The sequence below is a fragment of the Streptomyces sp. NPDC091649 genome, from assembly GCF_044756785.1.
GTDB lineage: Bacteria > Actinomycetota > Actinomycetes > Streptomycetales > Streptomycetaceae > Streptomyces.
In genome coordinates, this window is record NZ_JBIVTR010000018.1 from 56,508 (window position 1) to 114,178 (window position 57,671).

The following is a 57,671-nucleotide window of genomic DNA, read 5'->3' on the forward strand; positions in this document are numbered from 1 at the left end:
CTGATGCGGATGGCAGCGGCAATCGACGCACGTGGTCCCCGCGCGTGCGGGGTTGGTCCCCGCATGCGGACGGTGGTGGTGGTCCCGACCCCGTGGTCCCCGCGCGTGCGGGGTTGGTCCCGCCCGCGCCGTCCAGGATGGTGACGAGGAGGTGTGGTCCCCGCGCGTGCGGGGTTGGTCCCCCGGCCCGCCACATCAAGGGCGGCGACGCCGTGTGGTCCCCGCGCGTGCGGGGTTGGTCCCCCCAGGGGCCCTTGTGGTTGCGGTTGTTGGTGGTGGTCCCCGCGCGTGCGGGGTTGGTCCTGGCCCATAGGGCGAGCAAGGCCCAAAGCAGAGGTGGTCCCCGCGCGTGCGGGGTTGGTCCCGAACTGCACGACGTCGCCCTTGACCTGGACGAATGGTCCCCGCGCACGGGATTGGTCACCGGACGGCGAGGCGGTCGGCGTCGCGCGACTCGCGCCTGCGGGCCTCAGCTCCGACTGAGCCGCCCCGCGGAGCAGGCTCCCCCTGCGCGCGGGCCCGCCCTGCGGCCATGGCCGGCAGCAGGCCGAGCTTTGTGGCCCGCTGCGTGCGCGGGCGCTCACAGGCGCACGCGGGCGCTCGGTCCGCCTTCTCACCGCCCCATGCACTGCGAGTCAGCTCACGGGGCCCGGGGCTCACGGGGCAGAGGCCCAGGGCTCAGGGGACACGGAGCTCGGGGCTCACGGGGCCCGGGGCTCAGCAACCAGACACACCGCCAGCGGTGCCCGGCCCCCTGCCCCCCTCCCGGGCCCGTCTCGAAGCCTCCCGGGCGCCACCCGGTGAGGCATACGCCAGCAGGTCGAGGCGTCCCGCGACCGCATTCGATCAAATAAGTGCACCTGCGTTCACTCTCAGACATCGCGCCCGTCGGCGACTCCAAAGATGTCCAATACGCCCATGAGCCGCGATCACCCGGAAAGCCTTTCGGCCTTCGCCCACCTGTCCCCCGCATCCCGAACCGTCTGGGGCAAGCACGACCGGTCGACCGAACAGTGGCTCCCCCTCTGGCGTCACATGGCCGACAGTGCCGCCGTCGCGGGTCGGCTCTGGGACGCGTGGCTGCCCGGCAACGTGAAGGCGCTCGTCGCGGCGGTGATGCCCGTCGGGGCGGACGACGCTCGGCAACTCGCCGTCTACCTCGCCTGCGTGCACGACATCGGCAAGGCCACCCCCGCCTTCGCCTGCCAGGTCGACGGGCTCGCCGACCGGATGCGGGCGGCCGGTCTCGACATGCCGTATCTGAAGCAGTTCGGGCCGGACCGCAGAATGGCACCGCACGGGCTGGCCGGGCAGTTGCTCATCCAGGAGTGGCTGGGCGAGCGCTTCGGGTGGAGCGAGCGGGCCTCCGGGCAGTTCGCCGTGGTCGCGGGTGGGCATCACGGCACGCCGCCTGATCTCCCGCAGATCCATGATCTCGCCGCCCGACCACGGCTGTTGCGCACCGGGGGTGCGAGCGAGGCGGTCTGGCGGGCGGCCCAGTACGAGTTGATGGACGCCTGTGCCCGGCGGTCAGGGGTGGAAGGGCGGCTTGCGGAGTGGAAGAGCGTCCGGTTGCCGCAGCCCGTCCAAGTCGTGCTCACCGCGATCGTCATCGTGTCGGACTGGATCGCCAGCTCGTCGGAGTTGTTCCCGTACGATCCCGCCTCCTGGTCGCCGGGCGGGGATGAGGGGGAGAGCCGTCGCCTCGCGGCCGCCTGGGCCGGACTGGATCTTCCCGGGCCGTGGCGGGCCGAGCAACCGACCGGTAGTGCGGCCGAGTTGTTCCGTGCCCGGTTCGACCTTCCGGAGGGCGCCGAGATCCGGCCCGTACAGGAGGAAGCCGTACGGGTGGCCCGGCAGCTGCCCGCTCCCGGCCTCCTCGTCATCGAAGCGCCCATGGGGGAGGGCAAGGCCGAGGCTGCCTTCGCCGCGGCCGAGGTCATGGCGGCCGGCTCGGGTGCCGGGGGGTGTCTCGTGGCGCTGCCGACCCGTGCCACCGGCGACGCCATGTTCCCCCGCATGCTGAGCTGGCTGGAGCGCCTTCCGGCGGACGGGCCCCGATCCGTCGTGCTCGCCCACGCCAAGGCCGCCCTCAACGAGGTGTGGGCCGGGATGACGAAGGCCGACCGGCGGACGATCGCGGCCGTCGATCTGGACGGACCGCACGAGGAGGTCTGCCGCGCCGGAGCCGCGAACCGGGTCGATCCCGCCTCCCTCCATGCCCACCAGTGGCTCCGCGGCCGCAAGAAGGGGCTGCTCTCCTCCTTCGCCGTCGGCACCATCGACCAGGTGCTCTTCGCCGGACTCAAGAGCCGTCACCTGGCGCTGCGCCATCTCGCCGTCGCGGGCAAGGTCGTCATCATCGACGAAGTGCACGCCTACGACGCGTACATGAATGCCTACCTCGACCGCGTACTGGAGTGGCTGGCCGCCTACCGGGTGCCCGTCGTGATGCTCTCCGCCACTCTGCCCGCGCGCCGTAGGCGCGAGCTGGCCGCCGCGTACGCCGGGGAGGAGACCCCCGAGCTCGCCGCCGCCCTCGATCTGCCCGACGACGCCTATCCGCTGGTCACCGCCGTCGCACCCGGCGGCACCGTCCTGACGGCCCGGCCCGAGCCCGCCTCCGGGCGGCGTACCGAAGTGGCGCTGGAGCGGCTCGACGACGCACTGCCCTCGCTCGTGGCACGGCTGGAGGACTCACTGCGGGACGGCGGCTGCGCCCTCGTCGTACGCAACACCGTCGACCGGGTCCTGGACGCGGCCCAGCACCTCCGCGCGCACTTCGGGGCCGAGGCCGTCACCGTGGCGCATTCCCGGTTCGTCGCCGCCGACCGGGCGCGCAAGGACACCGAGTTGCGCGAGCGGTTCGGGCCCGGCGGCGACCGCCCTGCCGGGCCGCACATCGTCGTGGCCAGCCAGGTCGTCGAGCAGTCCCTGGACGTCGACTTCGACCTGCTGGTCACCGATCTCGCCCCCGTCGACCTGGTGCTCCAGCGCATGGGACGGCTGCACCGCCATCCGCGTACCCGGCCGCCCCGCCTCGCGCGGGCCCGCTGCCTGGTCACCGGGGTGGAGGACTGGCGCGCGGACCAGCCCGTGCCCGTACGCGGTTCCCTCGCCGTGTACCAGGGGCCGCACACCCTGCTGCGCGCGCTCGCCGTGCTGGGGCCGCATCTCGACGGCGTACCGCTGGTGCTGCCGGACCACATCAGCCCGTTGGTGCAGGCCGCCTACGACGAACGGCCCGTCGGACCGGCGGACTGGGCCCCCGCGCTGGCCGAAGCCCGTAAGCACTACCTGGGCCGGCTGGCCGAGAAGCGGGAGAGGGCCGATGTGTTCCGGCTGGGGCCGGTCCGGCGGGCCGGGCGGCCCCTGTTCGGCTGGCTCGCCGGCAACGCCGGGGACGCGGACGACAGCCGAAGCGGGCGCGCGCAGGTACGGGACAGTGAGGAGAGCCTTGAGGTGCTGGTCGTCCAGCGCCGCGCGGACGGCCGGCTGACCACCGTGAACTGGCTCGACGGCGGTCGGGGCGGGCTGGACCTGCCCGAGCACGCGCCCCCACCGCGCCGGGCCGCCGAGATCGTCGCCGCCTGCGCGTTGACGCTGCCCCGGGCGCTCACGCATCCGGGGGCGATCGACCGGACCATCGCGGAGCTGGAGCGATTCGTCGTACCGGCCTGGCAGGTGAAGGAGTGCCCCTGGCTGGCAGGAGAGCTGCTGCTCGTTCTGGACGAGGACTGTCAGACCCACCTGTCAGGGTGGGAAGTCCACTACAGCGCCAACGACGGACTCCGGGTGGGTCCTGTCGGCGCGCGCAGCGCAAGCGGAGCAAAGGGGCTCGTCGCGGTGGCGTCCACAGTGCCTTCATTCGACCTGGTCTCCCGGCCATGGCTGCCCGTGCAGTACAAGGACGGTTCCACCGGCGAGCTCTCGCTGCACGACGTCTTCGCACGGGCGGGTGACGTGCGCCGGCTGGTGGGCGACCTTCCGACCCAGGAGCTCGCCCTGCTCAGGCTGTTACTGGCGATCCTGTACGACGCCTTCGACGAGGCCGACGGCAGATCCGGCGGTGCGCCGGCGCGGCTGGAGGACTGGGAGGCGATCCGGGACGCTCCGGACTCCTTCGACGTCATCGCCGGCTATCTCGACCGGCACCGGGACCGCTTCGACCTTCTCCACCCGGAGCGCCCGTTCTACCAGGTGGCGGGGTTGCACACACAGAAGCACGAAGTCGCCTCGCTGAACCGGATCGTGGCGGACGTGCCGAACGGCGAGGCGTTCTTCTCGATGCGCCGGCCCGGTGTGGAGCGGCTCGGACTCGCGGAAGCGGCTCGCTGGCTCGTCCACACCCATGCGTACGACTCGTCCGGCATCAAGTCCGGAATGGAGGGCGACGACCGGGTCAAGGGCGGAAAGGTCTACCCGCAGGGCGTCGGCTGGGTGGGCGGTCTCGGAGGGGTCTACGCGGAGGGCACGACCCTGCGCGAGACGCTCCTGCTGAATCTGATTCCGACGGACGAGGACGTGCTGAAGTCGGAACCGAAGGCCGACCTCCCCGTATGGCGCCGCGATACGGCCCCCGGCCCCGGTGTGGTGGACGTCGATCCCTCCGTGCCCCGCCCCGCGGGGCCCCGCGACCTCTACACCTGGCAGTCACGGCGGCTGCTCCTCCACGTGGCGGGCCCCGACGTCACCGGCGTCGTCCTCGGCTACGGGGACCCGCTCGCCCCCGCGAACCGGCAGAAGACGGAACCGATGACGGGTTGGCGCCGCAGCCCCGCGCAGGAGAAGAAGCTCGGCCGGCCGCTGATCTACCTTCCGCGTCAGCACGACCCGGCCCGGTCGGCGTGGCGCGGTCTGGCGAGCCTGTTGTCCGCGCAGGGACAGGACGACGCCACCACCGGGCGGGGCACGGGCCAGAGCCAACCGCCCGGGATCGTCAGATGGTTGGCCCTCCTCAGCACGGAAGGCATGCTGCCCAGGGGCTCGCTGATCCGTACGAGGCTTGTCGGCGCGGTCTACGGGACGCAGCAGTCCGTGGTGGACGAGGTGGTGGACGACTCCATCGCCCTGCCGGTCGCCCTGCTCCACCAGGACCGCCCCCTGCACGGGGCGGTCGCGGTCGACGCGGTCGCCGACGCCGAGCGCGCCGTGTCCGCGCTGGGGCACCTGGCCGGGAATCTGGCGCGGGCGGCCGGATCGGAGGCCGGGCCGGCGACCTCGACCGCCCGCGACCAGGGATTCGGTGCGTTGGACGGACCGTACCGGCGCTGGCTGGCCGGCCTCGAAGAGGACATCGACCTGGAGTGGGCGCGCGCCGAGTGGCGCTCCACCGCCCGGCTCATCGTGCTCGGCCTGGGTCGTGGGCTCCTCGAATCCGCGGGCGGGGGCGCGGCGGAGGGACGCGTGGTCGAGTTGCCGGGCGTCGGCAAGCGCTGGATCGACAGTTCACGCGCGGACCTGTGGTTCAGGACCCGCATCAACAAGGTGCTGCCCAAGCCGCCCCCAGAAACGCCTGTTCCGACCGCCGTCGGCCGCGCCGGCGAAGCCCTTCCGGAGGGAACCGCATGACCACCACCCCTACGACGGCCGGCGCGGGCGCCTCGCCGCCTCCCCGGAACAGCGCGCGGACGGCCGAGCGGTTGCCCGCCCATCGGCTGGTCGCCCGCGCGACGGGCACGTACATCGCGCGGATCCAGCCCCAGTACCTGTCCGACACGTCGGCCGCCGTGGCGGAGCTCGCCCGGCTGCGGCGCGGAGCGGGGAAGCGGGCTCACCAGGTCCAAGATCTGTGGGGCGCCGGCGGGACGGAGGAGCTGGCCCGGCTGCTCGACGACCAGGAGGGCTTCTTCCGGCCCGAGTACGCCGAGGAGGCGGTCTTCCTCGCCACCACCTTGTGGGCCCTGCACCAGCAGTCCGGCCGCGACAAGGGCATGCACGACCGGAGGCAGAACCTGGGCGGGGCGGTGCGCACGCTGATCCGGCTGAAGGGGGCCTCCGGCGAGGACGAGGAGGACTCCCCACTGCGTAAGCGCCTGGTGCGGGTCGGGACGGCCGAGTCCCTCGACTCGGTCGCCGTACGGCTCAGAGAGATCGTGCTGCTCCTGCGCGGCGCGCGGGAGCCCCTCGACTACGCGCGCCTGGCCGGGCAGCTCTACCGCTGGCAGCACCGCCCCGACCGGGCCGGGGTCCAGCGGGAGTGGGGGCGCGAGTTCCATCTGGCCGCCGCCTCCGCCGCGCGGAGGGCGAAGTCGGCCTCCGACGGCGAGACCGGTGACGCGATCGACCGGACGCTGGCCCCGGACGAGGACTTCGGCGGTTACGCGGCCGGGGAGTGACGCCCCGCGCCCGCACGCCGTCACAACGGCCCCGCTTTCGCCCCCCTCGTAGAACACCTTCCGCGCACGACGACGAACAGAGGAATTGAGCACGCGTGACCCCGAACCGCACGATTCTCGATATCCACATTCTCCAGACCGTTCCGCCGAGCAATCTGAACCGTGACGACACGGGGACGCCGAAGTCGGCGACGTACGGGGGCGTGCGGCGCTCCCGAGTGTCCAGCCAGGCGTGGAAGAGGGCGACCCGCAAGGCGTTCGCGGAACTGCTGGACCCGTCCGAACTCGGCGTACGCACCAAGAAGGTCGTGGAAGTCCTCGCCGACAGGGTCCTGGGCCTGGACCCGTCGCTGTCCCGTGTCGCCGCACAGAGCCTGGCGGCGGAGACCATCACCGTGGCGACCGGCTCGAAGGTCGCCGTCCCCACCCGGAAGAGCAAGCAGGACGTGGAGGACCCCGCCGCCGAGTCCACGTACCTGATGTTCCTGAGCGACCGGCAGTACGACGCCCTCGCCGCGATGACGCTCGAAGGCGGGAAGGGCGGTGACGTCAAGGCGCTCAAGGACTTCTTCAAGGACAAGGAGAACAAGGCCAGGGCCAAGCAGCTCGTCCTCACCGAGCACTCGGTGGACATCGCGCTGTTCGGCCGCATGGTCGCGGATTCGACCGACCTGAACGTGGACGCGGCGGCCCAGGTCGCTCATGCGCTGAGCGTGCACGCCGTGGAAGTCGAGTCGGACTACTACACGGCGGTGGACGACAAGAACACGGACGCCGAGACCGGCGCCGGGATGATCGGCACGATCGACTTCAACTCGGCGACCCTCTACCGGTATGCCGCGCTCGACGTGAACCGCCTCCAGGAGAACCTGGGCGCCGGACACGACGACGCCCGGCCGACGGAGCCCACGCGACGGGCCGTCACGGCGTTCCTCGAAGGGTTCATCACCTCCCTCCCCACCGGGAAGATCAACACCTTCGGCAACCAGACCCTGCCCGCCGCCGTGGTCGTGAAGGTCCGCTCCCGCCGCCCGGTCAGTTACGTCGCGGCCTTCGAGGAGCCCGTCGGCGTGGGCCGGGGGGGCGGTTTCCTCACGGGGAGCTGCGAAAAGCTCGCCGAGTTCGTGCCGGACCTGGAGAAGAGCTTCGGCCTCTCCGACGGTCCGGAGGGGTGGGTTCTCCGCGTGGGCAGGGAGACGGAGGCTCTGGAGGTGCTGGGGAAGCCCGTGAGCCTGCCCGAGCTGCTGGCCTCCGTGGGCGACGCCGTGGTCGCCCGGCTCACACCGAAGGACTCGGATGCGGGGCGTACCGGCGGTACGGACGGCGGATCGGGCATCGCGCCGGAGCCCGGGGCATGAGCGTGCTGCTGCTGCGGCTCGCGGGCCCCCTCCAGTCGTGGGGATCGGCGGCCCGGTTCGCCCGCCGGACCACGGAGAACGCGCCCACCAAGAGCGGCGTCATCGGCCTCCTCGCCGCGGCCCAGGGACGCAGGCGGGACGCCGACCTCACCGACCTCGCGGCGCTGGAGTTCGGCGTACGCGTCGACCAGCCGGGCACCCGGCTGCGCGACTTCCAGACGGCGCACCACGGTGACACGCTCAAGGCGATGCCGCTGTCGGAGCGCTTCTACCTGGCCGACGCGGTGTTCGTAGCAGGCGTGAGCGGTGAGGCCGGACTCGTACAGCGGCTGTACGAAGCGCTGCTGGAGCCCGTGTTCCTGCCGTACCTGGGCCGCCGCTCCTGCCCGCCCTCGCGGCCGGTCACGATCGCCGGGCCGCTGGACGGCGAGCTGGAGCCGGCCCTGAGGGAAGCGCCGTGGGAGGCGTCCGGCTGGTACCGGAACCACCGAGCCGCCTCGTTCCGTCGCCGAGGACTGCCACCGCCCGACGAAGTACGCCTGGACCTCCTGCTGGACAGCCCGCCCGGCCCCGACCGGCTGCCGGACATCACCCTGCGGGACCTCCCGTTGAGCTTCGACGCGCGCCACCGTCGGTACGGGCTGCGGGGTGTGCGGACCACCGAGACCCGCGTACCCGTCGCGGCCGGGGCAGCACGGCCGTCACCGCCGCCCCATGAACCCACCGCCCTGCTCACACCCGTCGCACCGAGGACCGACTGATGTACCTCACCCGTTTCCGTGTGAACACCGCCCGGTTGGAAGGACGTCGGCTGCTCGGCTCGCCGCACCGCGTACACGGCGCGGTGAACGCCGCCTTCCCCACCTCGCCCTCCCGTGACGGAGCCGGCCCCCGGGTGCTGTGGCGGGTGGACCGCAACGGGATCTCCGAGACACTGCTCTACATCGTCAGCCCCGGCCGCCCCGACCTGACCCATCTGGTCGAGCAGGCGGGCTGGCCCGCCTCGGACGAGCCCGGGTGGACGACGTTCGCCTACACCGACTTCCTCAGCGCCCTCCACCCGGGTGACACCTGGGGTTTCCGGCTGACCGCGAACCCCGTGCACAACATCCGCCCCGCGTACGTCAAGGAGGGCGAGCGAACGAAGCGGGCCGCGCACCGCACTCCCCGGCACCAGATGAGGTGGCTGCTGGACCGGCAGGAGAAGGCGGGCTTCGAGATCGTGCGGAAGCCGGAGGAGCGACGGCTGCTGCCCCAGGGGGACGAGCACGAACTGGTGGTCCGCGACCAGACCCCCTTGCAGTTTCGACGGCCTCAGGCACGAGCACCGGAGAAGACCGGTCGAAGCGGCGACGTCCAGATCACCAAGGTCACCTTCGACGGCCGCCTGCGGGTCACGGATCCGGAGGTCTTCCGCCGCACGCTCACGCACGGGCTGGGCAAGGCCAAGGCGTACGGCTGCGGCCTGATGACCCTGGCCCCGGTGCGGGGGAAGGAGGAAGCGTGAGCACGGTCGGCCGTAGAGGGGCCTCCGCTCCTCGCGAGCTGACGCGCGTCGGGGACCGGCTCTCGTTCGTCTATCTGGAGCGGTGCACCGTGCACCGGGACTCCAACGCGATCACCGCCGAGGACGCGGACGGGGTGACGCACATCCCGTCCGCCACCATCGGAACCCTTCTGCTCGGCCCCGGCACGCGCGTCACCCACCAGGCGATGGCACTCCTCGGCGACAGCGGCGCGGGCGTGGCCTGGGTCGGGGAGCACGGAGTCCGGTATTACGCGGGCGGCCGGGCACTCACCCGTTCCTCGGGCCTGGTCGAGGCCCAGGCCACGGCCTGGGCGAACCGGCGCACCCGGCTGGACGTGGCACGCGCCATGTACCGCCTGCGGTTTCCGGGCGAGGACACCGCGGGCCGCACCCGCAAGGAACTCCTCGGCAAGGAGGGCACGCGGCTGCGGGAGTGCTACAGACGGGAGTCCCTGCGTACGGGCGTCCCCTGGCGCAAGAGGGAGTACCACCGTGACGACTTCTCGGCCGGGGACGCCCCCAATCAGGCCGTCACCGCCGCCGCGCAGTGCATGTACGGCGTCTCCCACTCCGTCGTCGCGGCCCTTGGCCTCTCGCCCGGGCTGGGTTTCGTCCACTCCGGCCACGAACGCTCGTTCGTCATGGACGTCGCGGATTTCTACAAGACGGACATCGCCATCCCCGCCGCCTTCGACGCGGCCGTCGAGGGCGTGGACGACATCGCGGCCCGGACCCGCCGGATGCTCCGGGACCGCATCAATCGCACGGGCCTGCTCGACCGCTGTGTCCAGGACATCAAGGACCTGCTCGGCTACGACGGCACCCGCGACACGACCCAGGCGGACGGCACGTCGTCGGACCGGGTGACGCTCCAGTCCGACGGAGACGTCCTGGTCGAGGGCGGCCGCAACCACGGAGACGAGATCATCTGGTGACCGTCATCGTCCTCACCAACTGCCCGGTCGGCCTCAGGGGATTCCTCACCCGCTGGCTGCTGGAAATCTCCCCAGGCGTCTTCCTCGGCTCCCCGTCCACCCGCATCCGCGACCTCCTCTGGGCCGAAGTCCGCAAGTACGCCGACCAGGGCCGCGCCCTGCTCGCCTACCAGACGGACAACGAACAGGGATACGCCTTCAAAACCCACGACCACACCTGGCACCCGACCGACCACGAGGGCCTCACCCTGATCCGCCGCCCAAGCGCCCATGCCCCACGCGCGGGGAATCCGACGAGCACGGCGGCCGAGGTTCCCCACCAGGGATGGAGCAAGGCGTCGAAGCGGCGACGGTTCGGGGGCGGGAGGTAGGCGCGGCTGCGAGGGCAGAAGCGGGCCGGCGCGCCCCACACGACAGAAGGACCACTTATGCCCGAATTCAAAGAAGTGGGTGAAAACAGGCGTCCGCCCGCATAAAACCCCAGGTCAGCAACTGTCGTCCCCGCGCGTGCGGGGGTGTTCCTTGTCCCGGCGGATCAGCCCGTTCATCGTGCTGTCGTCCCCGCGCGTGCGGGGGTGTTCCCGGTGGCCAGCTCACCCCGGACTCGGTCCCGCTGTCGTCCCCGCGCGTGCGGGGGTGTTCCCGAGTGCGCCGGACACGCCGAGCGCGGTGATGAGTCGTCCCCGCGCGTGCGGGGGTGTTCCCCGGTACAACGGCCCAATGAGACTGGGGAGTTAGCCGTCCCCGCGCGTGCGGGGGTGTTCCCAGCGGGATGACCAGGAGGAACAGGCCAGTGTGGTCGTCCCCGCGCGTGCGGGGCTGTTCCCGTCGTCACGCGCTCTGGTGCTCGGTGGGTGGGGTCGTCCCCGCGCGTGCGGGCCATTCCCTCGCCCCGGGGCTTGCCAACGTTCTTGACGGTGGTCCTCCCCGCGCCTGCGGGGCGCTCCCGGCCACACCCGCGTGCGCCGGCCCCCGCGCGGGCGTACGCCGTCGGCTGCTGCCCGGTCATGCGCGGTCGCCGCCCGTGGCGCTGCGGTCGGCGGCAGGGTGCCCGCCCCTCGGGCAAAGGGGGCGGCACAGCGCCCGGCCGCCGCACAGTGGATGCACGGCGGCCGGGCGCTCAAGGGTTCAGGTCGGGGGAAGCGGCATCGGGGGGCAAGCCGCTTCCCCCGGTGAGAACAGGGCCTGCCGGCCGTCCGCCGCGGTCAGGGGGGAATCGCGCGGCGGAGACCCCACAGAGAGGCCCTGTTCCGGCCTTCCGGGTCCTGCCTGGTCCCGTCGGGCTCGGTGTCCATCCTGCCGGGCGGCAGGAGTCGTGAGGCCGGGCGAAAGACCTCGATTGCGGGGCCGTAGGTCCTTAAAGGCCGCATCAGTGATCAGAAACAGCCACCGGATACGGCCATTCGTGCGGATAGAATCGCCCGATCGCACGCGGGGTCGACGGGGAGGCAGGATTGTGGCAAAGGCAAAGACGATCATCATCTACATAGTGGTGGTCTTCGTGCTCTACACGATCATCATGTCTCCGCAGCGGGCCGCCGAGCTGGTCCAGGTAGGGTTCGAAGGCATTTCCACCGCCGCGCAGAGCGTCGGTGACTTCATGTCAGAGCTGGTGAAGTAGGAGTAGTGCGATGATCCGCCACCTGGTCCTTTTCAAGCTGAACGAGGGCGTCGAGCGGGACGACCCGCGGGTCGTCGCCGGGGACCGGGCCTTCCGGGAGCTGGCGGGGCAGGTTCCGGAGCTGGAGTTCTGGGAGTGCGCCTGGAACATCACCGACCGGCCGATCGCGTACGACTACGCCATCAACTCCGCGGTCGCCGACGAGGCGGCGCTCAAGCGGTACGTCGAGCACCCGGCCCACCAGGCCGCGGCGGGACAGTGGCGGGAGTTCGCCACTTGGGTGATCGCCGACTACCCGTTCTGACGCTTTCCCGTCGTCGGTCCGTCCCGGCCCCGCCTACCCCTCGCCGTTCAGGCGAGGGGTTTCTTTGTGCCGTTTAAACCCTTATGACCTCAACACGGCTCCATGAGGTGCTTGCACACAGTGGACATGTCTTGTGATGCTATGACCGCTTTTGACGGATGAGTTGACCGTAATTGACCGCAGAGGGGTGGCGTCACCGTGCCGGCCAGTACAGCGCCTCAAGTGCCTCCCCAGACGACCCAAACCGCCCAGACCGCCCAGACCGTCCAGACCGAGGAGATCCAGACCGAGACCCCGGATCCCTCGGCCAGGCCGGCCAGGGCCCGCGGCGCCGACACCAGGGCGCTCACCCAGGTCCTCTTCGGCCAGCTCAAGGACCTGGAGCCGGGCACTCCGGAGCACCGGCGGGTCCGGGCCGCCCTCATCGAGGCGAACCTTCCCCTCGTCCGGTACGCGGCCGCGCGGTTCCGCAGCCGCAACGAGCCGATGGAGGACGTCGTCCAGGTCGGCACGATCGGTCTGATCAACGCCATCGACCGGTTCGACCCGGAGCGCGGGGTCCAGTTCCCCACGTTCGCCATGCCCACCGTCGTCGGCGAGATCAAACGCTACTTCCGCGACAACGTGCGCACCGTCCACGTCCCCCGCCGGCTGCACGAGCTCTGGGTCCAGGTCACCGGCGCCACCGAGGACCTCACGACCGCCCACGGCCGCTCCCCCACGACCGCCGAGATCGCCGAACGGCTGAAGATCTCCGAGGACGAGGTGCTGGCCTGCATCGAGGCCGGACGCTCGTACCACGCGACCTCGCTGGAAGCCGCCCAGGAGGGTGACGGACTGCCAGGGCTCCTCGACCGGCTCGGTTACGAGGACCCCGAGCTGGCCGGCGTCGAACACCGCGATCTCGTCCGGCACCTCCTGGTCCAGCTTCCCGAGCGCGAGCAGCGCATCCTCCTCCTGCGCTACTACAGCAACTTGACCCAGTCTCAGATCAGCGCGGAGCTGGGTGTCTCCCAGATGCACGTGTCAAGGCTTCTGGCCAGAAGTTTCGCCCGACTGAGATCCGCAAACAGGATCGAGGCGTAACCGGAACGGGTAGACCGTCCAGAGAGCAGTTCTGACGGCATAAAACGGCCACACCCCCTGTTTCCAGGGCGGATTCGGCCGAGACTTGTCGACAAGTCACTACAGCGCGTTGCCGACATGTGACATTCTGCTCGAAGCGCGTTTGCCGCAGCCCCGCCTCCGGTATTCAGGTGGAGGCTGCGTTCCTCCGATGGTCGCGGCCACCGCGACCGTCCGCGACCTCAAGGGGGTGGCATGTCCGAAGAACAGGGCAGCTCGAAGGTGCTCACGCTCACGAAGAGCGTGCCGGCACCCGCCGTGCTCACCAGCTCGCCGGAAGCCATCGACACCCGCACGCTGTCCCGCTCCCTGTTCCTGCGGCTCGCCGCGCTCGGCCCCGCCTCGGGCCCCGAGGGAACGGACAGTCCGGAGCGGACCTATGTGCGGGACACACTGATCGAACTGAACCTCCCGCTGGTGCGGTACGCCGCGGCGCGGTTCCGCAGCCGCAACGAACCGATGGAGGACATCGTCCAGGTCGGCACGATCGGCCTGATCAAGGCGATCGACCGGTTCGACTGCGAACGGGGCGTCGAGTTCCCGACGTTCGCGATGCCCACCGTCGTCGGCGAGATCAAGCGCTTCTTCCGCGACACCTCCTGGTCCGTGCGGGTCCCCCGCCGCCTCCAGGAGCTGCGGCTCGCCCTGACCAAGACCAGCGACGAGCTCGCGCAGAAGCTCGACCGGTCACCGACCGTTCCGGAGCTGGCCCGCGCACTCGGGGTCTCCGAGGAGGACGTGGTCGACGGTCTCGCCGTCGGCAACGCCTACACCGCCTCCTCCCTGGACTCCCCCTCCCCTGAGGACGACGGCGGCGAGGGATCGCTCGCAGACCGCCTCGGGTACGAGGACTCCGCTCTGGAGGGCGTCGAGTACCGCGAGTCGCTCAAGCCGCTGCTGGCCAAGCTCGCCCCGCGCGAACGCCAGATCATCATGCTGCGGTTCTTCGCGAACATGACGCAGTCACAGATCGGCGAGGAGGTCGGCATCTCCCAGATGCACGTCTCCCGGCTGCTGACCCGTACGCTCGCGCAGTTGCGGGAAGGGCTCATCGCGGACTGAGCCCGGAGCGGACCCGCGGAGCCGCTCGGTCCACCGGCCTGCAAGACCCGCCGAGCCGCGCGCCCTGCGGCTCGCGGTCCCGGCGGTCATCGCGCACCGCCGCACCGGGGTTTCGATCTGACGGAGCGTCAGCCACATTGACCCGATGCGACGTCAGAGTTTCGGCCCGACCGGCCGCCGGAGCACCGCGATCGTCGCCTCGGCTGCCGCGCTGTGTCTGGGCGGCGGCTTCCTGGTCACCTGCGGAGGCGGCCCGGGCCGCGAAGGATACGTGGCCGTGGGCGCCGCCGCCGATGGCCCGGAGCGGCCTGCGGACGGCGACGGGAAACCCTCGGGCGCGGTGACGCTGCCCCCCTGGACGGGAACGGCGGAAGCGGCAGCGCGGGCGGTGAGCGCGCCCCAGGAGGCCGCGGGTCCGGCGGCCCCTCGCCCCCGGCCTCCTCCCCGGGCGCGAGCGGCCCACGGGACGCCCAGGACGGCTCCGGCGGGGTGCGTACGCAGACGCCGGGCGGCCAGGAGACCGGCTCCCCCGCCGGGCCGCGCACGCGGCCCGCGAAGCCCTACGAGCCCCCCGCACCCCCCAAGCCTTCCGAGCCGGGCAGCGGATCCGGGGCCCCTCCGCCCGACGGGCCCGGTGTCCCCGCACCTCCGGGCGGCGGCACCCCCGGCGATCCGAGTCCGCCGCCCTCTCCCGCGCCCCCGGCCGCGCTGACCCTGAGCGCACCGCAGCGCTCGGCGGCGGACAAGCGGTGGTGCGAGAAGGTGACCGTGGAATTCCGCAACACCGGCGGCTCCCCGGCGCGTTCGGGGACCGTCACCTTCGCCACCCACGTCATCGGCGCCCTCGGCGTCGACTGGGCGACCATCACCTCGGCGCAGCCGCTGCCCGCCCCGATCCGCGCGGGATCGGCGCGCTCGGAGACGTACACCGTCTGCGTGGAGCCCTGGCGGGTGCCGTTGGGGATGCGCGTCGAGACACGGGACGTCTCGGCGGTCTGGAAGTGACCTGAGCGGTCGGCGGGGCGGGCCGGGGCACGGCCACGACGCGTGAAGGCCGCCCGGGGGCGGAGCGGCGGCCGGCTGTCGCGGCTCCGCCGCCCGCCTCCCGGTGCGGCCGGGGCGCGGGGTCCTGCTGTGGTGGGGCCGGGCCCCATGATCGCGGGCCGGGCACTGTACGAGCGGGGGCGGCCGGGCACCGTACGGGCGTGGGCCGGTCCCCGCGTGAGCCGTGGCCCGGTCCCTGCGTGAGCGCGGGCCGAGTCCGTACGGCACGGGGCCCAGCGCGGGGTCCACCCCGTACGGAGGCGTGGGCCGGCTCCGTACGAGCGTGGTCAGCCCAGGGCGAGCCAGGCCACCGCACCGAGGACGACGACGACCGCGATCACCGCCGCGATCACCCCGCCTCTCGGCCCGGACGAGGTCGCCGCCGGCTGCTGCCGCCGCTGCGGCTCGCCCTCGTCGACGAAGGCGCGGAACATCTGCGTGCTGCCGGCCGGGTCCTGGTTGCCCTCGGGGCCCGGCTGAGGGGCGTGGGGGTTGTGTGCCATGGGGCAGGACCCTAGCGAACTCGGGCCCCCGGCCCAACCCCGCCCGGCCCCTGTGCCGCCCCGACCGGGCCGGACCGGCCATGAAGGCCGCTTCACGGCCGGCCGCCGCACCGGCCGTGAAGACCTCCCCCGGCCGGGCCGCACCGGCTGTGAAGCGGCAGCTGCCGCACCGCACCGGGAGCCCCTGGCGGCAGTCCGGAGCAGTACGGGTGGCCGCCGGGAGACACCTGCGGGGCGCCTGCGGGGCACCGGGGAGACGCCTGGGAGGCGCGATCGAGAGGCCCCCGGGGCTCGCCAGGGGCGCTCGACGCATGACCCGGGGAGACAGCACGGGAAGCAGCCCAGGAGGCACTCCGAGTGGCCGGCCGAGGGCCTGGCCCGGGGCCTTGACCCGGACCCTACACAGGCTTTTGCGTTCCTTTACTTCTGCAAGCCACTTTTCGTTTGCCTGTAGCAACCAACGGCTTCTATCGTTGCCCTAAGCAACAACATGCCCGACATCGTCATGAGTCAGTGTGCTGGGGGTCCCCGTGGCCGCACGGAGTAGTTACGAGGAACTGGCCCGGCAGCTCAGCGCCGTCGGGGCCGTCAAAAGAGGGCTCGCCCGCGCGCTGCCCTCCGAGTGTCCCGCCGGATCCGCCGCCGTACTGACCCTTCTGGAGCGGCACGGCGAGATGCGGATCAGCCGGCTCGCCGAACTGCTGTCCGTGGACATGTCGGTCACCAGCCGCCATGTGGCCCATGTGGCCGATCGCGGCTGGATCGAACGGTCTCCCGACCCGGCGGACAGGCGGTCCCGCATCCTGCGGCTGACCCCCGGCGGGCACCGGCAGCTCGACGAACTGACCCGGCGGACCACCGAGATGTTCGCCCACAACCTCCAGGACTGGTCCGACGACGACGTCGGCCGGCTCAACGCGCTGCTGTCCCGCCTGCGCGACAGCTTCGCCTGTCGCGGATCGGGCGGCTGCGCCCCCGGAAGCCACACCGGCGAGTGCAGGACCCGCCTCGGCGACGAGGCTCACACCCGTACACCTGTGTAACAGAAGCAAATACGCACGGATAAGGAACTCAATGGCTACGACCACACCCACCGGTGTGCGGGGCGGCCACGCCAAGCACGGAGGGCACGGGGGCGACAGCGCCTCCGCGGCCGCCGGCGGCACGCCGATGACGCACCGGCAGATCATGGAGGCGCTGGCCGGGCTGCTGCTCGGCATGTTCGTCGCGATCCTGTCGTCGACGGTCGTCTCCAACGCCCTGCCCGAGATCATCTCCGACCTCGGCGGCGGTCAGAGCGCCTACACCTGGGTCGTGACGGCCTCGCTGCTGGCCATGACCGCCACCACCCCGCTCTGGGGCAAGCTCTCGGACCTCTTCAGCAAGAAGCTGCTGGTCCAGATAGCCCTGGTGATCTACGTCCTGGGCTCGGTCGTGGCCGGTCTGTCGACCAGCAGCGGCATGCTCATCGCCTGCCGGGTCGTCCAGGGCATCGGCGTCGGCGGACTCTCCGCCCTCGCGCAGATCGTCATGGCCGCGATGATCGCCCCGCGTGAGCGCGGCCGCTACAGCGGCTACCTGGGCGCGGTCTTCGCCGTCGCCACCGTCGGCGGTCCGCTGCTCGGCGGCGTCATCACCGACACCAGCTGGATGGGCTGGCGCTGGTGCTTCTACGTGGGTGTGCCGTTCGCGATCATCGCGCTGATCGTGCTCCAGAAGACCCTGAAGCTCCCGGTCGTCAAGCGCGAGGGCGTCAAGGTCGACTGGACCGGCGCGTTCTTCATCAGCGCCGCCGTCTCCCTGCTGCTGGTCTGGGTGACCTTCGCGGGCGACAAGTACGACTGGATGTCGTGGCAGACGGGCGTGATGGTCGCGGGCTCGGTCCTGCTCGGCCTGCTCTTCGTCCTCACCGAGTCGCGGGCCAGTGAGCCGATCATCCCGCTGCGCCTCTTCCGCAACCGCACCATCACGCTGGCCTCGATCGCCTCGCTGTTCGTCGGCGTCGCGATGTTCGCGGGCACCGTCTTCTTCAGCCAGTACTTCCAGCTGGCGCGGGGCAAGTCGCCGACGATGTCCGGCGTGATGACCATCCCGATGATCACGGGGCTCTTCCTCTCCTCGACCATCTCCGGCCAGGTCATCACCAAGACCGGGCGCTGGAAGGCGTGGCTGGTCAGCGGCGGCTTCCTGGTCACGGCCGGCCTCGGGATGCTCGGCACGATCCGGCACGACACCGCCTACTGGCACGTCGCGGTCTTCATGTTCGTCATGGGTCTCGGCATCGGCATGATGATGCAGAACCTGGTCCTCGCCACCCAGAACCAGGTCGCTCCCGCGGACCTCGGTTCCGCGAGCTCCGTCGTCACCTTCTTCCGGTCCCTCGGCGGCGCGATCGGCGTCTCGGCACTCGGCGCGGTCCTGGGCAACCGGGTCACCCACTACGTCAAGGACGGCATCGCCGACCTCGGCCCCGAGGGCGCGGCGTTCGGCCACGGCGGCACCGGCGGCGGAGGCATCCCCGACCTGGACACCCTGCCCGAACCCCTGCGCCTGGTCATGGAGGCCGCGTACGGGCACGGCGTCGGCGACGTCTTCCTCTACGCCGCTCCGGCCGCGCTCGTCGCCTTCATCGTGACGATCTTCATCAAGGAGGTCGCCCTGAAGACCAGCGCCGGGAACGACACCCCCACCGCCGAGGCCCCCGTGCCCGCCGCCATCGGTGCGGCCGCGGCGGCCTCCGAGGGCTCGGCCGGGGCCGTCCCCGCCGAGGGCCCGGCCTCCGCGTCCGCACCCGCCCCGTACGACGGCGTCGTCGAACCCGTCGACGGCGTTCAGGGCGGCCCGGCGCACCCGGTACACGGTGTGGTGCGCGGCGCGGAGGGCGCTCCCGTCTCCCGTGCCGCCGTCACGCTGATCTCGCTGGGCGGCCGGCAGCTCGGTCGCTCCGTGGCCCGCGTCGACGGCGGATACACCCTGGACGCCCCCGGGCCCGGCAGCTATGTGCTGATCGCGTCCGCCGACGGCTTCCAGCCGCAGGCGTCCACGGTGGTCGTCGGCGAGGAGCCGCTGGCCTTCGACATCCTGCTCTCCGGTACGAGCGGGCTGGCGGGAACCGTCAGGGCCGACGGGTCCGGCGCTCCGGTAGAGGGCGCGATGGTCGTCGTGACCGACGTCCGGGGCGACGTGCTGGCCACCGGCGCGACCGACACGGCCGGCGAGTTCGCGTTCGGCGAGCTGATCCCGGGCTCCGTGACCGTCGCGGTCAACGCGGCCGGTTTCCGTCCGCTGGCACTGCCGGTGGAGATCAGCGGCCAGGGCGTCACCCGCGTCGAGGCCGCGCTGCGGTCCGGAGCGATGGTCCGGGGCGTCGTACGGGCCGGGTCCGCCCGGAGCCCGCTGGCCGACGCGCGGGTCACGCTGATCGACGCGGCGGGCAACGTGGCCGCCACCGCGACGACGGGCGAGGACGGGGCGTACGCCTTCGCCGACCTGGACGCGGGCGAGTACGCGGTCATCGCGACCGGCTACCCGCCGGTGGCCGGATCGCTGACCGTGAACGGCCCGGGAGTCGACGGACACGACATCGAACTCGCCCACCCCGGCGAGTGAGAACCCGGGCGGGCGCGGGAGAACCGCCCCCGGCGGGCGCGGCGGAACCGCCCCGGCACGGGCGCGGGAGAACCGCCCCCGGCGGATGGGAAACCGCGTGCCCCGGTGGGCGAGAACCCGCCCACCGGGGTGAGCCCCGGCCCGCCCGGGTGAGGAATTGATCCCTCCGGCACACACCCGCGCATCCGTGACCACCCACAGGGATGCGCGTGAACACGTGAAGGGATCGCGAAGCCCCTGGTCGGACGGCGCTTCCAGCGGAGAGGCTGTCGCGACCGGGTGGAAAGCGGCCCCGGTGGCGGGTACGGCGAGCAGGGGACGGCCTGCCGTACCCGCCCCGGGGCCCGACTCGTGCCCCACGGGCCGACCGGGTCGCGCAGGGCATCGAACCAGGGCCGGTCGTACGGATCATGCCGGGCCCGCGAGCCGGGCATGATCCACACGACAGGCCCTCTAGGAGAGAGATACGGATGGGACTTCGCGCACAGGTACGGACGCGGGACGGCTGGGCGGTCCAGCACGCCGTCGTGACGGTCACCGACATGACCGGCACTCAGGTGCTGCGCGCCGCGGCCGACGAGGACGGGACGGTCCGCACGGACGGTTCCCTGGCAGCCGGCGCCTACACGGTGATCGTCACGGCGGTCGGGTACGCCCCCGCCGCCTCCACCGCCCTCGTCACCGCGAGCGGCCGGATCGAGGGCGGCCAGATCGTGCTGGCCCGTCAGGGCGGGGTGGAGCTGCCGCCGCCGGGCGTCTGGTCGCTGGACCCCGCGCACTCATCGGTCGGCGCGGTCGCCCAGCACCTGGGCATCTCCAGCGTGCACGGCCGCTTCACCGACTTCAGCGGCCGGATCGACATCGCCGAGGACGTCTCCCGCTCCCGGGTGGACGCGGTGATCAGAGCGGCGGGCATCGACACCGGCAACGCGATGCGGGACAAGCATCTGCGCTCGCCCGACTTTCTGGACGTCGAGCGGTATCCGGAGATCTCCTACAGCTCCACCGCCCTGGTTCCGGCCGGCCCCGACCGCTGGACCGTGCACGGCGAGCTGACCATGCACGGCGTGTCCCGCCCCGTCGCCCTGGACCTCAGCTATCTCGGCACCGGGCCCGACCCCTGGGGAGGAGTGCGCGCGGCCTTCCACGCCACCGCCGAACTGCGCCGCGACGACTTCGCGATGAACTACAACCAGGTCGTCCAGGCGGGCATCTCCGCGATCGGGACGACCCTGCGCGTGGAGCTGGACGTCCAGGCCGTCCAGGGCGAGGTGCCGGCCATGCAGTGAACGGGCCGGTCGTAGGGTGATGGGCATGGCACCGAAAGACGCGACCGACGCCGCCGTGGAGCGGCATGAGGTGCCGGCGTTCGTACGCCTTCGGCACCGGGCGCCCGCGGTGAGGCACCGGGCGCCGGCGGCGCGACGGGGTACGCCGGGCCGCCCGGGTGCGCCGGGGCGCCGTCGCACCCGGCGGCTCCCCTGCCCGCCTCGCCGGACCCGCCCGCCCCGCACCCGGGAGCTGACCCCGCGATGACCGGAAGCGACAAGCAGATGCCCCCGCCGCCCGTCCCGGGTCAGCCGCCCTCCGTCCTCGCGTGCGGGCTGCCCCTCCCGGCCCCGCTGCCCGCACCCGGCGCCCTCCTACGGGCCCGGCTGCTGGTGGCGCCCTCGCTGGACGGCGGCCTGGTGCGGGAGCTGGAACGGATCACCGGACGGAGCGCGGAAGCCCTGGGGGACGCTCCGGCACCGCCCGGCGTGCCCCTCCTGTGCGTGGGGGACACGCTGCCCGAGGCGCTGCGGACGAGCCGTCTGCTCTGGTTCCACAGCGTCAACGCGGGCACCGACCCGCTGCTCTCCGGCGGACCCTGGCCCGCGTCGGCGCTCCTGACCCGGACCGTGGGCCGGATGGGCGAGCGGATGGCCCAGTACGTCCTGGCCTGGATGCTCGCCGAGTGCCAGTCCGTACCCGAGTTCACCGCCCAGCACGCCCGCGCGCACTGGGAGCGCCTCCCCACCGAGCTCGTCGCCGGGCAGACCGCCCTGGTCTACGGGACCGGCCGCATCGGCGCGGCCGTCGGGCGGCTGTTGCAGGGCTGCGGGGTCCGCACGGTGGGTGTCGCCCGTACGACGCGCCTCGGGCCGCCGCCGGGCTCGGTCCGGGTGGTGCCGGGCTTCGACCGGGTGATCGGGGCCGACGAGGACGCCGGGGAGCTGGGGGACGCCCGCTGGGTGATCTCCACACTGCCGTTGACCGGGGCCACGGAGGGCTTCTTCGGGGCCGCCCGCTTCGCGGCGGTGCGCGGGGCGACGTTCGTCAACGTGGGGCGGGGCGCGACCGTCGACACGGGGGCGCTGGAGTCCGCGCTGCGGGAGGGCGCGGTGCGGCGGGCGGTCCTGGACGTGCTGCCGGAGGAACCGGCCGCGCCCGGGGACCCCGTGTGGAAGCTGCCCCGTACGGTCATCACCTCGCACTCGTCGGGGATCACCACCGACCAGGACGTCGTCACGGACTTCACCGCCTGCTGGGAGGCCGTGGCGGCGGGCCGCCGACCGGAGCTGACGGTCGACGTGGGGCGCGGCTACTGAGCCGGGACGGCAGCCGGTGAGCCGGTCCGTCCGACCCTCCAGGGGCCGACCCGCCGGGGGCCGGCTACCGAGCCGGTGAGCCGGTCCGGTCGCGCATCGTCTCGATGCCCGCGATCAAGAGGTCCAGCGCGAAGACGAAGTCCCGCTCGCGCATCTCCTCGACCGTCGTCCCGCCCCGGGCCTCCATCAGGTCGTCGGAGTACTCGACGATCTCCCGCAGGTGCGGCTGCGCCCTGATGTTGCCCATCGCCCGCTGGTGGTACTCGTCCTGGGTGAGGCCGGTCGCATCGCACCGCGCCTTGAAGTGGCCCTCGACGGTGCCGAATCCGTACACGAACTGGAAGACCGCCGACAGGGCGCCCGTCTGCCGTTCCAGGGGCAGGCCGGTGGCCCGGATCACGTCCTGGACGGCGTACGAGAACAGCATCGAGTTCGGGCCGATGTTGAGGAACGTCCCGGCCAGTGGAGAGACCCAGATGTGGCGGACGAGGAGCTCGCGATAGCTGCGGGCCAGTTCCCGCAGCCGGTCCGGCCAGTCGGCCTCCTCGCGAGCCGGGGCGATCTCCGCGTAGACGGAGTCGAGCGCCAGCTCCAGGAGGTCGTCCTTGGTGTCGACGTACCAGTAGAGCGACATCGCGGTGACGTCCAGCTCCGCGGCGAGCCGGCGCATCGAGAATCTGGCGAGGCCGTCCGCGTCCAGCAACCGCACCGTCGCCTCGGTGATCCTGTTGCGGTCCAGGCCCGCCGGGGACTCCGCCCTCCGGGAGCGCGAGGGGGACCGCCGGCCCAGCCACACGCTGGTCCGCGCGGCGTCGTTCGCGCGGTCGGACTCGGACGCGGACACCATGGCGCACTCTCCTCGTCGTACTCGGACCGCCCCACCGTGCCGTCCTGCCGGAGCGGCGGGACCGGGCGGCCCTGCCTGGAGGACGGCGTACCGGACGCTGACGGTCCAGTACGCGCGTCCGCTCCGATGCTATGCCGCCGGTCCCGTCGAGTCTGCCCGGTCCCCGTCCTTCTCCGGCCGGCCCGCCGGCCCGGCCGGGACGGCGCTCCCCGCCCCGGCGGCCCCGGGGGCCGGTGCTCCCGCCTCCTCCGCCCGCTCGGCCCGGCGCAGCAGGAGTGCGGCGAGCATCCCGCCCGCGAACACCGCGACCGCGCCGGCCAGCTGGCTCACCTCCAGGCCCGAGGCGAAGGCGTCCCTGATCTGCTCCCGGGCGGCGGGCCCGTCGGCGGCGGCCAGGGCCGCGGGCAGCGAGGCCGCGCCGACGGCGGCCGGCACCAGGGCGGCGAACCGGGCGTTCATCACCGCGCCGAGCACCGCGACCCCGAGCCCGTTGCCGAACTCCGCCAGGGTTCCGTTGATTCCCGCACCGACCCCGGCCTTCTCCGGCGGGATGGCGCTCATGATGGCGTTGGCCATCGCGGGCATCGCCAGCGCGATCCCCGCCCCCATCACGACCAGGCCGAACAGCATGCCCCCGTAACCGCCCCGCCCGAGCAGCGCGATGGCGGCGAGCCCGGCCGCCAGACAGCTCATCCCCGCCGCGATGACGACCGGCGTCCCCATCTTCCCCACGAGGCGGGCGCCCAGGCCGGTCAGGTTGAGAGCGACCACGGTGAGGGCCATCGGAGCCGTACGCAGCCCGGCCTCCAACGGCCCGTACCCGAGCACGAACTGAAGGTGCTGGGTGAGCAGGAAGAGCGAACCGCCCATGCCGAAGGCGACCAGGATCGCGCCCGCCACCGCGCCGATGAACTTCTGGTTCCGGAAGAAGTGCATGTCCAGCATCGGGTTCGGGATGTGCAGTTCCCACCGGACGAACCCCGCCAGCACGGCGGCCCCGAGAGCAGCCGTCAGCAGCACCCGGCCGGACGCCCAGCCGTGCTCGGGCCCGGAGATGATCGCGAAGACGACGGCGGTCATCCCGATCGTGGAGAGCAGCGCGCCCAGCAGGTCGGGCCGCTCCCCCCGCCCGTGCTTCGACTCCGGTACGAGCCGGACGACGGCGGCCAGGGCGATCAGCGCGACCGGGATGTTGATGAGGAAGATCGCGCCCCACCAGAAGTGGTCGAGGACGAACCCGCCGAACAGCGGACCGGCCGCGAAACCGAGGGAGCTGACGGTCGACCAGATCCCGATCGCCTTGACCCGCTCCGCGTCGTCGAAGATCTGGACCACGACAGCCAGCGTGGTGGTGAGCAGCAGCGCGCCGCCGACGCCCATCCCGGCGCGGGCCGCGATGAGCTGGCCCGAGGACTGGGAGAGCCCGGCCGCGAGCGAGCCGACGCCGAACAGGGCGAGGCCCACGATCAGCATCTTCTTGCGCCCGTAGCGGTCGGCCGAGCTGCCCGCGGTGAGCAGCAGACCGGACTGGACGAGCGAGTAGGCGTTGATCATCCACTGCACGTCGGCGGTGGAGGCGTTCAGCTCCGTGGTGAGGGAGGGGATCGCGACGTTCAGGACGGTGTTGTCGAGCAGCACCGTGAGCTGGGCCAGGCAGATGACGCCGAGGATCAGCCAGCGTCGGGGATGCCCCTGGGGGGCGCTTGGGTGGCGCTGTGCGGCGGGGGCCGTCATGTGGGCTCCTGGCTCCTCGGGCTCCGGTGCCGGTGACAGCCCGCTCGGAGCAGCTGTACGGCGTAAGGGAAGTAGGCGATGTACACCGTAAGGCACCCCTGTACGGTGTACAAGTCGATTTTTCGTGGTGTCGGGCGGTCGCGCCGATGAGGCCCGCGCGGCGGCCGGGCGGTACGGTTCTCGACGCTGACCTGACAAAGGCCGTGATGTCCGGCCGGTTGGAGAGCCATGTCACCGCGTCGCCGTGTCCGCCGTACCCCTCAACTCCTGCTCGTCGCGTTCCTCTTGGGCGCCCTCCTCGCGCCGCCCGCCGCCGCCGTCACGACGCCCCGGAGACCACCCGGCGGCGGCCTGCCGCTCCGGGTCGCCACGTACAACATCCACGCCGGGGCGGGCGCGGACGGGGTGTTCGACCTGGATCGGCAGACGGCCGAACTCCGGGCCCTCGACGCCGATGTGATCGGGCTTCAGGAGGTGGACCGGCACTGGGGCGACCGCAGCGCGTGGCGCGACCTCGCGGGCGAGCTGGCCGAGCGGCTGCGCATGCACGTCTCCTTCGCGCCGATCTACAGCCTGGACCCGGCCCGGCCCGGCGGCCCCCGGGCGGAGTACGGGGTGGCCGTGCTGTCGCGGCACCGGATCGTGAGCGCCGAGAACCACGAGATCACCCGCCTCTCGACGCAGGACCCGAACCCGGTCCCGGCCCCCGCCCCGGGGTTCGGAGAGGTCGTCGTACGGGTGCGGGGGCTGCCCGTCCACGTGTACGTCACCCATCTCGACTACCGCCAGGACCCCGCCGTCCGCATCGCCCAGGTCGCCGACACCCGGCGGATCATGGCGAAGGACCAGGGCCCGCGGATTCTGCTCGGCGACCTCAACGCGGAACCGGACGCCCCCGAACTGGCTCCGCTGTGGCGGGAGCTGGCGGACGCCGACCCCGGGTCACCCACCTTCCCGGCACGGAACCCGGTCAAGCGGATCGACTTCGTCGCGGTGTCGAGGGGCGGCCCGCACGGCGGGATCACGGTGCGGAGGGCGTGGGTGCCGGAGACCGCCGCTTCGGACCACCGGCCGGTGGCGGCGGATCTGCTGCTCCGACGGCGGGACCGATGAGCCCGAGGCGGTCCGGGAGTCTCCACCTCCGCCCCCACAGCCTCCCCTTACCGCCGGAACACGCCCTCCCGCGCGCGGCCGGCTCACGGCCCGCCGCCCGCGGGCGGGCACCGCGGGACACGAACGCCCCCCAGGGGGAGGGCGGCTGACAGCACACGCGCGGCACCGGACGGACGAAGGACGAGCATGACCACCACCCTGCACGAACTGCTGGACACCCACATCGCCGGAGGATCGGTGCCGGGCGCGGTGGGCCTGGTCGCCCGGGGCGGACGGGTGGAGGTGGCCACAGCCGGTACGGCTTGCCTCGCCGGGGCCGCGCCGATGCGGAGGGACTCGGTCTTCCGCCTCGCCTCGATCACCAAGCCGATCGTGGCGGCGGCGGCCATGACGCTCGTCGAGGACGGGCTGATCGCCCTCGCCGACCCCGTCGCGGCGTGGCTGCCCGAGCTGGCCTCGCCGCTGGTCGTCCGGACCCCGCAGAGCCCGGTCGACGACGTGGTGTCGGCGGTCCGCCCGATCACCCTGCTGGACCTGCTCACCTTCCGGGCCGGATACGGCTTCCCGTCCGACTTCTCGCTCCCGGCCGTCGCCCCGCTGTTCACCGAGCTGAAGCAGGGCCCGCCGCAGCCGCGGGCCGTCATCGCGCCGGACGCCTGGATGGCCGCGCTCTCCCGTATCCCGCTGCTGCACCAGCCGGGCGAGGGCTGGCTCTACAACACGTGCTCCGACATCCTCGGCGTCCTCATCGCCCGGGTCGCCGACCGCCCGCTGCCCGCATATCTGGCAGAGCGGCTGTTCGGGCCCCTCGGCATGACGGACACCGGGTTCGCCGTGGGCCCCGCCGCGCGGGACCGGTTCACCTGCTACTACCGGGCCGGGGCGGACAGCGGGAGCGATCCGGTGCTGGTCGACGCCCCGGACGGGCAGTGGAGCAGCCCGCCCGCCTTCCCGTCCGGGGCCGGCGGCCTGGTCTCGACCGTCGACGACTGGTACGCCTTCGGCCGGATGCTGCTCGGCGGGGGGCTGAACGACGACGGCGAGCGGGTGCTGGCCGCCCGGTCGGTCCGCCAGATGATCACCGACCATCTCACCCCGGAGCAGCGCGCCGCGAGCGGACTGTTCACGGAGGGCCAGGGCTGGGGGTTCGGCGGATCGGTGGACATCGAGATCGCGGCCCCGTGGAATGCCCTCGGCCGCTACGGCTGGATCGGGGGCACCGGCACCACGGCCCACATCGTCCCGTCCACGGGCACGGTCGCCGTCCTGCTCACGCAGCTGGAGCCGGCCGGACCCGCCGCACCGCGGGTGATGCGGGACTTCTAGACGTACGCGGCCGGGTTCTGAGCCCGGCCGCGCACGCCCCGGGCCTCAACTCGTCGGCCGCGTCAGGTCGTAGAACGTGGCGCCGCCGGCGGTGACCTCGGTGAAGTTCTCCGTCACCCAGGAGGAGATCTGCGACGAGGTCCCGGCGCCACCGCCCATGCCGCCTCCGCCCCCGCCGCCTCCGCCCCTGCCTTCCCCGCCCATGCCGCCTCCGCCGCCCGAGACGAAGTAGTGGATCTTCCCCTCACCGACGTACTCCTTGAACTGGGCGAGCGTCGGTGACGGGTCGCTCCCGTTGAAGCCGCCGATCGCCATCACCGGCTGACCGGTGGCGAGTTGGTAGCTTGCCGCGTTCTGCGCACCGACGGCGGCGGCGACCCAGGTGTAGTGGTCCGCGCCCTTCTCCAGCAGCGCCTTCGCCGCTGCGCCGACGGACGCGCCGTTGAGCAGCCCGCCCATGCCGCCGCCTCCGCCGCCCCCGGCCCGCCCGCCCTCGCCGAAGCCGTGGTTCGCGCCGGCGCCCGTACCGGTACCGGTTCCGCCGGACGCGGTTGCTCCAGGTCCGGTGGGCAGGCCGCCCGGAGCCCGGCCCTGCTGGTTCCCCTGCCCCTGGCCGGAGGGCGTCCCCTGTCCGGGAGGCTGCCGCATGCCGCCGCGCTGCCCGCCCTCACCATCCGGGCCGCCCCCGGGACCGCCCCCGGGACCGCCCCCGGGACTGCCCATGCCGAACCCCGCCGAGGGTCCGGCGGTCACGATCGACCCCTGATGGCCGGTGCTCAGCGTGTTGACCGTGTACGCCGCCGGCCCCGCCAGCGACGCCACGCAGCTCAGCCCCATCGCGGCGAGGGCCAGGCCCCGGCCGCCGGACCGGCCCACGGCGAACAGCCCGAGCGCGCCGGCCAGCCCGGCCGCGAGCACCGCCCACCGCAGCCACGGCAGGTAGTCCGGAGCGCGGCCGAGCAGGACGTACGCCCAGACCACCGTCACGGCGACCGTGCCGGCGAGCACCGCACGCGGCCACCACGCGCCCCGCTCCTCCCACAGCACCGCGACGCCCATGGCCACGAGCGCCGCGACGTACGGGGCGAGAGCCACCGTGTAGTACTGGTGGAAGATCCCGGCCATGAAGCTGAACACGGCCGCGGTCACGACCAGCGCACCGCCCCAGGCGACGAACGCGGCCCGCGCGGAGTCGGTCCGGGCCGCCCTCCGGGTCACCCAGAGCCCGGCCACCAGCAGGATCAGCGCGGCGGGGAGCAGCCAGGCGATCTGGCCGCCGATCTCGGCGTCGAACATCCGCCCGATGCCGGTCTCGCCCCAGCCGCCGCCTCCCCCGCCACGGCCACCGCCGCCGACGCTCCCGGTCTCCTCGCCGTTGATCCGGCCGAGCCCGTTGTAGCCGAAGGTCAGCTCCAGGAACGAGTTGTTCTGCGAGCCACCGACGTACGGCCGTGAAGAGGCGGGCATCAGCTCCACGATCGCGACCCACCAGCCACCGGTGACGACCATCGTCAGCGCGGACAGCGCGAGTTGGCCCATCCGCTTCCGTACGGGAACGGGGGCGCACACCGCGTACAGCACGGCCGGCGGCGGCAGGATCAGGAACGCCTGGAGGGTCTTCGTCAGGAACGCGAGCCCGACCGCCGCGCCCGCCCAGAGCAGCCACCTCGTCCGTCCCTGCTCCAGGGCCCGCAGCACGCACCACACGGTGACGGTCATCAGCAGGGCGAGCATCGCGTCCGGGTTGTTGAAGCGGAACATCAGCGCCGCGACGGGCGTCAGCGCGAACACGCCCACCGCGATCAGCCCGGCGACCGGCCCGAAACGACGGCGTACGGCGGTGTTCAGCACGGCCGCCGTGGCGAGCGCCATCAGCACCTGAGGGGCCAGGATCGCCCAGGAGTTCAGCCCGAACAGCCGCACCGACAGGGCCATCGGCCAGAGCGCGGCGGGCGGCTTGTCGACGGTGATGGCGCTCGCCGAGTCCAGCGAGCCGAAGAAGAGGGCCTTCCAGCTCTGGCTGCCCGCCTGAACGGCGGCGGAGTAGAAGGAGTTGGCGTATCCGGAGGCGCTGAGGTTCCAGAAGTACGCGAGCCCGACGACCAGCAGGAGCCCGTACAGCGCGGGGCGTGCCCAGCGGGGGCCGCCGGTCGCCGGCGGCGCGGGCACCCGCACGTGCGATGCGGCGGCGGTGGTCGTGGTCATCGGACATCCTCGGGTTCGGGGCAGGCGCGGGCCGGGAAGACCCAGGCGCGCAGGAGCAGGAATCGCAGCACGGTGGCCGCGAGGTTGGCGGCGATCAGGACGGCCAGTTCCGTGCCGTGCGAGGGCGATCCGGAGGCCGCCCCCAGCGCCGCGAGCGAGCCGCTGGTCAGGGCGAGGCCGATGGCGAGGACCACGAGCCCCTGCGCCTGATGGCGGACGGCCCCGGCCCGGCCGCGTACGCCGAAGGTGAGCCTCCGGTTGGCGGCCGTGTTGGCGACGGCGGAGACGAGCAGCGCGCCGCCGTTGGCGAACTGCGGCCCGACGCCGAGCCGGAAGAGGGAGTAGAGCGCCAGGTAGAAGAGCGTGGACAGGACCCCCACGCAACAGAACCCGACCAGCTGACGGGCCAGACCGCGCGGCACCCCGGTCAGCGCCCGGTCGCGCGGATCGTCCCCGAAGGGCCGGGCCAGCCGGTCCAGCGGCAGCGCGCCGACGGCCAGCGCGCGCCCGACCCGCCACACGCCCTTCAGGTCCTCGGCGGCCGTCCGCACGATGCGGACACTCGACTCCGGGTCGTCGATCCAGTCGACGGGCACCTCGTGGATGCGCAGTCCGGCCCGCTCGGCGAGGACCAGCAGCTCGGTGTCGAAGAACCAGCCGCCGTCCTGCACCATCGGCAGCAACCGCTCGGCCACCTCGCGCCGGATCGCCTTGAACCCGCACTGGGCGTCGCTGAACCCGGCGGCCAGCGAGGAGCGCAGGATCAGGTTGTAGGCGCGCGAGACGAACTCCCGCTTCGGCCCCCGTACCACCCGCGAACTCCTCGCCAGCCGCGATCCGATGGCCAGATCGGAGTGGCCGGAGATCAGCGGGGCGACCAGTGGGAGGAGGGCGTTGAGGTCGGTGGAGAGGTCGACGTCCATATAGGCGAGGACGGGTGCGCCGGACTCCGACCAGACCGTGCGCAGCGCCCGCCCGCGCCCCTTCTCCTCCAGCCGTGCGTACCGCACCCCGGGCAGCTCCGCGGTGAGCGCGGCGGCGACGGCGGGGGTGGAGTCGGTGCTGGCGTTGTCGGCGACGGTGATGCGGAAGGGGTACGGAAAGGTCCGCGCGAGATGGCCGTGGAGGCGCTCCACGCAGGGGCGGAGGTCCTTCTCCTCGTTGTGGACGGGGACGACGACGTCGAGCACGGGATCGGGAGAGGGGGCGGCCTTCTGCCGGGCCGGGAGATGCTCCCTGAGCGGCAGAAGGCCGTCGCCGCCGTCCCGCGTGCTGCGGGCGTGGACGCCGGGGCCGGACCGGAGGCTGTCGGTTGTCATGCTCCGACATTCGCCAACCGCCCTGTCACACCCGTGTGCTGAGCCTGTCCCCGCGCTGTGAGTCCGCGCGGAGCACGGCCCCCGCACCCGCCGAGTCCGCGCGCAGCGCTTCGTCCGCTTCCGTCGGCAGCTCGATCACGAACACCGTGCGGCCCGGCTCCGATTGCACCCGTACGCGCCCGCCGTGCGCGGAGACCACGGCCTGCACGATGGCGAGGCCGAGCCCCGTGGAGCCGGTCGTCCGCCCCGCACCGGCCTCGCGCGAGCGGGAGGCGTCACCGCGGGCGAACCGTTCGAAGACGTGCGGCAGCAGCTTCGCCGGGATGCCCGGCCCGTCGTCCCGCACCTCCAGCGCGACCGGCCCCCCGGCGCGCACGGGCGGCCGGACCGACACGGTGACGGTGGTACCCGGCGGGGTGTGCGTCCGGGCGTTGGCCAGCAGATTGACCAGTACCTGCTGGATACGGCCCGGATCGGCGCGTACGGTCACGGGCTCGTCGGGCAGCTCAAGACGCCAGCGGTGCCGGGCGTCCCGGCCCGGCGCTCCCTGGTCCGCCACCCGGGCATCGCTGATCGCGTCCACGACCAGCGGAAGCAGGTCGGTGCTGCCGTACGCCAGCGGGCGTCCGGCGTCGAGCCGGGCCAGCAGCAGCAGATCCTCCACCAACCCCGTCATCCGGTCTGCCTCCGACTCGATCCGGCCCAGCGCGTGCCGGGTGACCGGGTCGGGTTCCGGCGCCTCCCCTCCACCGGTGGCGCGCCGGGTCAGTTCGGCGTAGCCCCGGATCGAGGCCAGCGGGGTGCGCAGCTCATGGCTGGCGTCGGCGACGAACTGCCGGACCCGCATCTCGCTCTCCTGCCGGGCCGCGAGGGCCGAACCGACGTGCCCGAGCAGCCGGTTGAGCGCCGCGCCCACCTGCCCGACCTCGGTGCGCGGGTCCGCCTCGGCGTCCGGGACCCGCTCGATGAGGGCCACCTCGCCGCTGTGCAGGCGGAGCCCGGAGACCCGGGTGGCCGTGGCGGCGACCCGGCGCAGGGGCCGCAGGGCCACCCCGACGAGAACGGCGCCCGCGATCGAGGCGGCGAGGAGCCCGGCGGCGGTGACGCAGACCTCGACGACGATCAGGGTGGTCAGCGCACCGCTCACCTCGGCGCTGGGGATGCCGACGAGGACGGTGTGCCCCTCGGTGGTGGTCGCGGCCTCCACCCGGTAGCCGCCGAGCCCCGGCAGATCGACGCTCCCGGCCCCCTCACCGGCCGCCGGAGCGGCCTCCTCCAGCGCACGTCGCTGGTCCGCGGTCAGCGGCTCCGCGCTCGCCCGGCCGCGGAGCCCGCCGTCGCCGACGACCGTCGACGCGGTGACGCGCCCGTCGCCACCGACCAGCGCCCCGAACGTGCCGAGCGGCTGCCCGCCCCCGCCGACGAAGCCGAGCGGGCCGGCGTCCCGCAGCGCCTGGGGCACCGGCCCCGGGCCGGGCCGGCGCCCGGCCCGCTCGGCGACGGAGTGCAGCTGGTCGTCCAGCTTGTCGTAGAGATAGCTGTGGAAGGCGATCGTGGTGACGGACCCGATGACGGCGGCGACGACGGCGATCAGGGACACGGCGGACACGACGAGCCGGGTCCGCAGCGTCCAGGGCCGCCGCGGCGCCCCCGCGTGCACCCGCCTACTCACCGGGCTTGATCAGGTACCCCGCGCCGCGCCGGGTGTGGATCATCGGCGTGCGTCCGGCGTCGATCTTCTTGCGGAGGTAGGAGATGTAGAGCTCGACGACGTTGGCCTGGCCGCCGAAGTCGTAGTTCCAGACGCGGTCGAGGATCTGTGCCTTGCTGAGCACCCGGCGCGGATTGCGCATCAGGAAGCGCAGCAGCTCGAACTCGGTGGCCGTGACGTGGATCGCGTCCCCGCCCCGGCTCACCTCGTGGCTGTCCTCGTCCAGGACCAGGTCCCCGACGACGAGCGTGGACTCGCTCCGCCCGGCGGCGACGGCCGAGCCCGAGCGGCGGATGAGCCCGCGCAGCCGGGCCACGACCTCCTCCAGGCTGAACGGCTTGGTGACGTAGTCGTCACCGCCCGCGGTGAGCCCCACGATCCGGTCCTCGACGGCGTCCCGCGCGGTCAGGAAGAGGACCGGCACATCGGCGTACTCGCGGCGCAGCCGGCCCAGCACGGACAGCCCGTCCATGTCCGGCAGCATCACGTCCAGGACCACCGCGTCGGGGCGGAAGTCCCGCGCGGCCCGCACCGCCCCGGCCCCGTCCCCGGTGCTACGCACCTCCCACCCCTCGTACCGCAGCGCCATCGAGAGCAGCTCGGCGAGCGGAGCCTCGTCGTCCACGACCAGCACCCGCACGGGGGTACGGTCCGGCCTGAGCAGTTCGGTACGCCCCTGGGGCGAGGTCGTCGTCGTCATGCGCCCACTCTGGGAGGCACCCGTGAGAGAAGCCTGACCTGTTCCTGTGAATTCCCTGAGAAAGCGGCGCGGGACAGCCCTTAGGAGTCCTGCGCACCGAACAACGCGGCGGCGTTCCCATGACAGACCGCCCGCAACCACTCCTCCCCGAGCCCGAGCCGCTCCAGCGCCTCCAGCTGGTGAACGTACGGGTAGGGGATGTTCGGGAAGTCGGTGCCCAGAAGGACGCGGTCCCCGAGGTCCGCGAGTCGCCCCCGCTCCGCCGCGGGGAACGGGCTGAGCCCCTCGCCGAAGTCGGTGAACGCCATCGTCGTGTCGAGCCGGACCTCCGGGTACGCCTCCGCCAGCGCCAGGAACTCCGCGTACTCCGGCATCCCCATGTGCGCGACGACCATCCGCAGCCGGGGGTGGCGCGCCAGCAGCCGCCCGATCGGCCCGGGCCCGGTGTGCGCGCCCGGCGCGGGCCCCGACCCGCAGTGCGTCACGACCGGGATCCCGGCCTCGGCGAGCAGCCCCCACACGGGCTCCAGAAGCGGGTCGTTGGGGTCGTACGCGCCGACCTGGAGATGCGCCTTGAAGACCCGCGCCCCGCCCTCGACGGCCTCCTTCACGTACGCCTCCACGCCTTCCTCCGGGAAGAGGGTCGCGGTGTGCAGGCAGTCGGGGGTCCGGGCGGCGAAGCCGTCGGCCCAGCCGTTCAGCCAGCGGGCCATGCCGGGCTTGTGCGGGTAGAGCATGGAGGTGAAGTGCCGCACGCCGAACGACCGCAGCACGGCGAGCCGCTCGTCCTCCGCGTACCGGTAGGCGATCGGCCACTCCAGGCCGGTGAGCGGCCCGGCGGCGTCGAAGTAGGCCCACACCTTGCGCAGCACCCGCTCCGGCATGAAGTGCGTGTGCACGTCGATGATCCCGGGCAGCCCGAGCCGCTCCCAGAACCGCACCACGTCATCGCTCTCCGGCCCCACGGAACCCTCCCCCGGTCGACGGTCAGAACAGCCCACCCTGCACACCGCCGCCACCGATGTCGATGAGGGGGACACGGGCACCGCTCCCCGCCCCGGCGGGAACGGCCGCCGAGCAAGCGGCCCCCGAGGAAGCGGCCTCCAGGGAAGCCGTCTGCGGGGAAGCGGCCTCCCGTGGGGCGGCTCCCGGGGAAACGGCCTCCGCGGGCACGGCCGCGAGGTCCCACCCGGTGATCAGCCGCGTGTCCAGCACGACCACGCCGACGCCGTCCACCGAGAGGTGCAGATCGGGCCCGGCCGCCGCGACGAGCCGCCCGGCCACCACGCCCCCCTCGACCAGCTCCCGCACCGACCGCACGGGCGCCGGCGACCGGTCGATCCCGAAGACCGCCGCCTGGTCGACGGCTTCGAGGGGCAGCCGCTCCAACGACTCCGGCCAGCCGCGCCCTTCGAGCTCCGCCGCCCGCCCGTACAGCTCCGCCACCTCGGCGGCCCGCTCCTCGCGCCCCGGCAGCCGCCCGCGCACGGCCCGCTTCCTGGCGTACGGAATCCGGTCGGGCACCCCGAGGGCCGCCCGCAGCACCTCCTCGGTCCGCCGGGCCGCCATGAGGGGCCCGCGCCCCAGCCAGCTGAAGACCACGGCGCCCTGCTCCCGCAGCCTGGCGGCCCCGCGCTCCTCCCCGGTGATCCCGACCTTGACCATGCCGGGCCCGAACCACGCGAGATACACGCGGTACGTCCGGGGGTCGTCCGCCATCGTGTCGGCGGCCACCGAGTGCGCCCGGTCCAGCCGCGCGCACTCGGCGCACCGCCCGCCCGTGGCCCGCCCCGGCACCACCGCGCCCAGCGGGCACCCGTTCCCCCGGGCCCCCACGCAGTGCCGCTCCCCGAGGGCGCGGAACCCGAGGCCGGCCCCGTACGCGAGTACGCTCACCCGCCGGTCACCGCCCCTGCTCCACCCCAGCTCCGGCCTCTCGCCGGGCCACCGCAGCCCGGCGCACCACCACCCACCGGCCACCCCGGACCCCGCTCACCTCGGCACCAGATCACCGGCGTGGACCGGCCCGGCGATGCTAGCGGGCGCGCCCGGGGCCGGCCGCGCGCGCTCGTCCCACCACACGGCCAGGGGCCGCCGTTAGGATGCGGACCATGGCGCTGACCGGGAACCAGGTGGACCTGTTCGAGGCATCGATGCCCCGGCTGAAGGCCATCGCCTACCGCCTCCTGGGCTCCGCGGGCGATGCCGAGGACGCCGTTCAGGACACGTTCCTGCGCTGGCAGGCCGCCGACATCGAGCGCATCCAGGTCCCCGAGGCATGGCTGACCAAGGTCCTCACCAACCTCTGCCTCAACCAGCTCACCTCGGCGCGCGCCCGGCACGAGACCTACGTCGGCCAGTGGCTGCCCGAGCCGCTCCTCGCCGGGGACCCGATGCTCGGCCCCGCCGACACCGTCGAACAGCGCGAATCGGTCTCGTACGCCGTCCTCGCCCTCATGGAGCGCCTGTCTCCCAACGAGCGGGTGGTGTACGTGCTGCGGGCGGCCTTCGGCTACCCGCACCGGAGGATCGCGGAGATCCTCGACATCACCGAGGCCGCCGGGCAGCAGATCTTCCACCGCGCCAAGAAGCACATCGCGGAGGGCAGGGCACGCACCGAGGTCGACGAGGCCGCGGCCCGGCCGGTCGTCGAGGAGTTCCTCACGGCCGCCACCAGCGGCCGGACCGAGCCGCTCGTCCGGCTGCTCACCGCGGACGCCATCGCGATCGGCGACGGCGGCGGAAAGGTGCCGGCCCGCGCCAAGGCGTTCGAAGGGGCCCTCGCCGTCGCGAAGTTCATGCGCGGCCTGTTCACCCCCGGCAAGGCCAAGCTCGCCATCGCCGGCGGCTCCCCGGAGATCCACATCACCACCGCCAACGGCGGCCCCGCCCTCGTGGCGGTCGTCGACGGCCGGGTCATCGGCATCACCTGCCTGGAAATCACCTCGGACGGCATCGCCGCGTTCCGCAGCCAGGTCAACCCCGACAAGCTCGAACGCGCGAATCGGCGCTGGGCGGCGACGGACCACGGAGACCCCCTGATCCTCACCTACTGACTCCATGTGACGCACAACACACCTGGACCGTGTCAGAAAACGACGGGCCGCCCGGTTCAAGGGGCGAACCCACGTGAGACAGGAGCCAGGACATGCAGCAGCACCGCATCATCGTCATCGGAGCCGGCTACACCGGAGCGAGTGCCGCCGGACGCCTCGCCGGGCGGCTGCGCCGCGAGGACGTCTCCATCACCCTCGTCAACGCCGAACCGGACTTCGTCGAGCGCGTCCGGATGCACCAGCTGGCGGTGGGCCAGGACCTCCGCCCCCGGCCGTTCGGCGAGATGTTCGCCGGTACGGGCGTCCGCCTGAAGCTCGCGAAGGTCACCGGAATCGACGTCGGCCGCCGGACCGTGTCCGTCACCGGCACGCGCGGGACGGACGCGCACGACCGGGGAGCGCACGCCACGGGTACGCACGCCACCGGCGCGCAGGACGCGGGTGCCCAGGACAGGGGCGCGCAGGTCCGGGGCACGCAGGACGACGCCCGAGAGCCGGAGATCCTGGAGTACGACACCCTCGTGTACGCCCTCGGCAGCACCTGGAACGCCCACGCCGTCCCCGGCGCCGCCGAACACGCCCACGACATCGCCGGCCGCCCCGGAGCCCAGCGTCTGCGCGACCGGCTGACCGCCCTCGCACCCGGCGGGCCCGTGGTCGTCGTCGGCGGCGGCCTCACCGGCGTGGAAGCGGCGACGGAGATCGCCGAGTCCCGCCCGGACCTCGACGTGTCCCTGGTCGCCCGCGGCGCGCTGGGTGACTGGCTCTCCCCCAAGGGCGCCCGGCACCTGCGGAAGGTCTTCTCCGGCCTGCGGATCACCGCACACGAACACACCGACGTCACCGCCGTGGCGGCCGACCGCGTCACCACCGCCGAGGGCGGCATCCCGGCCGCGGTCACCGTCCTTACGACCGGCTTCGCGGCCCACCCCATCGCCCGAGCCACCGCGTTGGAGACCGCCGACAACGGGCAGATCGTGGTCGACGGCACCATGCGCTCGACCTCGCACCCGGACGTCTACGCCATCGGCGACGCGGCCCTGGTCGCGGGCCCCGGCGGCAAACCGCTGCGCATGTCGTGCGCCTCGGGCATCCCCACCGCGTGGCAGGCCGCCGACTCCATCGCGGCCCGCCTGACCGGCGCGAAGCTCCCGACCGCCTCGCCCCGCTACTTCAACCAGTGCGTCTCCCTTGGCCGCAAGGAGGGCCTCATCCAGTACGTCACCGCCGACGACCGGGCCGTCAGCGCCGCCCTGACCGGCCGCCTGGCCGCCCTCTACAAGGAACTGGTCTGCAAGGGCGCGGCCTGGGGCGTCGCGAACCCGACCATGGGCCTGCCGACCCGGCGCCGCCGGGTGACGGGACAGCCAGTACCGACCCGGGCAGCCGCTGAAGCGGCGTGAACCATCAGGTCGCACGATCGACCCGGACACCGTCCCGCGAACGACCGGTGGCTCACTGGCGGGCTGCGGCGGGGCGGTGCTCGATGTGCGGGAAGCCGCTTGCCGGGGAACGGCGGGCCACCGGAATCCCATCCCGGGGCCCGGGGGCTCAGCGCCGTCCCGGCGGCGGGGCGGGAACCCGGTGGCACGGTGCCCGGGCCACCCGCGGTCTCGGGCACACACCGCGTTCGAGCCGACCGCCCGACCCGCCGGGTCCTCCGTACGCGGCGCCGAGGGAGAGAGGAGGAAGGCGAGCGTCACCAGAACGGTGGCGGCCAACGGGACGTAGGGAACGCCGAGCGTACCGATGAGGGCCCCGCCCGCGGCAGCCGCGATGCCGGTGCCGAGGTAGAGGCCGGAGATGTTCAGCGACAGGGCGGTCATCCCCGCGGCAGGACCGGCGGCGGCCAGGATGCTGCCCTGCACGGGCAGGGTGAGAGCCCAGGCGAAGACGGCCCAGCAGGCGATGACCGCGAGCAGGACGTACCGGTCGCCGATGCCGCTGAGGACGAGCCCGGCGACTCGGGCAGGCTTTGCCCCTGCCCGGCATACGCCAGAGGCCCCCAGGATTTCTCCTGGGGGCCTCTGGCCTGCTGTGCACTCGGCAGGATTCGAACCTGCAACCTTCTGATCCGTAGTCAGATGCTCTATCCGTTAAGCTACGAGTGCTTGGCGTTCCGGGCTTTTTTCTTCCCGGTCGGCGTTGCGAGAACAACATTACATGACCTGCGCCGTGACGCGAAATCCATTAGCCGCACCAGTGCTGAGCTGCGGAAACAGCCTTCCGGGGGCCTCCCGGGCGCCCTCCCGGAGCGGCCGCCGGAGCGCCCTTCTCGCCGGAACGACCGAAGCCCCGTGCCAGGGGCACGGGGCTTCGGTACGGAGCGGAGGCGGAGGGATTTGAACCCTCGATGGGCTTTAAGACCCAAACCGCATTAGCAGTGCGGCGCCATAGACCGGACTAGGCGACGCCTCCAGCACACCCCGCGCTAAGCGCGAGTGGTGCGTGCAGATGATGACACAGTCGAGCGTCGTGCCACCAATCGCCGACCACGTTACTAGGCCCCCCGGGGCCGAGGCAAAGCAGTTCGGCGCGGTGGCGCAACGTCCGGGCCCGGTACGCGTTAGAGAGGGGTGGGGACCGCGGTCTCCGCCAGTCGTCGTCGCCCGTCAGCCGTCCGTCAGCCGTGGCCCCGGGCGGGTCCGTGCTCATCCGTGACCGCCGCCCGCGGCCGCTCGTGCCGCAGAGATCTGGAGCTTCCGCATGCTGCGTCGTCTCGCCCTCACCGCCGTCGTCTCGCTCGCCGCGCTCGCCACCGCCGTTCCGGCGTCCACTGCCACCCCCGCCGCCTCCGGGCCCGTGCCCTCGGCCCGGCCCACCTCCGGGCCGTTCGCCGCCGTCCGGCCCGCTCTCGGGCCGCTGCCCATGCCCATCCCGCTGCCGGGGCTCGTGGACGACGGGGACGGCGCGGGCGCCGGTGGGACGGGAGCGGGCGCCGGCAGGGCGGAAGACGTACGGACCCGGCTCACCGTGAGCGTGCGGAACACCGGCGTCGCGGGGGCCGACGGCACCTTCGAGCTGGAGTGCGGGCCCACCGGGGGCAGCCACCCGCGGGGGCAGGCCGCCTGCGAGCGGCTGGCGGAGGCCGGCGCCACCCGGGCCGGGCGGCAGGAACTGTTCCGGCCGACCCCCGAGGGCACGATGTGCACGATGATCCACGGCGGCGACGCCACGGCGCGCATCGTGGGCACCTGGGAGGGCCGGGCCGTGGACACCACCGCGAGCCGCGGCGACGGATGCGAGATCGCGCGCTGGAACAGCCTCGTGCCGGTGCTCCCGGACGTTCGATAGATCCGTCGACGGCGGCGTGAAGGCGTTCGCCGACCGGGGGCCGCAGACCGCTCGGGGGAGTCCGGCGAGCTCCGAGGAGGCGGCGCCACGCCACGCGTCCGCGCACGTCACCGGGTGCGCGGACGCGCACGCCACAGGCCCCCGGCGTGCACAGCGCGCACAGAACCTTGATGAGAGCTCCCCCTCATCCGCCGCCCCCGGGGCCTCCCCTGCGCTTAGACTCCTCCAGTGACAGTCTGCGGCCCGAGGGGCAAGATGGGGCCCGCTGTCGGCAAGGTGCGGTAATCAGGGAGGAAGCGTCGTCGTGAGCAGCAGGCCATCCCGAGGCACTGCTCGCCTCGCAGCCATACTCGATGCCCTTCCTGACGGGCTTCTGCTCGTCAATTGCAACGGCACGGTGGTCAACGCCAACGCCATCGCCCTCGAAATGTTCGAGACCCCGGGCACCGCGCTCGTCGGTCGTGGACTGCTCGATCTGCTGCCGGAGTTCGACTCCAAACTGATCCCGGGTTCGATGCGCCGGCCCGAGGCCGCGGACGAACAGGGCAGGACCAAGCCGACGCGGATGACCGCGAGGCGCACCGACGGCAACGAGTACCCCGTCGAGGTCACCAGCGCGAGCCTCGACAGCGGGCAGGCCGCGTACAACGACATCCACTCCAGCTACACCGGGGACGAGCTGCTCATGCTCGTCGTGCGGGATCTCTCCGGGACCGTCGACACCGAGGCGGAGCTGGCCCGTTCGCAGCGCCAGACCGAGATGATCCTGCGCGCCGCCTCCGAGGGCGTCGTCGGCACGGACACCGACGGGCGCGTCGTCCTCGTCAACCCCGCCGCCGCACAGATCCTCGGCTTCCGGGCCAGCGACCTCGGCGGCCAGGAGCTGCACCCCCTGATTCTGCACTCGCGGGCGGAGGGCGATCCGTTCCCGTACGAGGACTCCCCGCTCGCCGACACCCTCAAGTCGGGGCGCAAGCACCGGGTCCGCGGGCAGGTGCTGTGGTCCAAGAGCGGTGCGCAGGTGCCGGTGGACCTGACTACCGCGCCCGTACGCGACGGGGACCAGCTCGTCGGCGCGGTGATGACGTTCACCGACCGCCGGCCGTACGAGGAGCTGTCGGCGCAGCACAAGAGCGTCGTCGCCGAGCTGACCGAGAGCCACTCCGCCGAGGGGACCGCGCTCAAGGAGGCGCACGCCGCCGAACTGGAGGCGCTGAAGGAGGCCCACACCGCCGAGCTCGCCGACCGCACCGAGCGGTACGCCGCCGAGGTCGAGGGGCAGGCCGAGCTGCTGGCCGCCCTGGGCGCCCAGCACTCCCAGCTCACCGCCGTTCTCGGCGGTTCCCTGCGCGGGCCCCTGGAGGAGCTGCGCGGCGAGCTGTCCACACTCGCCGCCGACCCGGCCGGGCAGCTGTGGCCGGAGGCCAACCAGATCCTGCACCATCTCGCCGCCGGGTATGCCCGGATGACCACGCTCGTCGACAACGTGCTGGGATACCAGCGCCTGGACGCGGGGGCGGAGGGCCTGCGCAAGGCCCCCGCGATGGTGGACGGGATCGTCACGGGCGGCATCGACGGGGCGGTCGAGCTGATCGGCCCCGGGCGCGCCCAGTTCGCCGTGCACGTCCCGCCGATCGAGGCCGAGGTCGACGCGCCGCGCCTCGCGACCGCGCTCGCCCATCTCGTCGCGGACGTCGCCGGCGTCGACTCGACCGGCAAGACGCGGACCGTCCCCGGAAGCGGCTACGTCGACTCCACCGTGGTCGTGGCCGCCGCCCAGCGCGGCGACGTCGTACGGATCGAGGTGCGCGGGCCGTTCGCCGGGGGCGACCCGGTGCACGAGCCGATCGTGCGCGGCATCGTCCGGGCGCACGGCGGGGTCCTCCAGACCCACGAGATGCCGGGGATGAGCGGCAGCGCGTACGTCCTGGACGTGCCCATCGGCGCCGCGTCCGGCACGATCGCGCCTCCCGGGGCGGACGGAAGCGCCGCGTTGCCGGCACCCGCTCCCGACGCGGCCCCGTCGCCGGGACACCTCGGTGCGCCGGGCGTCACCAGCGGCGGCCGGCGCCGGGCGCGCAGGTCCTCCACCGACGCGTTCCTGGACAGCCCCGGCGGTATGCCGGAGGGCGCGGACGAGACCGGGGCCGGGGCCGTTCCGCCCGCTCCCGGCGACCGATCGGCCGCCGAGCCGACCGGGCGGCGGCGGGCGCGCCGGGGACCGGCCGCGCCCGAGGAGCAGCAGGCCCCGGAGCTGATCCCCGCCCAGCAGGGCGAGGGCTCCGGCCGTCGACGCGGCCGTCCCAGCCCTGCCGAGGCGGCCCCGGGCCCGGTGCGGGGAGACAGTGCGACCGCCACGCCGGAGCAGCCTCAGGCTCAGCCACCGCAGCGAGCTGCGCTGGCCCTGACCTCGGCCCCCTCCGTGACGCCCGTGCCTTCCTCGGCCCCCTCCGAGGGTTCGGTCGTCACCGCGGCCGAGAACGCCCAGGGCGGCGGTCGTCCGCAGCTCGGGCAGACCGTGCCGCCCCAGGGCGTCCCGGCGGACGCGCAGCAGCCCGTTCCCCCCACCGGAACGGGTCGGCGGGCGCGTCGCGAGGGGGAGAACCCGGCCCTTCCCGCCCTCGCGTCCGGTCCCGGCGGCCCCCCGGAACCGTCCCCGCAGCCCGGTGGACAGCAGGCCGGCGCCCAGCCGCCCGGAGGCCGGCGGGCCCGGCGGGCGCTGGCCGCCGCCCAGGAGCGCACCGCTGCGGAATCCGGCCCGCGGACCGCCTTCGCCCTGCCGCCGGCCGACGCCGACCGGGCGCCGCTGCCCCCCGACGCCCCGGCCGCCCCCGGCGACGAGGCGAGCGCCCACCACGCCCGTACCGCTCCGGAGGCCGGTCACACGCCTCCGCAGGCGCACCCCGTCGCCCCGGCGCTCACCGGGCCGCGGGGAGACGGAAGCTCCGGGCCCGGCCTCCCTGCCGCGTCCGACGCGCACCGCCTCCCCGAGGCGGTGCCCCCCGCCTCCGGCCCGCACGACGGTGGCGTACCGCAGGCTTCGGGCCCGCTGCCGGACCCCGCCCCCTGGGCCGGCGCCGGACCCGCCACCCGCACCGGCACCGGGCCGACCGCCCACACCACCGGCGTCGCGGCCGTCACCGACCCGGGGGCGCACCCGGCCGACGGTGACGCGAGCGCTCCCGACGCGCGGCGGCAGCCGCTGCCCGCCGAGGAGCCGATGCCGGACGGCGGCAACCCCGACTCGACGCAGGGCAGGGCCTTCAGCGTCCGGACCCTGGGCCAGGGCGTGCCGTTCGCCCAGCACCTCGCGCACCAGCAGAACCAGCCGCACCAGAGCCTCGGCGGGGCCGGACGGCGCCGCAAGCTCGCCGCACCGCCGGAGGACGACCGTGCCCCCGGCGGCAGGCAGGCCCTGCCTCCGCAGGAGCGGACCGGCCAGGCACCGGCGGCGCCCCCCGCACCGGCTCCGGCCCCCGAGCCCCAACCGAGCCGGCCCCGGGAGCAGGGCCCGGACCAGGACCGGGGCCTGGGACAGGTGCCGGAGCCCGGCCGTCCGGGTCAGGCGGCACAGAGCGGCCCCGGTGCCGCCTACGGCGAGGGGCAGCTGCTCGCGCCGCCCCTCGCGGAGGGGCGCGCGTACGCCATCGGGGCGCCCGACGAGGGGGCGGAGGGCCCCGAGCCGCTGGACGGTCCCGGCGGCGCGGTCGAGGTCGCCAACCGGCCGCACCCGCACCCGGTCGACGACGAACTGCCGCCGGAGCCGCTGGACAACCCGCGCCGGCTGCTGGTCTGGCCCGCGCCCGACGTGCCGACCCAGCAGGCGCTCAGCGACCGGGGCTACCGTCCGGTGATCGTGAACTCCCGCGAGGAGGTCGACGCCCAGATCGCCGCGTTCCCCGCCGCGCTCTTCGTCGACCCGCTGACCGGCCCCATCACGCGTACCGCGTTGCAGTCGCTGCGCCAGGCGGCCGTAGCGGCGGAGGTTCCGGTGCTGGTCACCGCCGGGCTGGGGCAGGCGACCCGGGAGGCTGCGTACGGAGCCGACCCGGCCGTCCTGCTCAAGGCACTGGCCCCGCGCGACAGCGAACAGCATCCCTCGCGGGTGCTCCTGATCGAGGAGCACGAGGAGATCGCGATGGCGCTGACGGAGACCCTGGAGCGGCGCGGAATGCAGGTGGCGCGCGCCGCGACGGACAGCGAGGCCGTCGACCTGGCGGGCCGGATGCGGCCCAACCTCGTGGTGATGGACCTGATGCAGGTACGCCGCCGGCGCGCGGGGATCATCGACTGGCTGCGGGCCAACGGGCAGCTGAACCGCACCCCGCTGGTCGTCTACACCTCGGCCGGGATGGACCCCGCGGAGCTGCCGCGGCTCAGCTCGGGCGAGACCGTGCTCTTCCTGGCGGAACGGTCGACCAGCGACGAGGTCCAGTCGCGGATCGTCGACCTGCTGGCGAAGATCGGCACCAACTGACCACACACGTGGCAGATCGGGGCCGGCCCGCGCGACAGGCCCGGCCCTACCCCGCCAGGGCAGGACCCGTGCACGTGACAGGGCGGGGCCCGTACGGAATCTCCGTACGGGCCCCGCCCTGTTTCACGTGAAACATCGCCGTGGACCGTGTGGCCCAGCAGCCCAGCGGGTCAGCGGGTCAGCGGCCCACCGGGTCAGCCGGTCAGCCGGGTCAGCCGGTCAGAGCTGGGTGACGTCCAGCTCGCCTTCCGCGTACTGCCTGCGGATCACCTTCTTGTCGAACTTGCCCACGCTCGTCTTCGGCACGGCGGCGATCACCGACCAGCGCTCCGGCAGCTGCCACTTGGCGATGCCCGAATCCGCGAGGAACGCCTTCAGCGTCTCGTAGTCGATTCCGCCGACCCCCTCCTTGAGCACGATGGTCGCGAGCGGCCGCTCGCCCCACTTGTCGTCCGGCACGGCCACGACGGCCGCCTCCGCGACATCCGGGTGGGCCATCAGCGCGTTCTCCAGCTCGACGCTGGAGATCCACTCGCCGCCCGACTTGATGACGTCCTTGGCCCGGTCGGTGAGGGTGAGGTAGCCGTCGGTGCTGATCACGCCGACGTCGCCGGTCTTCAGCCAGCCGTCCTCGCTGAACTTGTCCTCCGGGCGCAGGTGCTCCCCGTCGGCCCCGCCGTAGTAGGCGGCGGCGATCCAGGGGCCCCGCACCTCCAGCTCACCGGCCGACCGGCCGTCCCACGGAAGGTGCTCGCCGCCGGGGCCGACCAGCCGCGCCTCGACTCCCGCGGGGAACCGGCCCTGGGTGACCCGGTAGGGCCACTGCTCCTCTTCGCTCAGTCCGGCGGGCGGGTGGGCCATGGTGCCCAGCGGCGAGGTCTCCGTCATGCCCCAGGCGTGGCAGAGCCGGACGCCGAGCTTGTCGTACGCCTCCATCAGCGAGGGCGGGCACGCCGCGCCGCCGATGGTCACGTTGGCCATGGAGGTGAGGTCGCGCGGGTTGGCGGTGACCTCGGCGAGCAGGCCCTGCCAGATGGTGGGAACCGCGGCGGCGTGCGTCGGGCGCTCACACTCGATCATGTCGGCGAGCGGGGCCGGCTGCAGGAAGCGGTCCGGCATCAGCATGTTGATGCCGCTCATGAACGTGGCGTGCGGCAGGCCCCAGGCGTTTACGTGGAACTGCGGCACCACGACGAGGGTGGTGTCCTTGTCGGTCAGCCCCATCGACTCGGTCATGTTGACCTGCATCGAGTGCAGGTAGATCGAGCGGTGCGAGTAGACGACGCCCTTGGGGTCGCCCGTGGTGCCGGAGGTGTAGCACATGGCCGCGGCCTGGCGCTCGTCCAGCTCCGGCCAGTCGTACGTGGTGGGGCGGTCCGCGATCAGCTCCTCGTAGTCGTGCACGCGCGGAGTGACGCCGGCCAGCGCCGAGCGGTCGCCGGGGCCGGACACGACCACGTGCTCGATGCTCGGCAGGTGGGGCAGCAGCGGCACGAGGAGCGGCAGCAGCGAGCCGTTGACGATCACCACCTTGTCGTCCGCGTGGTTGACGATGAAGGCCAGCTGTTCCGGGGGCAGCCGGAGGTTGAGGGTGTGGAGCACGGCGCCCATGGAGGGGATGGCGAGATACGCCTCTACATGCGCCGCGTTGTTCCACATCAGCGTGGCGACCCGCTGGTCGCCGTCGACGCCCAGCTCGTCGCGGAGCGCGTTGGCCAGGCGGGTCGCGCGGGCGCCGATCTCGGCGAAGGTGACGCGGTGTGGCTCGGGTTCGCCGGTCCAGGTCGTGACCTGCGACTTCCCATGGATCGTCATCCCGTGGTGCAGGATGCGGGTGACAGTCAGCGGTACGTCCTGCATGGTGCTCAGCACGGCGTCCTCCCGGTCGGCGCTACGCGGCAGTAAGGTTCCGCTGATTCTGCGCACATACCACGCGGTATGTCACTACTCGCGGGAGAGAATTCCTGCCCGGCGCCCTGGTGGGGGGAACGTGCCGGAGGGAGCCGGTCAGCGGATCGGCGTGAGCTCCGGGTCCTCGCGGAGCTTGCCGAGGGCACGGGAGACGGCGCTCTTGACCGTACCGATCGACACGCCGAGGACCTCCGCCGTCTGGGCCTCGCTCAGGTCCTCGTAATAGCGCAGGACGACCATCGCGCGCTGGCGGTCCGGGAGCTTGAGCACCGCGCGCCACATCGCGTCGTGCAGTGACTGCCGCTCGGCCGGGTCCGGCGCCGGAAGCGCCTCCCGCTCGGGCAGTTCCTCGCAGGCGAACTCGTCGATCTTGCGCTTGCGCCACTGCGAGGTGCGGGTGTTCAGCAGGGCCCGGCGGACGTAGCCGTCCAGCGCCCGGTGGTCCTCGATCCGCTCCCAGGCGACGTAGGTCTTGGCGAGCGCGGTCTGCAGCAGGTCCTCCGCGTCGCACGGGTTCGCGGTGAGCGAGCGAGCGGTGCGCAGCAGGACCGGCCCCCGGGCCCGTACGTACGAGGAGAACGACGCGTAGGGCGCGTGGGGGTGGCCGGCGGCGGGGGCGGAGGCCGCCCTGGAGGCGCCCGTGCAGACTGGCGTGGTCATGTACCCAACGCTAGGAGCGAGGACCGCCGGAGGGATCACCCCCAGGTCCCGAAGCGCCGTCCGCCTCAGGTTGTAGGGGGTACGCACCGCGCACCTCCTGAAGGTGGACGGCCGCCGTGCGTCCGTCAGGGTCCGCCCCCGAGACCCTCCGGGGCCGGGGGCCGCCGCTCAGCCGTCCGCGCCGATGACCAGGCCCGAGGTCGGAACCCCCGTACCGGCTGTGACCAGCGACCTCGCCGCCCCCGCCACCTGGTTCACCGAGGTGCCCCGGACCTGCCGGACGGCCTCCGCGATGCCGTTCATCCCGTGGAGGTACGCCTCCCCCAGCTGGCCCCCGTGGGTGTTCAGGGGCAGGGCGTCCGCCGCGACGAACGCCCCGGCCTCGCCGGGACCGCAGAAACCGAACTCCTCCAGCTGCATCAGGACGAACGGGGTGAAGTGGTCGTAGAAAATGCCCACGTCGATGTCGGCCGGGGACAGCCCGGAGCTGCGCCAGAGCTGCCGGGCGACCACGGCGGTCTCCGGCAGGCCCGTCAGCCCGTCCCGGTAGAAGCTCGTCATCTGCTCCTGCGACCGGCCCGCGCCCTGCGCCGCCGCGACGACGGCGGGCGGGCGGGGCAGGTCGCGGGCGCGTTCCAGGCTGGTGACGACGAGGGCCTGGCCGCCGTCCGTCTCCTGGCAGCAGTCCAGCAGCCGCAGCGGCTCCACGATCCAGCGGGAGGCGGCATGGTCGGCGAGCGTGATCGGCTTCCCGTGGAAGTACGCCGCCGGGTTCCGCGCCGCGTGTCGCCGGTCGACCACCGCCACGTGCCCGAAGACCTCCGGGTCGAGGCCGTACGCGTGCAGATAGCGCCGGGCCGCCATCGCCACCCAGGAAGCCGGGGTGAGCAGGCCGTACGGCAGGTTCCAGCCGAGCGCCGCACCCTCCGCGGTGGGCTCCCGGTGCTGGACGCCGGAGCCGAAGCGGCGGCCCGAGCGCTCGTTGAAGGCCCGGTAGCAGACGACGACGTCCGCGACGCCGCTCGCCACCGCCAGGGCCGCCTGCCGCACGGTGGCGCAGGCCGCGCCGCCGCCGTAGTGGATCCGGGAGAAGAACGACAGCTCGCCGATCCCGGCCGCCTGGGCGACGGTGATCTCGGGGCTGGCAGGAAGTACGCCTTCTGGTCCTCGGTCCCGTACGCCATCAGGGTCGGGCCGACGGTGTTGAGCGTGACCATGGAGACCGGGGCGCCGGCCCGGTACGCCTCGTCGAAGAACACGAACTGCTCGTCGGCGCCCCGGCCCCGGCCGCCGTACTCCTCGGGCCAGCCGAGACCGAGCAGGCCGTCGGCGCCGATCCGGCGGAGCAGCCGCCGCTGTTCGCCCGCGTCCTGCCCACCGCTCGCCGCGGCCCCGCCGTCCCCCTCTCCGTTCCTTCCGCCCCTTCCGGCATCCGCCGCAGCGGGGGTCAGGGCACGGAAGTACGACCGGAGTTCGGCGCGAAGCCGCTGCTGGCGTTCCGTCGGAGCGAGATGCACGGAGGGGCCTCCAGAGCTGCGGATACGGAACGCCGGAGCGCTCCCCGGCCGACGTCCCGGCGACCGAGGGCCCGCGCTCCAACATTTCTGACTGCCCGTCAACTACTGCGCGCATGTCAAGACGGCGGCGGCCCGCGCGAGCACACCGAAATGCCGTCGCACGGGCCGCCGTTCAGTCCGTCGAGGCCCGCCCCCAGTGGGCCCCGACGACCGCTTCACCTGGTCGGGGTCACCAGAAGAAGGGCGTGAAGTTGACCGCGACGCTGTGGTCCGACTGGTCGATCGGCACGAAGGCCGAGTGGCTCACCTGGGCGGACGTGTTCTCATTCGACGCGCCCGCGCCGACGGCCTGCTGCTGGGTCGTCGAGGAGTTGCCGGAGTTGGCGCCGCCGACACCGCTGCCTCCGACCGTCGCCACGGCCGCGTTCGATCCGTCGTTCGCGAAGGAGCCGTTGTCCGCCGTCGCGACTCCACCGCAGAGCGCGACGGTCAAGGGAAGGGCGGCGACAGCGGCGAGGGCGCGAGCGGTACGGATACGTGCCATGTCATTTCCTCCAGAAAAGGTAACTGCGGCTTCATATGCGGCTGAGCCCGGGAAGTCGGCCGACCGCCCGGTTGCTGTTCACGACGTCGCGAGACCAGAGCTGCCCAGCCCATCCGCGGCGCACCCCTCACCACCGCGCGGTTCCCCCTCACGTATGACGCAGAGCGGATAAACCCGCGATGCCGCACGAAAGCACAGGTCAGCGAGTCGGCCCGAAGATCCGTTGGCGCGCCCGGGAAGAAGCGTTCCGCCGGCCACCCACTCTCCGGGCATCCCCCCGTACCGCCACCCATCACCTCTTCCTTTATTCGAACTCACGTACGAACATAGTTCCATGGCCACCATCGACCGGCAGACCCCCACCCTGGCCCTCGCCCACGCTCTCGCCGCCGCCGGGCGCGGGCTCCCCGTCTTCCCCCTGTCCGCGACCAAGCTCCCCGCCCTGCGCTCCCCGCACCGCGGCGAGCGGCAGACGGCGCACTGCCGGGGAGAGTGCGGACTGCCGGGGCACGGAGTGCACGACGCCACCACCGACCCGGCGGCCGTCCGCGCCCTCTTCGCCGCCGCGCCCCGGGCCACCGGCTACGGCATCGCCTGTGGGCGCTCCCCCCACCGCCTCATCGGCGTCGACCTGGACGTCGACCCAGCGGACGCCGGCGACGCGGCGGGCGCGCTCCGGCAACTGGCCCTCCACCACCTGTTCACCATCCCTCCGACGGTCACGGTGCTCACCCCGAGCGGCGGCCGCCACCTCTGGCTGACCGGACCCGCCGACGCCACGGTCCCCAACTCCGCCGGCCGCCTCGCCCCGGGCATCGACATCCGGGGCAAAGACGGCTATCTGGTCGGCCCCGGATCGGTCACCGCCCACGGCCGCTACCGCTTGGCCCCCGGCACCGCCCACCTCACTCCGGCACCCTGCCCCCGCCCCCTGCTCCGCCTCCTGACCCCGCTGCCGGGCCGCTCCCCCGGGGCGACGGGCGCGGGCACGGGCGCGGGCTCGACTACGGGCGCGGGCACCGCCTCCGCAGCAGCCACCGGAACAACCACCAGCACGTGCTCCGGCGCACCGGCCGCCGCGGCTCGTCGCGGTGAGGGCCTGGTCCAGTTCGTCCTGGCCGCCCACGAGGGCCAGCGCAACACCCGCCTGTTCTGGGCGGCCTGCCGCGCCTACGAACACGGCATCGGCGACGCCTTCGCCCGGGCGCTCACCGCCGCCGCCGTCCGCACCGGGCTGCCGGAACACGAGGCCCGCGCCACGATCGCCTCGGCTGCACGGTTGACCTCGGGGCAGCGCGGGGTGACGGACGGCGCGGCTTGACGGGACCGGTTCCTTCCGGAGCCTCCCAGGGCCCTTTCGGTCCTACTCCGGCCCCCGCCGCCCGGCGCTTCCCGGTTGCCGCGTTCCAGCAACCAGCAACCAGCAACCGGCGACCGGCGACCGGCGACCGGCGACCGGCGACCGGCGACCACACATCATGCGTGCATGACCCATGCCGTTTCCACTCTCAACGCCACAGAAATTCGGAGTGACCCAACACTGAGCAGTGAGACCGACCCCGCGAGCCGCGGGCTGATTCTCGCCTGCCTGGTGATCGGAATCCTGTTCTCCCTGCGAGCGGCCTGGCTGCTGCTCGTCACCATGCCGGACGCCCGTGACGACGAGCGCGCCTTCACCGCGCCAGCCGCCTGCACGATCCCCGGCCGAGGCGACTCCGACTGCCTGCGTACGGTCTCGAGGTGATCGACCGAACCGCGGAGGACGAGACGATGCGCAGGACACCGTCGTACTGGGCACACCTCATCGAGTCGGACGGGACGTCCACCCGCACCCGGTTCGAGGTCGACCTCGAACGGCTCCCGGCCGCCTTACCGGGAGCGGGCATCAAGGTCACGTACTGGCAGGACAGATCCGGTACGTCGACTTACCCCCTACCGCCACTACACGCACGCGGACCCACGCGGTGCCTTCCGGATGCCCACGGTCATGCGCCCGGCTTGTGTATGGCCCACACTCGGGCCGGCAGGCCCCAGACGCTCCCCTGCGGTGCGCCCGCCGAAGCAACTCGGGCGGAAGCACCGCCATGGACGCTGCTCGCCTCCTCCACCGGAGCTTCGACCTTCCGATCAAACCGAGCCCACTGTTGATTGAGCGTGACTCTATGCGACTAGTCTGGAGTGTTTTTGCAAACATACCGACATCACTAGCAAACTGTATCCGCAAACAGGTATGCTGGTTCCACAAACAACCCGAGGAGAACGCATGGCAACTCTGCACACGGCTATCCGAGCCAAGATGGGATCGACGCCGTACTACGTGACCACCATGAAGGTGAGCAACCTTGTCCAGGTCGCCCGGCCTGCGAGCGAAAAGGAGGACTGGGCCACCACCGGCTTGACCGAACGGCTGCAGCGTGAGCTCAACGACACCCGAGTTCGCACGGAGATCGCCCCGTACCTGGCCAACTCGGCTGACCGGTTCTTCGGTGCCATCATCGTGCTGCTGGACTCCGATGAGGAGCCGGAGTTCGAGCCGCTCAGCGAGGTGGCCAAGAGCCTGCCGACGGCATATCGGTCCACCATGGGCAAGGACTCCCTCGGATTCCTGACCATCGACAGCGGCGAGCGCATCATCCTCGACGGCCAGCACCGCTTTGCCGCCCTGCGCGAGGTCTACCTCGCTCGCACCGTCGAGGGGGAGTACGCCAAGGACGTCGGGGACGACGTGGTGACCGTCATCATCGTTCCGCGCATCAGCACGCAGCACACCAGGAAGATCTTCAACAAGGTCAACCGCTACGCGAAGAACACCAGCCGCGGCGATAACATTCTCACCAGCGAGGACGACGGATTCGCGATCCTTACCCGCCGCCTGGCGGATGACGGCGGCCCTCTGTCCGGCAAGAACCACAAGGGCGAGTCGCTGGTCAACTACAAGAACAACACCATCGCCGAACGCAGCACCCAGCTCACCACCTTGAGCGCCATCTACGAGACCGTCCGCATCATTGCCGAGTACTACGACATGGCGGACGACCTGAACGAGAAAAGGACCCATGTCCGCCCCTCGGAAGACATGATCGATCAGGGCTACGAACACGTCGAGGGTTGGTGGACCACCGTCCTGGACGGCATGGCAAAGCTGAAGTACGGGCGCGACAACACCAAGATCCTGCCTGAGCTGCGCGCCAAGGAAGCTGACTACGGGCTGCTGTTCAAGCCGGCCACCCACATCGTGCTCTTCCAGGCGCTGTCGCAGATGCTCCAGGCGGACAAGGATCTGACCATCAAGGACGCGGTCAGCCGCGCGTACCAGCTCGACTGGAGGATCACTGCGCCTCTGTGGCGCGACGTTCTGATCAACTCCGCGCACAACATCCTGACGAAGAAGGAGAACTACAACCTCGCCGCCGACTTGATCACCTATCTGGTGGTCGGAGATAAGCTCCCTGCAAGCCACATCAAGGAGTTGGGCGAGCGCGTCGCGAGGGCCCGCGGCGAAGACGAGGAGACGTTCCAGCTTCCGGATCCCCTTGACGACTGACCGACGCCCTTCACCTCGTCAGCAGGTACCACGCTCCAGGGTGGACGGCCATCACGAGCCTCAGCCCTGGACCCCCACAGCCCCCAACTTCCGTCGCGTCTCCGACAGGCACGCCGGAGAACACGACAGGTCTAGCATTGCAGCGGCCAATCCAACGGGCCTCCTAGAGCCCAACGCAGTAACCCTCATAGCCCATAGGCGACCCGGCGCCATATCGCCGCCCGCAGGTAAGGCCGCCAGTCGGTGCTGTTGAGTAGAACATTTCCCACGGCCAGCAGGTCAGAACTGGCGGCAAGGAGTCCTGGGTATGGCTCCGCCATGCAATCCGCGTTCATGGCCAAGACGATTAGCGCATCCGTGGGACCTTCGCCCGGCTGTTGTTCCGCGAACTTTATCAGTGACCAAGCAGGGCCCTCGCTCCTGAAGACCTGACCGCCCTTCAGCCCAGAGGCAACCAACTCCGTCAAAAGCTCTTCGGCCCGGTGGACACGCAGAGGGCGGGCCCCCGCTCCGGGGACCCGCCCTCTGGCCTGCTCCTTCTCTCACTTGGCGGTGGGTGTGGAATTTGTACCCACGGTGACTCGCGCTACGACAGTTTTCAAGACCTTTTGGTGATCACGATCGCTGGCCGCTGGGCCGCAGCTCAGGCGGGTGCTGTCTGTCCCCCGTTGAGCCCGTCTTCATCTACGGAGGCGTCCACCCGGCTCGTACGCTCTCGAGTAGCAGTGCAGGGTCTCGCCGACGGTTCTGTCCTTGTGGGTTACCCAGCCGCTCAGGTGGACGGGGTCGGCACAGCCGCCGGTGCGGCGGATCTGGTCCTCCCAGCGGGTGTAGTCGGAGGCCGAGGCCACCCGGAGGACGGACGCCCCCGAGGACGGTCGGGTCGAACTGTGGGGCGGGCATGGATCGCTTCTGTTTCGAGGGTGCGGTCCGGTGGGCCATGCTGGAGGTTCCTCCCGATCGCGAGATCGATCGGTGGGCACGGCTCCCGGGCGGTGGATGCTTGGCGGTATCGAGGCCGCCCGGGGGCCGGTCAGCGACGCTTGACGTCGGACATGATCAGGGAGCGCAGGACGACCGCGCAGACGGCGACCAATGCGCCAGTGACGGCGACCGCCAGGAGCAGCGAGACCAGGACGGTGCCGACGACCAGGACAACGGCAGTACCGGCACCGACGAGCGCGACCGCGGTGCCCGGGGTGAGCTGTACGACCGGACGGGATGGCGGAGGGGCGGCGGCGGGTGCCGGGGCAGGCGTGCCCGGCGTGATGGTGGTCGGCTGGACGACGGCGGGCGGGGTGACCGCGGGCTGTGGCATGGTCGGGATCTTGGGCTGGAACATGGGTAGTTCTCCTCTCCCCTGCGCGGTCTACTTGACGGCGGTGTCGATGACGGAGGCAAAGAGGCTGTCGGCAAGGAGGTAGCCACCGAGGAGGAGCACGCAGATCAGCCACACCGGCGGGCGGAAAAGCTTGATGCCGAGGTAGCCGACAACCAGCAGGGCTATCCAGAGGGGGACGTCCATGGACGCTGTCTCCTAACGGACGGTGCAGCGGTGGGTACGGGCGGCGAGTTGGGCGGCGGTCCGGCTGGAGTAGTCGGCGGACCAGCCGCAGCGGTCGGCGGCGTGGACGGTGCGGCCGGTGCGGTCGCGGTGGAGCGAGGTGTGCGGAGCGCCGATGCGGTGCCAACCGCCGGACGCGTCTCCCGCGACGGCGACCTCGCAGTTCGGCGGGAATCTGGATGGCGGCGAGGACCGCGTCCGGGGCGATGTCGCCGAAGGCCATGTTGGCGGAGGTCTCGTCGTTGAGACGGCGGGCGGTGCGGCCGGTGAGTTGGGCGCGGAGCATGGTGATGCCCTTGCCGAGTTCGGAGCCGAAGCGCTGTCTGCAGCGCGACCGGCGTGCCCATGGCAGCTCGCCGTTGATCCCGGGCTCCGGAACGGTGACGGAAAGGATCTCCACCTCCTCATTCGCCGCGAACATCACGTCCACGGTCATGAGCTGAGCACCGGTCTCCATGTCGGTTGCGATCTCACCGGTGCGGCGGTCACGGACCTTGACCCTGCGGAGTCTTGGCGACCATCACGGCAGCGCTGGAGATGTCGACGGGAACCTGACGCACAGCAGATCACTCCTCTATAGGTCCAAAACTCCGTCACTCATATATATGAGTGACATGAAGAAGAGTGCAGGACTCCTGTACATGAGCCAACCCGCCGCGAAGAAGAACTCACGACGGGTTGCCGGAAGTTGAGTGGAAGTCAGTCGTCGGCAGGGATCCGATACTCGAAAACGAACTGGTCAGCGGCCATGAGCGTGTCGCACACCTCGACCACCCGACCCGCGGTCGTACGGGCCTCCCGGATCAGGTGAACCACGGGCGCGCCAGGGCTGAGCGCCAGTTCCGACGCCTCCGCCTTCGAGGCCGGGCGCGCTTGAAGCGTCTCGACGAACTCCGCGAACACATGCCCGCGGTCTTCGAGTCGAGCATAGATGCCGCCGCCCCCGGGGTTCTCGGCGAACAGCTCGGGGATCTCCTTCACCACGTCCCAGGGCAGGTACGACGAGGCGGTTTCCACCGGAGTGCCGTTACGGAAATAGAGGCGTCGGCGGGCCAACACCTGTGTACCGACGGGAACTCCCAGACGCTCGGCGGCGTCCTCGGGCGCACCCATGGGACCGATGTAGAGGACGCTGACTTTCGCGGTAGCGCCGGACTGTGCGGACTCCGCGAGGTAGGCCGCCTGGCCACCTTGCCGGAGCGAGCGCCGGAAGCGATCGGAGGAGCGGTGCCGTGCGGGGGGCCGGTTCTTCACGATCGAGCCCTTGCCATGCCTGGTCTCGACGAGCCCACTCGCCCGTACCTCGACCATGGCCTTACGGATCGTCCCGCCGGAGACGCCGTAGCGGTCCACCAGCTCGGATTCGCTCGGCACCATGTCGCCGGCCTTGAGAACCCCCGCCCGAATCTGCTGCACGAGGTCATCAGCGATCTGCACATACCGAGGACCGGAACCGGCCCCTCCCGCCGCAGTTCCCATAGTCCTTCCCTGCCTCCTATGCTCCTCTACATGAGTCAACCACAGGAAGCGGCACCCACTCCCCTGCACTCCGTGTCCGTCGCCGGAGTAGTGGTGCGCGAGGACGGCCGCCTCCTGGCGATCCGCCGAGCCGACAACGGCACCTGGGAGCTCCCCGGCGGCATCCTCGAACTCAGCGAGACACCCGAGGCCGGCGTAGCCCGCGAGGTCTGGGAAGAGACAGGCATCCACGTCGAGGTGGACCAGCTCACCGGCGTCTACAAGAACACGACCCGAGGCATCGTCGCCCTGGTCTTCCGCTGCAAGCCCTCCGGCGGCACCGGGCGCACATCAAGCGAGTCGACAGCCGTCTCCTGGCTCACATCCGACGAGGTCAGCGAGCGAATGGCCGAGGTCTACGCAGTCCGTCTCCTGGACGCCCTGGACGACAACGGCCCTCACGTGCGGAGCCACGACGGCAAGCAGCTCATCACAGCGGGATAAGACTTTCTCTACTTCATCAAGTACCCGGCCGCGCTTCGCTCCGCCGGGCGGAGTCGCCGGTTGGGAGGGGGCATCGTTCCCGGCCGTGGGCACATCGTAAGCGTGGTGGGCTCCCATCCCCTCCACCGTCGCCCCACACGCATGTGTCGGAGAGTCATCCCGAGGTCGGAAGCGGCTGGACCGACAGCGGGAAGTCCCACGACGAGCGCGGCCTGAAGCACCGAGCGCGGAAGGCTGTCCGAGCCGTCCCCGTCCCGCCGGTCTACGTCCGCATGGTCCGATCCCACATCGAGCGCTTCGGTGTGGGATCGGACGGGAGGCTCTTCCGGGCAGCGCGCACCGGTCGCCTCACGTCGAATGAGTACTCCGAGGTCTGGACCGAGGCCCGCAAAGCCGTGCTCAGCGAGCAGGAGCTACGCACTCCGCTGGCGGATGTCCCGTACGCGCTGCGGCACGCCGCGATCTCGCTGTGGATCAAGTCCGGCATGGACCCGGTGGAAGCCGCCTACCGCGCCGGCCACAGCCTCGCGGTGCTCTACCGGTTCTACGCCAAGCTCCTCAAGGGTGGGTCAGCGGCGGCCAACCGGCTCGTTGAGCTGGGACTTAGCGCCCGAAGACTAGGGCCGATCCTGGCCCGCGCGTGGCCCACACGCCCTGGTCTGCACCGAGAAACACGGGCGCGGAGTGAGACAAGGTGAGCGCAGAGGGCGGGTCCCCGGTTCGGAGACCCGCCCTCTGACCTGCTACTTCTCTCAACTGGCGGTGGGTGTGGGATTTGAACCCACGGTGACATCGCTGCCACGACGGTTTTCAAGACCGTTCCCTTAGGCCGCTCGGGCAACCCACCCCGCGTCGGCTGCCCGGTCGCTGTGCAAGCCGACGGGGCGACAGGCCCGCGCGGGGCCGGTTCGACGCGTGGGACAGCCTAGCCGGTCAGCTGTCGCCTTCGCGCTGGCCCAGGGTGACTTCGGCCGTGGCCGTCCTGCCGTCGCGCTCGTACGTCAGGGTCACCTTCTCGCCGGGCTTGCGGGTCCAGATCTCGCCGATCAGGGTCGGCCCGCTGTCGATCACGGTGCCGTCGAACTTCGTGATCACGTCGCCCGCCTTCAGGCCCGCCTTGGCCGCCGGGCCGTTCGGGGTGACGGCGGGGGTGCCGCCCGCGCCCTCGGCGGAGATGGCCGCGCCACCCGTCTTCTCCTCCATCGTCACCGTCGCGCCGATCACGGGGTAGACCGGCTTGCCGGTCTTGATCAGCTGCTCGGCGACGTTCTTGGCCTGGTTGATCGGGATCGCGAAGCCGAGGCCGATGGAGCCGGCCTGGGCCTGGCCGAGGCCGCCGCCGGTCGACTGGATCGCCGAGTTGATGCCGATGACCGCACCTGTCGCGTCCAGCAGCGGGCCGCCGGAGTTGCCCGGGTTGATCGAGGCGTCGGTCTGTAGGGCGCTCATGTACGAGTTCTTGTTGCTGGAGCCGTCTCCCGAAGCCACCGGACGGTTTTTCGCGCTGATGATGCCCGTGGTGACCGTGTTGGAGAGGCCGAAGGGCGCGCCGATCGCGATGGTGGAGTCGCCGACCGCGACGCCCTCCGAGTTTCCCAGCGGCAGCGGGGTGAGGCCCGCGGGCGGGTTCTTCAGCTTCAGCACGGCCACGTCGTAGCCCTGCGCCCGGCCGACCACCTCGGCGGCGTACTTCTTGCCGTCGGAGAAGGTCGCCGACAGTTCGCCGGACTCCGCGGCGGAGGCCACCACGTGGTTGTTGGTGAGGATGTGGCCTTCCTTGTCGTACACGAAGCCGGTGCCTGTGCCGCCCTCGCCGTCGCCGCCCTGCGCGTCGATGGTGACCACGCTGGGGAGCGCCTTCGCCGCGACCCCGGCCACCGTGCCCGCCGGGCGCTTCAGGTCCCTCGGGGTGTCCGACGCCGAGATGGTGGTCGAGCCGCCGGAGTTCTGGTCGTCGTTCCGGTCGGCCGCCCAGAAGCCGAGGGCTCCGCCGACGCCGCCCGCGACGAGGGCCGCGACGGCCACGGCCGCCACCAGGCCGCCGGCGCGGCCCTTGCGGCTCCTCCCGCCCGCGGGCTCGGAGCCGGGCGGGGCCGGAGCACCCCAGACCGGGCCGTGGCCGCCGCCGTGGCCGGTACCGCCGGACGCGTGACCCGCGTCCCCGCCGGCGTA

44 protein-coding genes, 3 tRNA genes, 4 pseudogenes and 2 CRISPR repeat arrays (2 of these 53 cut by a window edge) are annotated in these 57,671 nt (G+C 72.4%); of the genes and pseudogenes, 27 read left to right on the forward strand and 24 right to left on the reverse strand.

The window, feature by feature from the left end; translation table 11 throughout:
- Positions 1–426: direct repeats of the CRISPR family, unit length 28 nt; unit sequence GTGGTCCCCGCGCGTGCGGGGTTGGTCC; it begins 395 nt to the left of the window's first position.
- Positions 427–918: 492 nt separating this feature from the next.
- The 12 genes from casA to ACIQMU_RS25855 all read left to right on the forward strand — a co-directional run bounded on the left by casA (position 919) and on the right by ACIQMU_RS25855 (position 15,276).
- Entirely contained in the window at positions 919–5,571 is a 4,653-nt protein-coding gene (casA, locus tag ACIQMU_RS25800; protein WP_402689788.1) for a type I-E CRISPR-associated protein Cse1/CasA, read from the forward strand.
- Positions 5,568–6,338, forward strand: a complete 771-nt coding sequence (gene casB / locus ACIQMU_RS25805; RefSeq protein ID WP_402689789.1) for a type I-E CRISPR-associated protein Cse2/CasB — start codon at positions 5,568–5,570, stop codon at positions 6,336–6,338. The genes casA and casB overlap by 4 nt, the downstream gene beginning before the upstream one ends.
- Before the next feature lie 95 nt (positions 6,339–6,433).
- On the forward strand, positions 6,434–7,696 hold the full coding sequence (gene cas7e, locus ACIQMU_RS25810) for a type I-E CRISPR-associated protein Cas7/Cse4/CasC (RefSeq protein WP_402689790.1): 1,263 nt from the start codon (positions 6,434–6,436) through the stop codon (positions 7,694–7,696).
- Positions 7,693–8,457, forward strand: coding sequence for a type I-E CRISPR-associated protein Cas5/CasD (gene cas5e / locus ACIQMU_RS25815; RefSeq protein WP_402689791.1), 765 nt, complete (start codon positions 7,693–7,695; stop codon positions 8,455–8,457). Before cas7e ends, cas5e begins: the two co-directional genes overlap by 4 nt.
- A complete protein-coding gene (cas6e, locus tag ACIQMU_RS25820; protein WP_402689792.1) occupies positions 8,457–9,203 on the forward strand; it encodes a type I-E CRISPR-associated protein Cas6/Cse3/CasE in 747 nt (248 codons plus the stop codon). Before cas5e ends, cas6e begins: the two co-directional genes overlap by 1 nt.
- Entirely contained in the window at positions 9,200–10,159 is a 960-nt protein-coding gene (gene cas1e, locus ACIQMU_RS25825) for a type I-E CRISPR-associated endonuclease Cas1e (RefSeq protein ID WP_352239033.1), read from the forward strand. Before cas6e ends, cas1e begins: the two co-directional genes overlap by 4 nt.
- Complete coding sequence (gene cas2e, locus ACIQMU_RS25830) at positions 10,156–10,530, forward strand: type I-E CRISPR-associated endoribonuclease Cas2e (protein WP_352239034.1); 375 nt, start codon at positions 10,156–10,158, stop codon at positions 10,528–10,530. Before cas1e ends, cas2e begins: the two co-directional genes overlap by 4 nt.
- Positions 10,531–10,653: 123 nt before the next feature.
- A CRISPR array of direct repeats spans positions 10,654–11,107; the repeat unit is 21 nt; unit sequence GTCGTCCCCGCGCGTGCGGGG.
- A gap of 508 nt (positions 11,108–11,615) precedes the next feature.
- Complete coding sequence (locus ACIQMU_RS25835) at positions 11,616–11,780, forward strand: hypothetical protein (RefSeq protein WP_003967683.1); 165 nt, start codon at positions 11,616–11,618, stop codon at positions 11,778–11,780.
- A 10-nt stretch (positions 11,781–11,790) separates the two neighbouring features.
- Positions 11,791–12,084 carry a Dabb family protein gene (locus tag ACIQMU_RS25840; RefSeq protein ID WP_356729109.1) on the forward strand — a complete coding sequence of 98 codons (294 nt, stop codon included), beginning with the start codon at positions 11,791–11,793 and terminating at the stop codon, positions 12,082–12,084.
- A gap of 198 nt (positions 12,085–12,282) precedes the next feature.
- Positions 12,283–13,170 carry an RNA polymerase sigma factor SigF gene (locus ACIQMU_RS25845; RefSeq protein WP_402689793.1) on the forward strand — a complete coding sequence of 296 codons (888 nt, stop codon included), beginning with the start codon at positions 12,283–12,285 and terminating at the stop codon, positions 13,168–13,170.
- Positions 13,171–13,404: 234 nt separating this feature from the next.
- Positions 13,405–14,271 carry an RNA polymerase sigma factor SigF gene (locus tag ACIQMU_RS25850; RefSeq protein ID WP_018958648.1) on the forward strand — a complete coding sequence of 289 codons (867 nt, stop codon included), beginning with the start codon at positions 13,405–13,407 and terminating at the stop codon, positions 14,269–14,271.
- Positions 14,272–14,760: 489 nt separating this feature from the next.
- Positions 14,761–15,276 (forward strand): hypothetical protein, encoded by a 516-nt coding sequence (locus tag ACIQMU_RS25855; RefSeq protein WP_402689794.1) that lies wholly within the window; start codon positions 14,761–14,763, stop codon positions 15,274–15,276.
- Positions 15,277–15,602: 326 nt separating this feature from the next.
- Here ACIQMU_RS25855 and ACIQMU_RS25860 read toward each other — a convergent pair whose 3' ends face one another.
- The gene (locus ACIQMU_RS25860; protein WP_352239038.1) at positions 15,603–15,818 is read right to left on the reverse strand and encodes a hypothetical protein; all 216 of its coding nucleotides are present in this window, start codon (positions 15,816–15,818) and stop codon (positions 15,603–15,605) included.
- A gap of 530 nt (positions 15,819–16,348) precedes the next feature.
- Between ACIQMU_RS25860 and ACIQMU_RS25865 the strand changes: the two genes are divergently transcribed.
- The 4 genes from ACIQMU_RS25865 (at position 16,349) to ACIQMU_RS25880 (ending at position 22,015) form a co-directional block, all read left to right on the forward strand.
- Positions 16,349–16,861 (forward strand): MarR family winged helix-turn-helix transcriptional regulator, encoded by a 513-nt coding sequence (locus ACIQMU_RS25865; protein ID WP_402689795.1) that lies wholly within the window; start codon positions 16,349–16,351, stop codon positions 16,859–16,861.
- A 31-nt stretch (positions 16,862–16,892) separates the two neighbouring features.
- A complete protein-coding gene (locus tag ACIQMU_RS25870; RefSeq protein WP_402689796.1) occupies positions 16,893–19,427 on the forward strand; it encodes an MFS transporter in 2,535 nt (844 codons plus the stop codon).
- 470 nt (positions 19,428–19,897) lie between these two features.
- The gene (locus ACIQMU_RS25875) at positions 19,898–20,716 is read left to right on the forward strand and encodes a YceI family protein (RefSeq protein ID WP_402689797.1); all 819 of its coding nucleotides are present in this window, start codon (positions 19,898–19,900) and stop codon (positions 20,714–20,716) included.
- A gap of 315 nt (positions 20,717–21,031) precedes the next feature.
- On the forward strand, positions 21,032–22,015 hold the full coding sequence (locus ACIQMU_RS25880; RefSeq protein WP_402689833.1) for an NAD(P)-dependent oxidoreductase: 984 nt from the start codon (positions 21,032–21,034) through the stop codon (positions 22,013–22,015).
- A gap of 64 nt (positions 22,016–22,079) precedes the next feature.
- Here ACIQMU_RS25880 and ACIQMU_RS25885 read toward each other — a convergent pair whose 3' ends face one another.
- Positions 22,080–22,862 carry a TetR/AcrR family transcriptional regulator gene (locus tag ACIQMU_RS25885; RefSeq protein ID WP_402689798.1) on the reverse strand — a complete coding sequence of 261 codons (783 nt, stop codon included), beginning with the start codon at positions 22,860–22,862 and terminating at the stop codon, positions 22,080–22,082.
- Positions 22,863–22,991: 129 nt separating this feature from the next.
- Complete coding sequence (locus ACIQMU_RS25890) at positions 22,992–24,596, reverse strand: MFS transporter (RefSeq protein WP_402689799.1); 1,605 nt, start codon at positions 24,594–24,596, stop codon at positions 22,992–22,994.
- A 228-nt stretch (positions 24,597–24,824) separates the two neighbouring features.
- Between ACIQMU_RS25890 and ACIQMU_RS25895 the strand changes: the two genes are divergently transcribed.
- Together ACIQMU_RS25895 and ACIQMU_RS25900 are read left to right on the forward strand one after the other, a co-directional pair.
- Positions 24,825–25,709 carry an endonuclease/exonuclease/phosphatase family protein gene (locus tag ACIQMU_RS25895; RefSeq protein WP_402689800.1) on the forward strand — a complete coding sequence of 295 codons (885 nt, stop codon included), beginning with the start codon at positions 24,825–24,827 and terminating at the stop codon, positions 25,707–25,709.
- Positions 25,710–25,895: 186 nt separating this feature from the next.
- Positions 25,896–27,035: a serine hydrolase domain-containing protein gene (locus ACIQMU_RS25900; RefSeq protein WP_402689801.1), complete on the forward strand. Its 1,140-nt coding sequence runs from the start codon at positions 25,896–25,898 to the stop codon at positions 27,033–27,035.
- 45 nt (positions 27,036–27,080) lie between these two features.
- Here ACIQMU_RS25900 and ACIQMU_RS25905 read toward each other — a convergent pair whose 3' ends face one another.
- The 6 genes from ACIQMU_RS25905 to ACIQMU_RS25930 all read right to left on the reverse strand — a co-directional run bounded on the left by ACIQMU_RS25905 (position 27,081) and on the right by ACIQMU_RS25930 (position 34,950).
- Complete coding sequence (locus ACIQMU_RS25905; RefSeq protein ID WP_402689802.1) at positions 27,081–29,240, reverse strand: ArnT family glycosyltransferase; 2,160 nt, start codon at positions 29,238–29,240, stop codon at positions 27,081–27,083.
- Positions 29,237–30,559, reverse strand: a complete 1,323-nt coding sequence (locus tag ACIQMU_RS25910) for a glycosyltransferase (protein WP_402689803.1) — start codon at positions 30,557–30,559, stop codon at positions 29,237–29,239. The genes ACIQMU_RS25905 and ACIQMU_RS25910 overlap by 4 nt, the downstream gene beginning before the upstream one ends.
- A gap of 25 nt (positions 30,560–30,584) precedes the next feature.
- The gene (locus ACIQMU_RS25915; RefSeq protein ID WP_402689834.1) at positions 30,585–32,219 is read right to left on the reverse strand and encodes a sensor histidine kinase; all 1,635 of its coding nucleotides are present in this window, start codon (positions 32,217–32,219) and stop codon (positions 30,585–30,587) included.
- A gap of 4 nt (positions 32,220–32,223) precedes the next feature.
- Positions 32,224–32,970: a response regulator transcription factor gene (locus ACIQMU_RS25920; protein WP_352239048.1), complete on the reverse strand. Its 747-nt coding sequence runs from the start codon at positions 32,968–32,970 to the stop codon at positions 32,224–32,226.
- An 80-nt stretch (positions 32,971–33,050) separates the two neighbouring features.
- Complete coding sequence (locus tag ACIQMU_RS25925; protein ID WP_402689804.1) at positions 33,051–33,935, reverse strand: amidohydrolase family protein; 885 nt, start codon at positions 33,933–33,935, stop codon at positions 33,051–33,053.
- A gap of 22 nt (positions 33,936–33,957) precedes the next feature.
- Positions 33,958–34,950, reverse strand: a complete 993-nt coding sequence (locus ACIQMU_RS25930; RefSeq protein WP_402689805.1) for a DUF2797 domain-containing protein — start codon at positions 34,948–34,950, stop codon at positions 33,958–33,960.
- Positions 34,951–35,081: 131 nt separating this feature from the next.
- On the opposite strand from ACIQMU_RS25930, the gene sigJ reads away from it, so the two are divergent.
- Together sigJ and ACIQMU_RS25940 are read left to right on the forward strand one after the other, a co-directional pair.
- On the forward strand, positions 35,082–36,026 hold the full coding sequence (sigJ, locus tag ACIQMU_RS25935) for an RNA polymerase sigma factor SigJ (RefSeq protein WP_402689806.1): 945 nt from the start codon (positions 35,082–35,084) through the stop codon (positions 36,024–36,026).
- 92 nt (positions 36,027–36,118) lie between these two features.
- The gene (locus ACIQMU_RS25940; protein ID WP_352239052.1) at positions 36,119–37,429 is read left to right on the forward strand and encodes an FAD-dependent oxidoreductase; all 1,311 of its coding nucleotides are present in this window, start codon (positions 36,119–36,121) and stop codon (positions 37,427–37,429) included.
- 635 nt (positions 37,430–38,064) lie between these two features.
- Here the strand turns inward: ACIQMU_RS25940 and ACIQMU_RS25945 are convergent.
- A tRNA-Arg gene (locus tag ACIQMU_RS25945) sits at positions 38,065–38,137 on the reverse strand.
- A gap of 216 nt (positions 38,138–38,353) precedes the next feature.
- A tRNA-Ser gene (locus tag ACIQMU_RS25950) sits at positions 38,354–38,444 on the reverse strand.
- A gap of 288 nt (positions 38,445–38,732) precedes the next feature.
- Here ACIQMU_RS25950 and ACIQMU_RS25955 point away from each other — a divergent pair.
- Positions 38,733–39,320: an SSI family serine proteinase inhibitor gene (locus ACIQMU_RS25955; RefSeq protein ID WP_352239120.1), complete on the forward strand. Its 588-nt coding sequence runs from the start codon at positions 38,733–38,735 to the stop codon at positions 39,318–39,320.
- A 304-nt stretch (positions 39,321–39,624) separates the two neighbouring features.
- On the forward strand, positions 39,625–43,797 hold the full coding sequence (locus tag ACIQMU_RS25960; protein WP_402689807.1) for a PAS domain-containing protein: 4,173 nt from the start codon (positions 39,625–39,627) through the stop codon (positions 43,795–43,797).
- Positions 43,798–44,016: 219 nt separating this feature from the next.
- On the opposite strand, the gene ACIQMU_RS25965 is transcribed toward ACIQMU_RS25960, so the two are convergent.
- From ACIQMU_RS25965 to ACIQMU_RS25985, 5 genes and pseudogenes are all read right to left on the reverse strand, one after another.
- Complete coding sequence (locus ACIQMU_RS25965) at positions 44,017–45,669, reverse strand: long-chain fatty acid--CoA ligase (RefSeq protein ID WP_402689808.1); 1,653 nt, start codon at positions 45,667–45,669, stop codon at positions 44,017–44,019.
- Between the two features lie 135 nt (positions 45,670–45,804).
- The gene (locus ACIQMU_RS25970; protein ID WP_352239123.1) at positions 45,805–46,368 is read right to left on the reverse strand and encodes a SigE family RNA polymerase sigma factor; all 564 of its coding nucleotides are present in this window, start codon (positions 46,366–46,368) and stop codon (positions 45,805–45,807) included.
- A gap of 168 nt (positions 46,369–46,536) precedes the next feature.
- Positions 46,537–47,520, reverse strand: a pseudogene (locus ACIQMU_RS25975) (lipid-transfer protein); the annotation flags it as partial.
- Positions 47,511–47,885: pseudogene (locus ACIQMU_RS25980) on the reverse strand (acyl-CoA dehydrogenase family protein); the annotation flags it as partial. The pseudogenes ACIQMU_RS25980 and ACIQMU_RS25975, both read right to left, overlap by 10 nt.
- 229 nt (positions 47,886–48,114) lie before the next feature.
- Positions 48,115–48,429: a hypothetical protein gene (locus ACIQMU_RS25985; protein WP_352239124.1), complete on the reverse strand. Its 315-nt coding sequence runs from the start codon at positions 48,427–48,429 to the stop codon at positions 48,115–48,117.
- 334 nt (positions 48,430–48,763) lie between these two features.
- Here ACIQMU_RS25985 and ACIQMU_RS25990 point away from each other — a divergent pair, with 334 nt between their 5' ends.
- The 3 genes from ACIQMU_RS25990 (at position 48,764) to ACIQMU_RS26000 (ending at position 51,973) form a co-directional block, all read left to right on the forward strand.
- On the forward strand, positions 48,764–49,750 hold the full coding sequence (locus tag ACIQMU_RS25990; RefSeq protein ID WP_402689809.1) for a bifunctional DNA primase/polymerase: 987 nt from the start codon (positions 48,764–48,766) through the stop codon (positions 49,748–49,750).
- Between the two features lie 165 nt (positions 49,751–49,915).
- Positions 49,916–50,173 (forward strand): hypothetical protein, encoded by a 258-nt coding sequence (locus tag ACIQMU_RS25995; protein ID WP_402689810.1) that lies wholly within the window; start codon positions 49,916–49,918, stop codon positions 50,171–50,173.
- 519 nt (positions 50,174–50,692) lie between these two features.
- Entirely contained in the window at positions 50,693–51,973 is a 1,281-nt protein-coding gene (locus tag ACIQMU_RS26000) for a DNA sulfur modification protein DndB (protein ID WP_402689811.1), read from the forward strand.
- A 686-nt stretch (positions 51,974–52,659) separates the two neighbouring features.
- Here ACIQMU_RS26000 and ACIQMU_RS26005 read toward each other — a convergent pair.
- From ACIQMU_RS26005 to ACIQMU_RS26030, 6 genes and pseudogenes are all read right to left on the reverse strand, one after another.
- Positions 52,660–52,915 (reverse strand): annotated as a pseudogene (locus ACIQMU_RS26005) (replication initiation protein); the annotation flags it as partial.
- A gap of 91 nt (positions 52,916–53,006) precedes the next feature.
- Complete coding sequence (locus ACIQMU_RS26010; RefSeq protein ID WP_402689812.1) at positions 53,007–53,315, reverse strand: SpdD-like protein; 309 nt, start codon at positions 53,313–53,315, stop codon at positions 53,007–53,009.
- 27 nt (positions 53,316–53,342) lie between these two features.
- A complete protein-coding gene (locus ACIQMU_RS26015; RefSeq protein WP_010060553.1) occupies positions 53,343–53,498 on the reverse strand; it encodes a hypothetical protein in 156 nt (51 codons plus the stop codon).
- 12 nt (positions 53,499–53,510) lie between these two features.
- Positions 53,511–53,654 (reverse strand): mobile element transfer protein, encoded by a 144-nt coding sequence (locus tag ACIQMU_RS26020; RefSeq protein ID WP_402689835.1) that lies wholly within the window; start codon positions 53,652–53,654, stop codon positions 53,511–53,513.
- Between the two features lie 209 nt (positions 53,655–53,863).
- Positions 53,864–54,097, reverse strand: a pseudogene (locus ACIQMU_RS26025) (hypothetical protein); the annotation flags it as partial.
- A gap of 139 nt (positions 54,098–54,236) precedes the next feature.
- Complete coding sequence (locus ACIQMU_RS26030; RefSeq protein ID WP_402689813.1) at positions 54,237–55,016, reverse strand: GntR family transcriptional regulator; 780 nt, start codon at positions 55,014–55,016, stop codon at positions 54,237–54,239.
- 18 nt (positions 55,017–55,034) lie between these two features.
- Between ACIQMU_RS26030 and ACIQMU_RS26035 the strand changes: the two genes are divergently transcribed.
- Both ACIQMU_RS26035 and ACIQMU_RS26040 read left to right on the forward strand, forming a co-directional pair.
- Positions 55,035–55,499 (forward strand): NUDIX hydrolase, encoded by a 465-nt coding sequence (locus tag ACIQMU_RS26035; protein ID WP_402689814.1) that lies wholly within the window; start codon positions 55,035–55,037, stop codon positions 55,497–55,499.
- A gap of 272 nt (positions 55,500–55,771) precedes the next feature.
- The gene (locus tag ACIQMU_RS26040) at positions 55,772–56,197 is read left to right on the forward strand and encodes a hypothetical protein (RefSeq protein WP_402689815.1); all 426 of its coding nucleotides are present in this window, start codon (positions 55,772–55,774) and stop codon (positions 56,195–56,197) included.
- Positions 56,198–56,256: 59 nt separating this feature from the next.
- On the opposite strand, the gene ACIQMU_RS26045 is transcribed toward ACIQMU_RS26040, so the two are convergent.
- Both ACIQMU_RS26045 and ACIQMU_RS26050 read right to left on the reverse strand, forming a co-directional pair.
- A tRNA-Ser gene (locus ACIQMU_RS26045) sits at positions 56,257–56,346 on the reverse strand.
- 86 nt (positions 56,347–56,432) lie between these two features.
- A protein-coding gene (locus tag ACIQMU_RS26050; RefSeq protein WP_402689816.1) for a S1C family serine protease crosses the window boundary here: on the reverse strand, positions 56,433–57,671 show its 3' portion. 462 nt of this gene lie beyond the right edge of the window; 1,239 of the gene's 1,701 nt are visible here — the last part of the coding sequence; its start codon lies off the right edge, out of view; the stop codon is at positions 56,433–56,435.

Coding starts and splice junctions, on each gene's coding strand:
- casA (WP_402689788.1), top strand. CDS start 919: ATGAGCCGCGATCACCCGGAAAGCCTTTCGGCCTTCGCCCACCTGTCC.
- casB (WP_402689789.1), top strand. CDS start 5,568: ATGACCACCACCCCTACGACGGCCGGCGCGGGCGCCTCGCCGCCTCCC.
- cas5e (WP_402689791.1), top strand. CDS start 7,693: ATGAGCGTGCTGCTGCTGCGGCTCGCGGGCCCCCTCCAGTCGTGGGGA.
- cas6e (WP_402689792.1), top strand. CDS start 8,457: ATGTACCTCACCCGTTTCCGTGTGAACACCGCCCGGTTGGAAGGACGT.
- ACIQMU_RS25840 (WP_356729109.1), top strand. CDS start 11,791: ATGATCCGCCACCTGGTCCTTTTCAAGCTGAACGAGGGCGTCGAGCGG.
- ACIQMU_RS25850 (WP_018958648.1), top strand. CDS start 13,405: ATGTCCGAAGAACAGGGCAGCTCGAAGGTGCTCACGCTCACGAAGAGC.
- ACIQMU_RS25860 (WP_352239038.1), bottom strand. CDS start 15,818: ATGGCACACAACCCCCACGCCCCTCAGCCGGGCCCCGAGGGCAACCAG.
- ACIQMU_RS25870 (WP_402689796.1), top strand. CDS start 16,893: ATGGCTACGACCACACCCACCGGTGTGCGGGGCGGCCACGCCAAGCAC.
- ACIQMU_RS25875 (WP_402689797.1), top strand. CDS start 19,898: ATGGGACTTCGCGCACAGGTACGGACGCGGGACGGCTGGGCGGTCCAG.
- ACIQMU_RS25885 (WP_402689798.1), bottom strand. CDS start 22,862: ATGGTGTCCGCGTCCGAGTCCGACCGCGCGAACGACGCCGCGCGGACC.
- ACIQMU_RS25890 (WP_402689799.1), bottom strand. CDS start 24,596: ATGACGGCCCCCGCCGCACAGCGCCACCCAAGCGCCCCCCAGGGGCAT.
- ACIQMU_RS25895 (WP_402689800.1), top strand. CDS start 24,825: ATGTCACCGCGTCGCCGTGTCCGCCGTACCCCTCAACTCCTGCTCGTC.
- ACIQMU_RS25900 (WP_402689801.1), top strand. CDS start 25,896: ATGACCACCACCCTGCACGAACTGCTGGACACCCACATCGCCGGAGGA.
- ACIQMU_RS25905 (WP_402689802.1), bottom strand. CDS start 29,240: ATGACCACGACCACCGCCGCCGCATCGCACGTGCGGGTGCCCGCGCCG.
- ACIQMU_RS25910 (WP_402689803.1), bottom strand. CDS start 30,559: ATGACAACCGACAGCCTCCGGTCCGGCCCCGGCGTCCACGCCCGCAGC.
- ACIQMU_RS25920 (WP_352239048.1), bottom strand. CDS start 32,970: ATGACGACGACGACCTCGCCCCAGGGGCGTACCGAACTGCTCAGGCCG.
- sigJ (WP_402689806.1), top strand. CDS start 35,082: ATGGCGCTGACCGGGAACCAGGTGGACCTGTTCGAGGCATCGATGCCC.
- ACIQMU_RS25940 (WP_352239052.1), top strand. CDS start 36,119: ATGCAGCAGCACCGCATCATCGTCATCGGAGCCGGCTACACCGGAGCG.
- ACIQMU_RS25955 (WP_352239120.1), top strand. CDS start 38,733: ATGCTGCGTCGTCTCGCCCTCACCGCCGTCGTCTCGCTCGCCGCGCTC.
- ACIQMU_RS25970 (WP_352239123.1), bottom strand. CDS start 46,368: ATGACCACGCCAGTCTGCACGGGCGCCTCCAGGGCGGCCTCCGCCCCC.
- ACIQMU_RS25985 (WP_352239124.1), bottom strand. CDS start 48,429: ATGGCACGTATCCGTACCGCTCGCGCCCTCGCCGCTGTCGCCGCCCTT.
- ACIQMU_RS25990 (WP_402689809.1), top strand. CDS start 48,764: ATGGCCACCATCGACCGGCAGACCCCCACCCTGGCCCTCGCCCACGCT.
- ACIQMU_RS25995 (WP_402689810.1), top strand. CDS start 49,916: ATGACCCATGCCGTTTCCACTCTCAACGCCACAGAAATTCGGAGTGAC.
- ACIQMU_RS26000 (WP_402689811.1), top strand. CDS start 50,693: ATGGCAACTCTGCACACGGCTATCCGAGCCAAGATGGGATCGACGCCG.
- ACIQMU_RS26010 (WP_402689812.1), bottom strand. CDS start 53,315: ATGTTCCAGCCCAAGATCCCGACCATGCCACAGCCCGCGGTCACCCCG.
- ACIQMU_RS26015 (WP_010060553.1), bottom strand. CDS start 53,498: ATGGACGTCCCCCTCTGGATAGCCCTGCTGGTTGTCGGCTACCTCGGC.
- ACIQMU_RS26030 (WP_402689813.1), bottom strand. CDS start 55,016: ATGGGAACTGCGGCGGGAGGGGCCGGTTCCGGTCCTCGGTATGTGCAG.
- ACIQMU_RS26035 (WP_402689814.1), top strand. CDS start 55,035: ATGCTCCTCTACATGAGTCAACCACAGGAAGCGGCACCCACTCCCCTG.
- ACIQMU_RS26040 (WP_402689815.1), top strand. CDS start 55,772: ATGGTCCGATCCCACATCGAGCGCTTCGGTGTGGGATCGGACGGGAGG.